Source organism: Thalassolituus sp. UBA675 (assembly GCF_002297765.1).
Taxonomy (GTDB): domain Bacteria; phylum Pseudomonadota; class Gammaproteobacteria; order Pseudomonadales; family Oceanobacteraceae; genus Thalassolituus.
Window position 1 is genome coordinate 173,015 of sequence record NZ_DBNJ01000008.1, and the last position, 42,542, is coordinate 215,556.

Below are 42,542 nucleotides of genomic sequence, written 5' to 3' on the forward strand. Positions count from 1 at the left end.
CGGCGATATCAACGACCTTGCCGGCAAGTTCCTGATTGTAACGGACATCAACGTTGTTCAGACGTCCATTGTCCAGCCTCTGTTTCAGCTTACCCGTTAAGTCGTATACATCCAGGCCATACTGTTTATCGGTGCCCAGAATCAGGCTGGCTTCTGCACCATTGCTGTTTACCCAGATAGCCGGATCATCTGCGGCGTCACCGGCAGAAATAACGCGCGATGTTTCAGCGGTTGGTGTGACCGAGTGCGTTACCGGGACGTCAATAGGTGAAATACCAGTCAGTGGAAGAATGCCTTGATAAAGCTCACCTGATGCATCGTCAAACGCTGAAAAATGCACCTCTTCACCGGAGGTCCAGGCGCGGAAAGTTTCAATTTCAAAACCTTTATTCAGCACCCACTGTTGTAGTTCTGCGGCGCTGGTGGGCCCGATTGCGTAGCTACTGATATAGCGTTCGCCGGTGCTGGCAACGATCAACTGATTTCCAACGAGGGATAACGCGCCTGCATTTTCCGGAAGCTTTCCATAGGGCGCGACCAGGTCGACGGCTGTGCGCGAATACGGTGCTTCGGCAGAAGCGGCATATGCCCAGACACCCATGCTCTCTTCACTGACGTAAAGCGTATTAAGATCATCACTGACGACGCAATTTTCTGTTTCTGGCGGCAGAGGTAGCGTGCGGATTTCTGTCAGCACATTTTTCTTGTCGATATTCAATACGTACTGACGTGCGAGATGGTCGTCGCCGAGAATAAAAAGCTGTGTGGTCTGATTATCGGGCTGGTAAAGGCACAGTCCCTCAACCGCAAAAGATAATGGCTGGGATGAAACGGTCTGCTGTTTACCGAGATGATGAGCGACCAGGGTTTTAGCACTGTCGTTGACAGTGACTACCAGGTCACCACGCTGGTCGCCATACTCTGCACGAAAGTTGCCTGTGAGGCTTTTATTATCGAGCGTCAGGCCGTTGTTGGTGGTGAGAATCCAGCTCTGCGAGTGTAACTGCCAACCGGTTTCCGCTGTGATACCTGTTGCGTGAACGTTCAGGCTAGCGGGATTAGAAGCTGAAATATTATCGGGTGCCTCTGAGTAACTCGCACATCCGCTTATAAAAGCAGAGCTTATTGCGGTGGCTGTAAAAAGCATTTTCAGCTTAGTTTGGTGTGCTTTCATGGTGTATCCGTATCAGGTATTCGGGAGACAGGTACCGGCCTGCATCAGCTTGGGCCGGCACCTGCTTTTGCGTCATTGCTGACGCAGTGACAAACGATCGGTGATCAGGAATCAGAAGTTAGTGAAGCGAACACCCAGACGATAGGTCGGGCCGTAGTCTTCGTACTGAGCGTTGTAGCGCTCTTTGTTCTGATAGCTGTAGTAAGGCTCGTCAGTCAGGTTGGCGATCTCAAAGGTCACTTTGAGGTTGTCGGTTGCGCTGTATGCTGCGTTCAGATCCATCTGGGTCTGACTGCTCTGATAAACGTCTGACAGGTCGTTCTCCAGGCTATTCACCTCGGCCAGATATTCTGACTTGTAGTTGGTCGCCAGGCGTACGCTATAAACATCGTTCTCGTAACCCACGATGAAGTTACCGGTAACGTCAGACTGGTTCGGCAGTTGAATATCACGCTCGGTCAGTTCGCCGTCAACAAAGCCACTGACAGTGGCATCACTGGAGGTGAAGGTTGCGTTCGCGCTCATCAGCAGACCGTTAAACGGTGCAGGCAGGCTGCTGAACTGATGGGAAAATGCCAGCTCGAGGCCTTTCAGTTCAGCGTCGTCACCGTTCTGGAAAGTGATGACTTCATCGTAGTCTTCGTAACCGGTAGAGCCCGCGATGTCTGATTCATAGATAAAGTTACTGATGTCTTTATAGAACAGGGCTGCAGAAACGACGCTGGTTGATCCCATGTAGTGAGAAATGCCCAGATCAAAGTTGGCTGATTCAAGCGCATCCAGTTCTGGGTTTCCCATTTCAGCTTCTTCGCCGTCGTCCGTGAAATTAGGACTCATCTGTTCAAAGGTCGGACGTACGACAGCATTGGTCCACGCGGCACGCATCTGGGTTGAACGGTTGATATTCCAGCGCGTCAGGAGTGCCGGTAGCGTGTGGCTGTAGTCGTTGTCCGTTTCGGTGCGGATCAGCTCATCGTCTGTGGTCAGAGCATTGCCTGCCAGTTCGGTGTCAGTCATTTCATGGCGGACACCTGCGATCACATGCAGATCATTGGTCACATCCATGCTGCCCATCAGGTACGCGGCCGTGATGTTCTCGTTGATGCTGTAATCTGCGAGAGTGGACTCTTCTTCGTCGTAGGCTGCATCGCGATCAAGGCCTGACATCAGGTTACGAACAGAGTCTTTGTTGATACCCGGTCCAAACTGGCCCAGAGAGTAATCCCGATCGCCCTCTGCATAATCGGCCATGCTGGTGGATACAGCGCCGAAGTCCTCGTAAACCCAGACGTCACCGTCCTGAGTTTTACGACGTTTGACTGCTTTTGCACCGCCCTTAAGAGTAGCGAAACGTTCGTTGATCAGCAGGTCGCGGCTGATGTCGAGTTGAGCCTGACGCTGAATGTCTTCAGTCAGGTTACTTTCAGATTCAATTTCAGTGAGCTCGAACTGCGCCGGGTCATAGAAAGCGGCGGGGCCACTGACAACAGGGCGTCGACTGTTACCGAATGACAGGCCGGTAATGTCATCGCTGCTCTCAAACACGGCGCCCGCGATGCCGTCTGGCTCGTCTTCAGAGGCCTTACTGGCCCCCAGCTTATATTCAACAATCCAGTCACCGAGGAAATGCTCACCGCCTACAACGGAAGACATAATGGTCTGTGTTTCTTCCCGGTCTTTAAGCTCACGGGCAACGGCACCATCAATTTCTGTACCTGCAGTTACGCCTTCGGAAAATTCACTGACAATCGCCAGACGTTGTTCTTCATCGGAAAAACGGCTGTAGAGATTGTTCATATAAAAGCGGTGATCTTTATTCAGTTCCAGCTCAAGGTTCAGTGCGGCACCGACACGTTCGCGATTAATGCTGTACTCGCGCATCTCGATTTCATCCAGTACCGCAGGGTCTTCTTCAAGATCCCAGCCGCCGCCGGTTTCAACGTTATCCGAGCCGAACTTTCGGTCATCCCAGCTCAGGGCCAGGGCAACGCCCAAGCGCTTTTCACCGTCCAGCTCAAAGGCATTACCTGCCGAGACGGCCAGAGACGGGTTGGTATTTTCGCTTTGCTCATCGTAAGCCGCTTCCGCTTTTGCTGTGGCAAAGGCGCCTTCTTTATCGAGGGCAGAAATACTTTTAATGTCGACGGTACCGCCAATGGCATTGGCATCCATGTCTGGAGTCAGCGTTTTAGTCACAGTAAGCGAGCTGAGCAGAGTCGATGGAATAACATCCAGTGCAACTGCACGGCTGCCAGCTTCTGGTGCTGGTACCTGAACACCGTTGACTGTTACCGCATTCAGTTCAGCGCCGACACCGCGGATGCGGACGAAGCGGCCTTCGCCCTGGTCACGTTCAATAGAAAGGCCAGGAATACGTTGCAATGCTTCAGCGGCGTTGGCGTCAGGGAGTTCACCAATGGCATCGGCATCGACAGCACTGATGGTGTTATCGGCAAAGCGCTCGCGCTCCAGTGCACGCTGCATACGTGCTGCCTGACCAACAACGACAATTTCGTCATCAGCATTTTTTTCTGTCATTGATGGATTCTGATCAGCCAATGCCTGGCCAGAACTGAGAAGTGCGATTGCTGCTACCAGCGGCACCGTGCGAAATGTCATGAGATTGCTCCATTCATGATTTTTTTGAGATAGGCATGAGTTGGGCAGACCCTAAAAATGAAATGTGACAGTGGCGTGACGGAATACATCCCGCGCTTGATGTATGCCTCGGAAATGGGCCGTTTAAGTATGCAATTGAGCTGTTATGACCAGCGCGAATAATGATCCAGTGAGCTGCAATGGCTGGATTTGAGTGGGTATGTCGCTATTACCTGCTGCTCAGAAATACTATTTTTCGATTCAGGCGCATTCTGAGTGAGCTGATCTGACCCCCGACGTTTTGTCATATTGTTCTGGCAAACTAGTCCGTCTGTTTTAGCGTCTTTTCTAGCGTTTTTAAAAGATCTTTCTAGCGTCTTTAGTGGCGGGCTATTCCGGGAGCTATTAATGAATTCACTGCTGCGATTACATACACGAAAATTATTTCTTGTCGGTTCTATGGCATTGCTTCTGACCGGTTTATCGGCGGGCCTGGGGGCGCCCAAAGGCATGGCTGCGATTGACTGGGTAGATGTTGTGGGCGAGGGGTCGACCGCGCTGGCATTGGTTATCTGGTTACTTATGGTACTACGCAGTCGCCCGGCTGGGCGCGTGACGAATCTTCTGACGCTCGGGCTGGGGTTTATGTTTCTGGCGATGTGGCAGGATACGTTGGATGAGTTCTTCGCGTTGGCCGGCACTCAGGCATGGGAGAGTGCAGTGGAATCCGTACTCATGCCGATAGGGTTAGGGCTACTGACGTACGGTTTGTGGCATTGGCATAAAGAACAATTAAGTATTCGTACACAGTTACTGAAACGTGAGCAGGTTTTCCGGGATCATCTCTGGTTAGATGGTCTTAGCCAGGTTGCTCGTTTCGAGCAGATTGAAGCGACACTGGCATCCGACTGGGCAGATGAGCAGGCACATCAGGTCGCTCTGATCGTCGAGTTGCATGACTTTAACCAGTTTGAGCGACGTTATGGTTATCGTGAGGCGGACCGCCTGTTGCGTGAGACCGGTGAGTATCTGATCCTGAACCTGCGCCAGAAGGATCTTATCTGCCGGGTTGCAAGAGATCGCCTCGTTATTCTGATGCCCCATACCCGCCCCTCTGAAGCCCGCGATCTGGCGGTTAACCTGCGCACAGCCGTGGAGCATTTCTGTTTTCACTTATCCGATTCAGACCAAAGGGTCGAGCAGGTGTTAGATGTCGGTATCGGTGTCCGACAGCCAATGGATGATCCGCAGGCCTTGGTTAAACGCGCAACAGACGCATTGCAGAGTGCGGTATCAGGAACCGGTATGAGCCTGGTGTCATGAGGCCTACGATTATTCATAAGAACAACGAATCCGGCGCTCATACACGCAGAGGCGGTTGGCTTACGGCTGAAGATAAGTATCTTCAGGCCTGCTACCCCATGGCTCAGCTTCTGGATCTGGCGCTGGCATCGGATGTGCCTCAGCACAAGTTGCTTCGTGGTACTGGCATCTTCGTGGAAGACCTTGCCTCACAAGCGCATATGAATGGTGGTGTCCGGTTCAATGTACGGCAACTGGCGGTTCTTGCGGACAACATTGCCCACTACCTGCCTCAGGATGAAATAGCATCGCGCTGGGGAGCTCGACTTTGGCCGGGTTACGCGGGCCCTTTCAGTCAGGCGCTTGCGACGGCAACGGATCTGGGCGATTTTCTGCAGATACTTTGTGAGTTCAGGCACTGGCTGGCTCCCGGGCTTGTGCCATGCATGAGTCAATTTAACGGTTATCGGGTACTTCATTGGCAGAATGTTTTTGGGTTGAGTCCACGCGCGGAGAAGTTGCTAAGCGAAGCTTATATGACAGCTCTGGTTTCTGTGACCCGCGAGCAGTGTCAGGAAAACAATTCTGGGTGGATCTGTTGCCCCGGGCAGTGTGATGCAGCACAACTGCGACGTATGCGTGTCTACTGTGGGGAGGAGACCACTGCAGGAGCAGGGGGCTGCTTTATGGCGATCCCGGAGGCTTTCTTATCGCGTCCCTGGGCCACTGGATCTCCACGGATTCGTGATATGGCGATCGCCCAGGCGAAAACACTGATGACGGGTATTCCGGCAGAGTCGTTTGCGGAGCAGGTTGCAAGCTATCTCTCACATAGGTTTCCTGAGCTTCCATCGTTGTCGGACACGGCCAGTTACTTCGGAATCAGCAGCGCGACTCTTAAGCGTTATCTGGCGGTCGATGGGATGCGATATCAGCAAGTCGGGGATCAGATCCGTCTGAGATACAGCCTCGAGCTGATGCACTTTGAGTGCGGGAGTAACGAAGATATTGCAGACGCGCTGCGGCTGGGAGATGGTGCCAATTTTCGCCGTAGTTTTCGTCGCTGGACGGGGATTTTACCGAGTGAAGCAAGGGAGGCACTGAGCGGCAGATTACCCCCGCTCAATGTTGAACGTGACTCTAGCTATTCTTCACCCAGTTATTCTTCAGCCAGTTATTCTTCACCGAAGAGCGCGCAATCGATCAGATCGCACAGGCAGTGAATCACGACCAGGTGAACTTCCTGAATGCGGGCTGTGACATCACTCGGTACCCGGATCTCTACATCTTCAGCGGTCAGCAGTGACGTCATATGACCGCCATCTTTCCCTGAGAGAGCAACGACCACCATATCGCGTTCATGCGCAGCCTGAATGGCCTGAACAACGTTACTTGAGTTACCACTGGTTGAGATAGCCAGCAGTACATCGCCGGGATTGCCCAGAGCACGAATCTGTTTGCTGAAGACTTCGTTGTAGCTGTAGTCGTTAGCGATTGAGGTAATCGTGGATGGATCAGTCGTCAGCGCAATGGCCGGAAGGCTGGGACGTTCACGCTCGAACCGGTTCAGAAGTTCAGAAGAGAAGTGCTGTGCGTCACCCGCAGAACCACCATTACCGCAGGTAAGAATTTTTCCGCCACTGATCAGTGCATTAACCATCATCTGTGATGCATGCTCGATATAGGGTGGCAGCTCTTCAGCGGCGAGTGTTTTGGTTTCGATGCTGGCGCCGAAGTGGCCGATAATACGATCTTGCACAGACTAACTCCCGAATAAACCTGTCGCCATCATAAAGAAAAAGACGCATTTCAGAAAGCGTCAGATATCCACTCAAATATTACGGGGTTACCGCTGGCGGAGATAACATCAAAGCGGCAGTCAGGCTCGCGATTTCCGTAATGCTTCTGGAGGTAATGCAATGCAGCCCGGCGCAGGCGCCGTTGTTTCTGGTAGGTGACTGTCTCAGCACCTGAGCCATGCTCTTCGGACTGGCGATAGCGCACTTCAATAAAAACCAGAACCTCGCCATCCCGCATGATCAGGTCGATTTCACCACCTTTAATCAGGTAGTTACGGGTAACCTTCCGAAGTCCTTTCTTTTGCAGAAATTTCTCTGCTTCGAGTTCCACCGCAGTGCCTTTGCCCCGCGTTGTGGCTCGCGTTTCTGAGTTAAACCACATAAGCCCTCCATGGCGTATGATCAGAATCAGTCGTCGGTGGTTTCCGGACCTCTGCTCTCAGACAGTTTTACCGGCTTACCGCTACGGAAACGAGTGCAGTCAGTACTGCGATGAATGCGTCGAGCATTATCCAGCGTCAGAGCACCAGTATTGCCATAAATACGGCTTTCAGGGAAAGCCTCAAGCTGTTTAACACGGGCGACCAGACGGAAGGCATCGGCACCCATCGCATACAATCGTGTGAATCCGCCCTGACCACCAGTGACATCGTCGACTTCAGCTTTCAGTGAGGTGTCGTGCAGTAACCAGGGAACATCGCAGAAATAGATGCCATTAAGGTCGCGGTCTTTACGTACATCAACTTCGCCTGAGAATACATGGGACGTTGCGTAGACAGGCAGGTCTCCGGCGAAATTAAAGGCCAGTGTTGGTTTAATCTGACGCGCCTGTTCTGGCAGCGCGACAAGGAACAGCCAGTCGGCGTCCTGACGGCGGCGGGGTTCAAACTCTACTGGTTCACGCATCAGACTGCGTACCGTGCGGTAACGATTCTTACTGCTGTCGACATTCAACAGGCGGCTGATCGCTGGGTTGTAGTCCTGCGCGCGGCGAGGGTACTGAAGTGTTTCTTCGATTTCTCCACCGAGCTCCAGCCAGCGCGCTTCAAACGCGGCATAAATACGTTCGCCCCAACCGCCCTCAGGAATCATCACCAGAGCGCGGCGATGACCGTCCTGCCAGGCTTTTTCAGCAATCTGAATAGCCTCATCTTCGGCAGCAAGACCAAACTGAAACAGCTCAGGTGGCAGAGTCGAGAATGGTGTTGCCTGTTTGCTGCCGTAGTTCAGGGCCAGTGTGGGCAGGGGCAGAGTAGTGCGTTCTTCAAGTTGCTGCACATCCTGCTTATCAAGCGGGCCAACCAACCATTGGCTACCTGATTGAATCGCCTGCGCGTAGGCCTGATCGACAGACTCCATACTAGTTGCGTCGATGATAGTGACCGCAGGGGCAGGGTAACCTTTACCCAGGGTTTCGTAGTATGCGGCCATAAAGCCGTCGCGGATGGCTTTGCCCGAGCTGGCGAGTGCGCCACTCAAGGGTAATAACAGGGCAACACGCTGTGGACGTGATGCCGCCATATCTTCGAGAAGTGCCAGAGCGCCGGGAAGCTGGAATGAGGCCGGATGATCCGGGTTCATGAATTGCCACTCTTTTACACCAGCAAGTTGCTCATCAAGAGTCAGCTGGTGGTCACGGCTAATGGCTGCCAGAGTCAACCAGGCTCCGAAGCGTGTGTCTGGGGCATTGTCAGCACGTTGCTGAAGTTCTTCAGGCGCCAGGCGCTGGAGGTCGTCCCAGAGCTGGTTGTAATTCTCTGTCTGCTTTTCACCCTCGAGCACAGCAGATATGAAGTCGCGTTCGCGGGCGGCAGCGAGGAACTCGCCGTCGGCCTCAAGGATCTGGGCAGATATCAGAGTCGCGCGGTATTCCTGTTGTTGGCTGGCGTAATTCTGCAACATTTCGAACTGCTGCAATTGATAGGCCGCGGCCTCAATGTTCATTGCGCCAATCTGACTTTCTGCCATCAGCAGGTGCCACTCTGCGCGAGCGGCTGGCGACAAGCTGCTGACATCCAGTTGTTGCAATTGCTGGCTGGCGTTGCCAAACTCGCCCGATTCGGCCATCTGGCGCACAGCCCGCAGTTGTTGCTCTACCTCCGGGCGGATTTCTGCGCCGGGGGTAGTCGTTTCATCCGGGGTCGTTGCACACCCCGACAGGCCCGATGCCAGAGTGGCAACAGTCAAAGCTGGAAGCAGGAATTGCGACCAGGTTTTCAGCAAGCGTTTTTCAGATACGGTGTCCCGCATGATTTCTCATCCGACCAAAGCTCAGAGTGGCGTTCTGTACGTCGTCGCCACCCCGATTGGTAATCTGGCAGACCTCAGCGAGCGCGCTGTCAGCGTGCTGACTGATGTCGATGTAGTAGCCTGCGAGGATACCAGACATACGCAGAAATTACTGCAACACCTGGGGCTGCGCAAAGTGATGATGTCGGTCCATGATCACAATGAGCGGGACCGTATTTCTCAGATCGCCCAGCACCTTACCGATGGTCGTTCGATGGCATTGGTATCGGATGCAGGAACGCCACTTATCTCTGACCCGGGTTACCCTCTTGTTCAGGCACTGCGCGAACAGGGCTTCAGCGTGACGCCTGTTCCGGGCCCCAGTGCCCTGATTACGGCGTTAAGTGCTGCGGGGCTACCGACCGACCGTTTTCTTTTTGAGGGCTTTCTGCCGCACAAGGCAGGCGGGCGTCGTGAACGTCTGGAACCTCTGGTGAATGAGACGGCCACTCTGGTGTTTTACGAATCCAAGCACCGCATTCTCGAAACACTGACCCTTATGGCTGAAGCGTTTGGCGACGACCGTGCGGCTTGCGTCGCACGTGAACTCACCAAAACGTACGAGAGTTTTTATCACGGTACTCTCCAGACTGTTCGTAAGCAGCTGCTGGCCGATGACGATCAGACCAAGGGAGAGTTTGTTGTCATGGTGGCAGGGAACCCAGAGCCTGCGACGGCAACGGCGTTCGACACCGACAAACTCTTCCGTCTGCTACTTGCAGAGTTACCACCCAAAAAAGCCGCTGCCGTTATCGCGGAGCTGACGGGCGAGAACAAAAAAGCGCTTTACCAGCGGGCTCTTGAGATTCAGGGCAAGGCCTGAGCCTGCCGGTACTGGGGTATCTGCTGCTGGGGTATCTTTTGATCACTGGTCTTTGCACAATCAGGATAACGTTTGTTCAGGGTTTGTGGGTACCATCACAAACAGGGTCATGAATTGCTCACGCTCGCCCCTGCTGAAAGAGGAAGCCAGTTGTCCGGTCGTTAACTTTACGACGACGGTGTCTCGTTGAGTATCAGTAGCAGATATTCTGCTCTCATCATTTAGTCAAAGGGCCTGCGGGCCCTTTTTTTATGGCTGTACTTTGCCTTTGTGCGATTGTTTACATGTAAACTAAATAATGTTTATATGTGAACTAGTTTGCTGGTTTGAGATAAATGATCATGGATAAACGACTCTTTTTCCTGATGAATATGGCGCAGAAGAAGTTGTTCCGCTTTATGGATCAGGCGTGCGAGAAAGAACTTGAGGCGTCTATGACTCAGATGGCGGCGTTGATGGTGATTGCCAGCAAGCAAGACTGTCAGCAGAAAGACGTCGCGCAAACACTGGAACTGAATAAATCTGCGATTACGGGTCTGGTTTCCCGTATGGAAAAAAACGGTCTTCTGGCGCGAGCCTCGTCGACAGAGGATGCGCGTGCCGTGGTGCTCAGAGTCACCCCTGATGGCCAGGACAAGTTAAAGCGGCTCCAGCCGATGATCGCGACGATGAACGATATTTTTTCGGATGAGTTCAGTGACGAAGAGATGCTGACCATTCTTCGTTTCTTAAATTTTATTATGGCCAGGTTCTGATGGAGGCAACAGTGATTGATCAGGTGAAAGAAAAGAGCGCGGAAAAGCAGGCTGGCAGCGATCCAGAAATCGTGAAAGTACCGACTCCCGCTGGTCACAGCATTACCGCCCGTGTTTTCAGGGCGGCTGCGAGTGATGTGAAAGGCGTATGTGTTATTGCTCCTGCAACCGGGGTGGCGCAGTACCTGTACGATGACTTTGCTCATTGGCTGACTCTTCAGGGGTTTGAGGTCGTGACCTACGATTACGATGGAATCGGGCTCTCAATCCAGTCTCATGTGAAGCACAGCCGCAGTGACAAATTGAGCTGGGCAAACAATGACAGTGTCGCTTTACTGGAGTTTGTTAAGGCGAGATTTCCGGAGCTGCCACTGACCTGGATCGGTCACAGCGTTGGCACGCATATTCTCGGTATGATGCCGTCAACAAGAGGCATTGATCGTGCGATCTCTGTCGGCGCGGGTACAGGCACCTGGTGGATGAATGCAGCGCCTACTAAGCGTGTTGCCTGGTTTCTCTGGTACGGGCTGGTGCCCGCGACGGTGCCGCTATTAGGCTATTTCCCTGGCAACCGACTCAAGGTGATGTGTGACCTGCCGAAGGGCGTCATTATGCAATGGCGACGTTGGTGTCTGAGTGGCGACTACTGTATTGGCGTCGAAGGTGACTGGTTACGCCAGCGATTTGCCGGGGTTACCTGTCCGATCAGCTGCGTCGCCTTTACCGATGACGATATGATGTCGATGGCGAACGTCGATAAGCTGCACAGTTTCTTCACCGGTGCTGACATTACCAAGGTGGTGGTCAGCCCAGAAGAGATTGGTCAGAAACGTATTGGTCATATCGGCTGGCATAAGCAGAAGTACCAGACTCTCTGGGAGAAGGTTTTTACGCCTCTGTTGAACAACTGAGATAAGAGCGAATAGCGGAAATAAGAGTGCGACAGCAATCGCTTTCCGTTAAACTCCGCGCCGGAGTCGGCCAGACAGTCGCTGCCTGCGCAAGCAGGGGGAGGAAAGTCCGGGCTTCATAGGGCAAGGTGCCAGGTAACGCCTGGGGGGCGTGAGCCCACGACCAGTGCAGCAGAGAGTAAACCGCCGATGGCCGCTTTTGCGGATCAGGTAAGGGTGAAAGGGTGCGGTAAGAGCGCACCGCGCGTCTGGTAACAGTTCGTGGCACGGTAAACTCCACCCGAAGCAAGACCAAATAGGTTCCCTGTTACCCTTGAGGTACAAGGCGTGGCCCACGCTGGGAACGGGTAGGTCGCTTGAGCCTGCGAGTGATTGCAGGCCTAGACGAATGACTGTTTAACACAGAACCCGGCTTATAGGCCGACTCCACTCTTTAAAAGACCCCGCTTGTTCACGCAAGCGGGGTTTTTCTTTTACAGTATGCCCACTTTTTGAAGACACAGGCCGCTTATGCTGTTTTTCTGGTTTCAACAGGACGCACTTTCACTGCACTGGGGGGCACTCTTGCTCGCTGCCATTCTGGTTAGCGGTGTGTACCTTGACGCCCGGCTGGGAGAGCCATCGAAGTTTCACCCGCTCGTGGGTTTCGGTCGCTGGAGTGGAGTGCTGGAGCGAGCGTTAAACAGGCTCCCGGGAGCACCGGGTTATATCCTTGGTGCAATCGCAGTCGTCGTTGCGCTTTCGCCTTTGGTTCTGATTATTGGTTTGTTGCAGGCCTCTGCGTCGCTGTCGCTGATGAGCGCTTGTTTGTTGCAGCTGGTGATTCTTTACTTGTGTATTGGCTGGCACAGTTTGCAGGAGCATGTGTCTGATGTCTGGCGCAGTCTGGCGACGGACGATCTGCCAGCGGCCCGCGAAGAGTTGGGCAAAATCGTCAGCCGTAATACGCAGGTACTGGATGCCGACGAAGTTGCCCAAGCCAGTATCGAGAGCACGCTGGAAAACTCCTCGGATGCGTTATTTGCGACTTTATTCTGGTTTCTTATTGGTGGCGCCGAAGCCGCCTTACTGCACCGCTGGGTTAATACGCTGGATGCCATGTGGGGTTACCGGACAGAGCGCCACTTTTATTTCGGCTGGGCTGCGGCCAGGCTGGATGATGCCATGGCGTGGTTACCTGCTCGGCTGACGGCATTGTCATTTGTCTTTGCCGCAGGCGAACATCGTCAGAAGGCACTGGATTGCTGGAAAACTCAGGCCAAATATTGTGACAGTCCAAACGGCGGCGTGGTGTTGACCGCCGGCGCAGGAGCGCTCAACCGAAAATTAAGTCAGCGCGCAGACTATCAGGGCACCATAAAACAGAAGCCCGTGATGGGCAGTGGTATGCCTGCTGGCGTGGATGATATTCCACGTGCGATTCGCCTGGTCAAACAGGCTCTGCTCATTCAGTTGTCGTTGATGGTGTTCTGCTGCCTGTCATTGCATTACGTCACTGGTGTAATGTGAAGAAGCTGAAAACAGCGATCAAACCGGCTGCCCACGGATCTGACCTTACGCGTGCAATAGCGCGGTATGGTGACAAAGACTGGCTCGATCTTTCGTCCGCGGTCAGTCCTTATAGCTGGTGGACTGACAACCCGGACGATGCTCTGGTGTCGGCTGTAGAGAGCCAGGCACTGCCTGAGGTAAAGGAGAGCCTCCGCGAAGCAATCGTAGCTTACTATGGTGAGGCGGGTCTTCCGACTGCGGGAAGTCAGGCGGCTATTCGCAGCTTGCCTTTATGCTTCGATGAATGTGCTGTGTGGGTTGTTCGTGGCAGTTATGGGGAGCATGCATTGAGCTGGGCTATGCATGGCCATCATGTTCAGCAGAAAAGTATTGAGGATATCCGCCACTCGTTACAAGCGGGTGATGCGCCTGATGTCCTTATAGTGGTGAATCCGGATAACCCCACTGGCTATTACTTCCCTAAACCTGAGCTACTTGAATGGGCTTTTGTTCTTGAAAAGCGGGGAGGCGCGTTGATCTGCGACGAGGCCTTTATGGACGCCACTCAACACCTCAGCTTGCTCGGAGAACACCGGCCAGAGAATACTATCGTTCTGCGCTCTTTGGGTAAGTTTTTCGGACTGGCGGGTATCCGGTTCGGTACGGTATTCGCAGAACCTGACATGTTGGCCACGCTCTCATCGTACCTTGGGCCCTGGGGGCTATCGTCGTTAACACTCCGGCTAGCAGAGCAAGCTTTGATCGACAGAGCCTGGCAGTCCATGCAGTCTGATCGTTTAAAGGATTTACAGGCACAGATGTCCCATGCGCTCAGTCGCAGCGATGCCTTCGCTGGTTGTACGCCATTATTCCTGACGTTACGTTCAGAATGTCCGCTGATTTGGCAGGATTGCCTGGCGAATGAAGGGATCTGGACGCGTGCTTTCCCAGATGAAGGGCTGTTACGACTCGGGTATCCGTTGTCGGATCAGGTCAGTCGTACATTGGACGGAGTCTTGGCGCTGCCTGGGCTCAAAGCATTCCAGTAAGCCCGATATACATAACTCTCCAGGCGAGATACTAAATTACGTCAGTCGAAGGGTTAATAATTCCCGATCATCTCTCAAATTATTTCTCATAATAAAACGGTCTTAACGCTTTTATTCTGTCTCTTATACTTTTTACAGGGTCGCCGAAAAGTGGAGCAGAATCATGAATAATCACATCGTTGTAATTAACTCTCCGAAGTAGAATCGGGATATCTATTTCCGGCGGTTTGTTGAGCAGATACGCCAGAATAAAATGCACCGTAAGACACCGGTCGTACTACTCAATACTGACTATCCGGATGGGCTACCATCTTCTTTAACCGGCTTAGGTATCCACCTTGTGCTATCGCATGAAAGAACACGGCTTGGCTTTCCGTGTGATTGTTGAGTGTGTTGAGGATGAAAATCGCATCCGTATGACGAAGTTGGGCGTAAAGTCGGTGATTCGTCCAATCCGTTCATATCCGGAGATTCTGGTTCGTGCTATGGAGTCTCCTGGATCAGAATTGATCATCGAAGATATGTTCACTCACGATAAAGATCATTTCGTCCGCTATCCACTTTGGTTAGAAGGTGACTGCTGGCGAGATGTCGTGGCAGCGATGATGATGTCTAACATTGGAACGCTACTGGCTTGTATCGGTAAGGGGGGGCGAAGTGAATATTCACCCAGCGGCAGATGAACGGGTATTCGGACAAAGCCTTATCATTATGGTCAAAACAGAATACATACCGAGCGAAAAAGAGGTACAGGAAGCATTCCGGAAATTCAACAGCAGTGATATGAGCGCATAACTGGTTGGACTGATGATCTGACGAGGTGGATTGGCTAGACTACGAATAACATTCATCAGTCATCATTCAACCAAAAGTCAGGGAGCCAGAGATGTCCATATCAAAAACAGGCGAAGCCGGTACTACGTCTAAGCGTAGTATCGGTGCATTCATTTTTGGTCTGATGTTTCTTGGCCCGGCAATCGGAATATTGCTCTTTGGTCCTCTGGATACACTCCGTCTTCACGTTATGACTTCTGGCTGGACACAGATTTCAGCCACGCTTCAACGTATTGATATCGAATACCATCATGGTGATACAACGACGTATTCGTTAGAGGGGCTCTACAGCTATCGCTTCAATAACCGTGATTATTCAAGCAACCGTATCAGTTACTACGAATCTCCGGACAACATTGGTGACTGGCATGCAAAGACTGAGAATAAGATTCGCAGAGCCTCTGCCAGTCAGGTCCTTACCGCCTGGGTGAATCCGGATAATCCATCGGAAAGTTATCTGGTCAGGGATATCCGATGGGAAAAAATTGGTTTTATGATGATTTTTGTTCTTGTCTTTGGTGGCGCAGGGGCGGGGATTATGTTGTTTGGGCGCTATTCCGCGCGTCAGGCAGATGTCGCATCAGGTGTAGTTTATTCAGGGCAGAACCTGATGCACTGGGTGCTTGGATTTATGTCGATGGTTTTCCTGTTGATCTCATTGCCTGCCGTTCTGAGCTTGCCTTCTGAATTCAGATCTGGAAATCATGCCATTCTTCTCGTCCTCTTATTTCCTTTGGTCGCTGCTGGCCTGGGTATAGCTGCGTACAGGTCGCGGAAAAACTGGTTGTTTTACGGACGCACGCCTTTGTATCTGAACCCTGTACCCGGGCAGGTACAGGGACAGGTCGGCGGGACTCTGAAAATCAACAAAACCGGTTTGGGGGAGCGTTGGAATGTCAGATTGAAATGCGTCCGTCAGACGCGCTCCAGCGGTAAAAACAGTTCAACGCGTGAAACCTTGTTATGGCAATCCAGCACGCTGCCTGAAGTCACAGAGAGCGACGGTGAAACATGCCTTAATTTTGTGTTTAACCCTGACCCGGAACTTCCTCAGAGTTATCGCAAAGGTCGTAAAGCCGTTATCTGGCGGGTAGAAGTCGAAGGCCCTACTGAGCCAGTGAAATTCCAGCGCCAGTTTGTAGTGCCCGTTGTAGAGGGCGCCGCCAATAGTACTCTCGACATTTCCACCGAGCATCAAAGTAAAGCATCGCGCAGCCAGGTCGCCGCCGCCGAGGCCGCGCTCAGTCAGAACCTTGATATGACGCTGAGCGGTGATGACTTTATTATTCATAGTGCCGCAGGGCGACATCTGTCTTTTTTCCTCATTTTTATGTTTGCCGGAATCGCCTTTGCAGGGGCAGGGCTCTTTATGTTGAATCAGGCGGCCACCGAGGGCGTTACCCTGTACTTTATGGGCGGCGTATTCTTTCTTGTGGGGACGCCGATGGCCCTGGGTGGTTTGTTTGGGCTTGGCCGGTCACTGGAGAGCCGATGTGAGGATGGCAAGATTGAAACCGTGCGCTACTGGATGGGAAGGGCGCTCTGGCGCCGCAGTACCGAATTCAGAAGTGCTCAGCAACTCGAACTTAAAGCTGCGGGTAGTTCGAGCACAGGCAACAGCACAAAAGAGTATTTCCATATCCGGATTCGTGATGGTCAGCGTAAGGTCCGTATCGCAGAAATGATTGAAGGGCGCGAAGCAGCAGAGTTACTGATGGACAGGCTTCGGGCCAGTCTCATCTCTGATGAATTGATCGGTTGAGCCTTGTCGGTTGAGTTTGATTGGTGACCCGATCTCCGGCTTCCGCTAAACTATACAAAACTGATACAGACAACCATCGTTACGACCTGTCTTTGTGGAGAATCATTTTGGATAAGCCCCCATTCGGCGTTCTTATTGCCAACCTCGGCACCCCGGAAGCACCGACTGCAAAAGCAGTGCGTTCTTACCTCAGAGAGTTTCTCAGTGACCGACGTGTCGTCGATGTACCGCGTCTGCTGTGGTGGTTGATTCTTAATCTGGTCATTCTCGTTATCCGCCCACCGCGGGTAGCAAAAGCGTATGCCAAAGTGTGGGGCCCTGAAGGTTCCCCCCTGATGACGATTTCGCGTGCACAACAGCGCGCATTAGCAGAGGCCTTAAAAGCGGAATACGGTCAGGACATTCCTGTGTCGTTGGCCATGACCTATGGCAAGCCCACGATGGAGGATGCTGGTCGGGAGCTGCGTAAGGCCGGTGCGGAGCGTCTGGTTATATTGCCGCTGTATCCGCAGAATTCCTCGTCGACCACGGCGGCAGTACATGATCGCTACTCCAATGCGATGGCGCCTTGTCCGCACGTTCCGGCTGCTCGCTGGATCACCGACTATCACGTTCACCCGGGCTACATAGGCGCTCTGGCGAATTCCGTGCGTGAGTATTGGGCTGAGCATGGCCAGGGTGACCGACTGATGATGTCGTTCCACGGCATTCCGCAGCGTTATGAAGATCGTGGTGATCCGTACCCAAGCCAGTGTCGGGCGACGGCTGCGGCACTTGCCAGCGAATTGGGTCTGAACGACGAACAATGGATATGCAGCTTTCAGTCACGCTTCGGTCGTGAAGAGTGGGTCAAACCGTATACCGATCACACGTTAGAGGACTGGGGAAAGGCCGGCGTAGGGCGTGTCGATGTTATCAGCCCGGCGTTTGCGGCAGACTGTCTCGAGACGCTTGAAGAGCTGGATATGGAAAACCGCGAAACCTTTATCGAAGCTGGCGGGAAGGACTATCACTATATTCCCTGCCTGAATGATCGCCCGGATCATATCGGTATGATGGTCTCTCTGGTCAAAGAAAATGCGTGTGGCTGGTTCTGAATTCTGTTCAGAGCTGTCTCTTTCGGTAAGCCGATCGTGTGTTTTGATCATGGTTGTCCTTGCTTCTTTATGCAAAGATGCGGCAATCATAAAAGGTAAACAGCGATGAGAGATCACAATAAAGTCTTAGTTGAAGTGCAGGACCACATTGCCTGGGTGTACCTGAACCGCCCGGAAAAGCTGAATGGTCTGGATCTGGATATGTTCCATGGTCTGGTCGCTGCGGCGAAAAAAATACGTAAGGATCGTAGCATTCGTGCGGTGATTCTTACGGCGAAAGGTGAGTCATTCTCTGCAGGGCTCGACTTTAAGGCGGTGAGTAAAAATCCGTCGATGATCCCTAAGCTGTTCCTTAAACTCCCCTGGACCAAAATGAATCTGGCGCAGCGCATTGCGCATATCTGGCGGGACCTGCCAGTACCGGTTATCTGTGCGATTCATGGCAATTGCTTTGGTGGCGGAATGCAGATTGCGCTCGCCGCGGATTACCGCATTGCGACGCCGGACGCCAACCTCTGCATTATGGAAATGAAATGGGGCCTGATTCCTGACATGAGCGGTATGGTGACGCTATCGCGCCTGACCCGTGTCGATATCGCCCAGGAGCTGACCATGACGGGCCGTCAGTTCAGTGCTGAAGAGGGCTTCAGTTACGGTCTGATTTCTAAGCTGGCGGACGACCCTCAGGCAGAAGCCCTGGCGTTGGCGCAAACCATTGCGACGAAATCTCCGGATGCGATTGCAGCCACTAAGTATCTGTTCAAGAAAACCTGGAAAGCGGATACCTGGAAAGCGCTGCGTTGGGAACGTTGGGTTCAGACTCGTCTGTTGGGTCGCAAGAATCAGCAGATCGCAATGAAGAATGGTCTGGCGGGTAAGGGCGCAGAGCCGAAGCCATTCAGAGATCGCAGCAGCTTTAGGTAAGTCCTTCAGATAGATAGACAGAATTGGTTCCCCGGAGCGGATCAGGTTCCTTCCTGAACGCCTCATCATCAGGCCATCGCGTCTCCGGGGCTGCGTCATAAAACCTTATTTCTGTTAAGGGATTATGACGAGCTCTGTTTGCTTTAACCTTCCCCTAAGAAGCCACCGGTCTGGTGCGCCCACAGTTGCGCATAGATGCCGCCCTGTGCAAGCAGTTCTTCATGCGTTCCCTGTTCGGCGATTTTGCCGTCATCCAGTACGATCAGCCGGTCCATTGCCGCGATGGTCGACAGACGGTGAGCAATGGCGATTACAGTTTTATTTTCCATCAGGCGGTAGAGGCTTTGCTGAATAGCCGCCTCTACTTCTGAATCGAGCGCTGATGTTGCTTCGTCCAGAATCAGAATCGGCGCGTCTTTCAGCAGCACCCGGGCAATAGCAATGCGCTGACGCTGACCGCCGGAGAGTTTGACACCGCGTTCGCCGACCTGAGCGTCGTAGCCCGTGTTACCTTCCGGATCGTGGAGATCACGGATGAAGGCATCTGCTTCAGCTTTGCGGGCAGCGTCGAGTACTTCTGCGTCACTGGCATCAGGCCGACCGTAGAGGATGTTGTCGCGTACGCTTCGGTGCAACAGGGAAGTATCCTGCGTCACCATGCCAATTTTTGATCGCAGACTCTCCTGCGACACCTGACTGATGTCCTGTCCGTCGATCTTAATCTGTCCACTATCGATGTCGTAGAAGCGCAGCAGCAGATTAACGAGTGTGGATTTACCTGCACCCGAGCGTCCAACCAGACCGATCTTCTCACCGGGTTTGATAGTCAGGTTCAACGCTTCAAAAACCGGGTAGCTCTTGTCGTCAGCGCCTTCGTATGAGAAGTGCACATCATCCAGAGCGATCTCCCCGTGTTCTGCATTCAGCTTTGGCGCATTCACTGGGTCGGTAATGGTCTGTGGTTTCGCCAGTGTGTTCATGCCGTCAGCCACTGTGCCCAGATTTTCAAAGAGAGAACTGATCTCCCACATTATCCATTGCGCCATACCATTCACGCGTAGGGCCAGACTGACTGCAATCGCAATAGCGCCAACAGTGATGGCGCTGTCCATCCACAGCCAGATAGACAGGGCTGCGACGGTAAAGGCCAGCAGGTAGTTGATCATATTCACTGAAAAGTTCAGACCGGTGGCCAGGCGCATCTGGTGATATACCGTACCGAGGAAGCCATCCATGCTGTCACGGGCGTAAGACGTTTCCCGCTCTGTGTGTGAGAACAGTTTTACCGTCTGAATATTGGTGTAGCTGTCGACAACACGCCCTGTCATAACACTGCGGGCATCCGCCTGCTCTGTCGCAATTTTTTTCATGCGCGGCACAAAATAAAACTGAATACCTATGTAGGCCGCCAGCCAGACGACCATGGGCAGCATCAGTCGCCAGTCTGCTGTGCCAATCATCACCAGGGCTGAAATAAAGTAGACGAGGATATAGACCAGCACATCCAGCAGCTTCATTACAGTTTCCCGGACTCCCAGCGCCGTTTGCATCACTTTGGTGGCAAGGCGTCCGGCGAAGTCGTTTTCATAAAAGTTCAGACTTTGCTTGAGCAGATAGCGGTGCGCCTGCCAGCGAATGCGCATTGGGTAATTGCCGAGCAATGACTGATAGGTGATCAGGGCATGCAGTAATACGACGACAGGCATGGCGACCAGCACCACCAGGCTCATGAGCAGCAGTTTGGTGCCTTCGCTGGCAAATAAGGTGTCTGGGCTTTGCGTGGATAGCCAGTCGACCAGGTCACCCATAAAGCTGAAAAGGGTGACTTCAAGTATGGCGAGCATGGCGGTCAGACACGACATGGCCAGCAATGAGCCTTCCAGTCCTCGGGTGTAATGGCGGCAAAATGCATAGAGTCCCTGAGGAGGTTGCTCCGGATGTTCGGGAGGAAAGGGATTGATGCGTTTTTCAAAAAAGCTGAGCATAGATGTCCAGAGCCGGAGTGGAAGAGTAGTGCGAAACAGGAACCTTAACGGTTTCTGGGAGTCATTTTAACCTGAATTGTGCTTGCAGGCTCTGGCAGAGTCTGTTGCACTGGAACGGACAATCCGCCCTACGTGATTTTCTCATCGTAAGGGTAAGAAAATTTCACTGTACTGTTATTATAAATCCTCTATCTTTGCGCGACTTCAAACGCACAGCAGTCTGACCCTAAGGAGGTAGCGAGCCTGATGTTGACCCAACCGGAAGCCTATTACGACGCCGATACTTTTGCCCGCATTAAAGCGGCTGCAGATCAGCAGGAAACGCCTGTTCTGATCGTGGATACCAAAACCTTCGGCGAGCAACTGGATCACCTGATGGCTTGCTTCCCTTATGCAAACACCTACTACGCGGTGAAAGCGAATCCTGAGGTAGCAGTGCTGGAAATCCTTCGTGACCGCGGCTGTAACTTTGACATTGCCAGCCGTTACGAGCTCGACAAGGTGTTGTCGCTGGGTGTGGGTGGTGACCGAGTCAGTTTTGGTAATACCATCAAGAAGATTAAGGACATCCGTTACGCCTACGAAAAGGGTGTGCGTCTGTTTGCCTCGGACTCAGAAGCCGATCTGCGCAATCTTGCAGAAGCTGCTCCGGGGTCGAAAGTGTTTGTGCGCATTCTGACCGAAGGCTCTCAGACCGCAGACTGGCCACTGTCGCGTAAGTTTGGCTGCCATGTAGATATGGCCATTGAGCTTTGCATTATGGCGCGTGATCTTGGACTGAAACCGTATGGTATTTCGTTCCATGTTGGCTCTCAGCAACGCGACATTGGCGCCTGGGACTCTGCGATCGCTAAGGTGAAGTGGATCTTCGAGCGCCTGAAGGAAGAAGAAAACATTGAGATGAAAATGGTCAACCTTGGGGGCGGGTTCCCGGCGAACTACATCAGCCGCACCAACCCTCTGGAGACCTACGCAGAAGAGATTACCCGATTCCTGAAAGAGGATTTTGGCGACGAGCTGCCTGAAGTTATTCTCGAGCCGGGTCGATCACTGGCTGCGAACGCAGGTATTCTGGTCAGCGAAGTGGTGCTGGTCAGCCGTAAGAACCGTACCGGTCTGGATCGCTGGGTCTACACCGATATCGGTAAATTTGGTGGCTTCGTAGAAACGATGGACGAGGCGATCAAGTATCCACTCTATGTGGAAAAAGACGGTGACACTGAAGAGGTGATTATTGCAGGCCCGACCTGTGATTCGGCTGACATCCTGTACGAACAGTACAAGTATGAACTGCCACTCTCTCTCGAAGCCGGTGATCGTATGTACTGGTTCTCCACCGGCGCGTACACCACCACCTACAGTGCGATTGAATTTAACGGTTTCCCTCCGTTAAAAACGATCTGCATCTGATCGCTCCTGTAAAAAAAGAAGCCAGGCGCACAGCGTCTGGCTTTTTTTTATCACTCCGCTGACCCATATTCCGTTGTACTTCAGGGATTCGCAGAGAGTTGATCTTCGTTGACTGCGCTCCGCAGCACAGCCGGCTTATTTCCAGCCAATCTCAGTTACTGCGGCGACACGCAAAATAAATCGCCCTGAAAACATATCAGTTACGTGACGATAGGTAGATTTCAGGGCTCGATTTTGCTCTGACGGTCGCGCGGCGCCTTTATTGTCTGGCGCCGCCTGAATGTCTGCTGAGCCCAGCAAATGAAGCTCTTATGGAGAAACGGATATGAGAGTCAGCTGGGCTATAAATCAGTTTTGACGACTCATTACAGCAACAAACATGGTATCGGAATCGACATCCGGTGCACCGAGCAGTCGCGAACTTTCCAGAGCAAAGTCAGCGTGATTTTTCAGAAAGGCTTCCACCGCATCTTCGTTTTCTTCGGTCAGCCAACTGCACGTCGCATAAATCAGCTTACCGCCATGTCGAACGGCCTCACTCGCATTGTCCAGTAGCTGTTGCTGTAAGCCCATCAGCTCTTTGAGATACGTATCGCTCAGGCGATTGCGGGCATCCGGGTTACGCCGCCAGGTGCCGGTTGCTGTGCATGGCGCATCAATCAGGACTTTATCGAAGCCCTTCTGGCGGGCAATTTCTTTGGGCAGGCGTAATGGCGCTTCGCCATCCCAGACAAAGGTACGGATATTGGCAATGCCAGCGCGCTTCGCGCGTTTCTTCAGTTCAGTCAGTTTAAATTCTTTCAGGTCGGTTGCGACCACGGCGCCTTTACCACTCATGCCGTCGGCAATCGCCAGAGTCTTTCCACCGGCGCCTGCGCAAGCATCCCAGATCTTCTCGCCGGCTTGCGCATCAACGGCGGCAGCGATCTGTTGACTGGCAAAGTCCTGCACTTCAACACGACCTTCTTTATAGGCGTCGGTCTGTTGCACACCGAAACCGCCGGTGGCACACAGCCCGTGTTTGTTCAGGTTAACTTCTACGCCTGCTGCTTTGAGTTCATCGCACAGGGCTTTGACGTCCTGGCTTGCAGCCGGGCGCAACCAGAGTGGTGGGCGGCTCTGCTGCATACGGATAAATTCCTGTCGCTGCTTATCATTCCAGCCAGACAGTTCTGCGCGGTGTTCTATCGCACTGGCGAGCGAAGCGTCGATACCAAACCAGATGTAAGCCAGCGGCGAATCCGGATTCTTACGAACCCAGGCGGCGGTATCGTCGACGGTGGTTTTGCGGCTGCCAGCCTGCCAGTCTTTCGGGATGTACCACTGAGAATAGCTACGGCGCTGAATCCAGAACCAGAAGTTATTGCGGCTGAGGTTTTCGGCCTGTTCTGGATTCCATTGTTCAGTCCAGGCCTGCCAGTCCTGATCAAGGCCTCTTTCATGGATTAACTCCAGGGCGCAGGCGAGTTGCCGGAAACGCAGTGCATGCTGCATGGCACTGCCGAGTTCCAGAGGCATGGTTTCGCGGAAGCGCTTACGCCAGCTGGCTGCTTCATGCTTGAGCCAGCGATCAAAGTGCGCGTTAGCGGGTTGGCTTAACCATTTCAGCCAGAGCGTATGAAGCTGGTTGTAGTTGATCAGTAAGGGCTTGTCGATCATAGGTGTCTCCGGCCGGTGAGAATGGCGGCGCAGTATACCCGAAAGTGATCAGCCCGTACTGCCTTGTCTGTATTGGCTCGGGCTGGCGCCGGACCAGTTTTTAAATGCTTTGGCGAAGTTACTTGCGTCGCTATAGCCTAGCTGGTCTGCAATCTGATCCACCGACAGCGTAGTATCCTTCAGCAGGCGTTGCGCTTTGCTATAGCGCAGCTCATCTTTGATCTGCTGAAAACTGCGCTCTTCGGCTTTGAGTTTTCGGTTCAGGGTCGCGGCCGACATAAACAGCATATTCGCGACATCCTCCACGGTTGGCATCTCTGCCAGGTGATCGTTAAGTATCTCTCTGACTTTACCCGCCATGGTGTTAGTCTCGGTCACCTGTGTCATCGCCTGGGTTAGTTCCTGCTGGGCAAGATCGGCCAGTTTTGGATCAAAGAAGGGCAGCATGCCGTCGAGTGCCTTGCGGGGCCAGGTCAGGCAATTAATAGGGGCGCCAGTGTATACGGCGCAATTGGGCAAGATATCCTGGCTGGATAGGTCACCACGGCAGGCAATCTGAATCATGCTGCGCGCGTTACGTGACTCGGCAGGTACAAGAGTACGGCAGATGGTCTCGACGCTGGCCAGAAACGCCAGAACCATAAAAAATCCGGCCCGGCTGTCGGGAATACGGGTGGTGATGTAAAGGTGACGACTACTTTTGTCGGTTTCGCGACGCAGTTCAAACAGCTGCACGCGGGTTTCGATGAACTGTTCTACTTTACCCGCTGCATCTTCCATGGTGGCACTGTATTGGGCCGCGTAGCCCAGTGCGCCATGCTTGGAGAGGGTCATACGCTTGCCGAACTCCAGAGCAGCGGACAGGTCCACGTGCTCGAGGAAGTTGTCGATCAGTAGCAAAGCGGACTCATGTCCGATCTGCACGCTGGGCATGAACATCAGGTTTTCAGGTAGTCCGGTGCCCTCCAGGAGCGCAGACATGGGGATGCCACGCTCAAAGGCCATCTCGCCAAGCAGTATAAGGTAATCAGACGAGAGTCTGTGCTCACCCGATCCGATGGTTTTAGTCGTCATAGATACCAGATGCCAGTTTTGAACCACAGGGTGAAAGCATTGCACCCCAAAATATCCGGATCAGTATGTCATAGTGATTGCATGTCAGGTATGTGAATTCTGGCCAACGATACAGAAATTAACAATTCGTGGACGGGCTTCCCTAAGAGGGTGATCGTATGACTAATATTAAGAATAAATCTGCACAGGTTGAGATCAAACCGCGTCGCATGGCGTTCGATACTGAATCGCCGATGAATAAATACGCTTTTAAAAATAATTCACTGATCAGCACCTTTTTCTATGCGCTATCGGCGCTTTTCCCTGATGGTGAACGGTTCTTTATTCACTCCGTGCGTAACTACCGCGACGACATCAAAGACGAGACTCTGAAGGAGCAGATCCGTGGTTTTATTGGTCAGGAAGCTCACCATGGCGTATCGCATGAAGCGTTAAACCAGGCAATTACCGACATGGGCTTTCCCATGGATCGTATCGTCGGCCGCTTGCACAAGCGCGTTGATTTTCTGAAGAAATTCAGCCGCGAACGTCAGCTTGCTTTGACGGTTGCCATGGAGCACTTCACAGCGTCATTGGCGGAATTTTTGCTCAAGAATCCCGAAATACTCGAAGATGCAGATCCGACGGTTCGTAAGATGCTGCTGTGGCATGCTGTAGAAGAAATTGAACACAAGGCTGTCGCGTTTGATGTGTATCGTGAGCACGTAAATGATGAGTTTATGCGTAAGCGGGTGATGGTGATTTCTATGATCAGTCTGTTTTCTCGTTTGGCTATGTATCAGGTCTGGCTACTGCGTTCGCAGCGTCACTTTCCAAGCTGGAGAGAGTGGAAAGAAGCCGCAGTATTTTTCTGGGGTAAGAAGGGCGTTCTTCGCGATAACATGAAAGGATTAGCGAAGTTCTTCAAAACCGGTTTCCATCCATGGGATATTGATCAGAACTACCTGATTGAGAACTGGGAAGAGAGATACCCCGATATTGCTGCACTGCAGGTGAATTAATCTGCCGAACGATATTGTTTGACGACGCCCGGCAATGCCGGGCGTTTTCGTCTGTGAGCAGCTCAGGCATAATGCCGCCAGATTTAATTCTGTGGAGCGCTTATGAAGCACGATTTCTGGCACGAACGTTGGGAAAAACAGGAGATTGGTTTTCACTTGAGCGATACCAATCCCGCCCTTACCAGTCACTGGCATACCATTCCTGTCGATCTAGGCGAGCGTGTTCTGGTACCACTCTGTGGGAAGTCGGTAGATATCCTATGGCTGCTGCGTGAAGGCTATCAGGTAGTAGGCGTAGAGTTGAGTGAAATTGCGCTGGATGCACTGGCTGAGTCGATCGAAGAGACCTTCAGTCTGGCGGTCGATAAGCAGCAGGTGGGTAACCTCATCCTCTACCGGGCTGCAGGTATTCTGCTGATTTGCGGTGATTGGTTCAGCCTGACTTCATTTGATACTGGGCCAATCGATGCGGTTTATGATCGTGCAGCACTGGTCGCAATGCCTGAAGAGATGAGGGCCGACTATGCCAGCCAGCTGCTGAAGGTGTCAGAAAATGCACCTCAGTTGCTGGTTACGTTTGAGTACGACCAGAACGAGATGTCGGGACCGCCGTTTGCTGTGGATCAGGCACAGGTTGAGTCGTTTTACGCCGATGCGATGAACATTGATCTGATGGCTGATAAAGACTGCCTGGTTGATGAGCCCAAGTTTCGCGAGCGTGGCCTCTCTGCGTTGCGTGAAAAAGTGCTTCGCCTCACGCCAAAGGGCTGACCTCGGTAATTACAATGCTCTGGTCGGAGGGATAGCGCCAGCGGATGTTCAGATCCCATAGACGCACGCCGTATTCCCGTTCAGGATCATGCGCCTGGTAGGCTGGGCGTGGGTCCTGAGCCAGGCACTCCTCAATAACAGCAATGACATTCTCGTTGAGTCTGGCGGCTTCTGTAGTCGCCTGTCGACGGGCTTCTTCGGACCAGCTCACAGTGAGCGGTTCTGGTGCTGAAGGCGCTATCGCATTTGTCGCATCAGGTACAGAGTCGGTGTAGGGCACGTAAGGTTTTATATCGACAATGGGGGTGCCGTCGAGAAGGTCTGCGCCCGAAACCAACAACGTGGTGCCTTCTATTTTCTCAATTTTGACCAGTGACTGGCCCAGTCCGTTGGGGCGGTGCGTACTGCGTGTCGCGAATACCCCAATGCGCTGATTACCACCTAACCGTGGCGGACGGACACGCAGTGATTCCGGGCGGCTTCCAACACCATGAAAACAGAATATCAGCCAGATGTGCGACACCCGCTCCAACCCCTGTAGTGCTCCGGGGTCGTCAAACGGTGCCTGTAACTCTATCCGGGTGAGTACCGAAGGTGCCAGGCCGGGTTGACGAGGGATGGCAAACTTCTCTTTGTAAGGGGATCGGGCTAACGCCAGAATGTCTAAAGTGGGCATACAGGTCTCCGTTGGCGACTGGCAGTATACCGCTTTGGCGTGAGTGACGGGACTTCCCCCGGTAGCTGGCTCTTGTGGATACTCCTTTAATCGGTGAATTGCGTTATCATCAAGCCCGGACAGTAGTTTGTCCCTCTGAAATTTTTGTTGATTGAATAGTTAAGGATCAGAACCTATGAGTGGTTTGCAGGATCGAGTACAGGATACGAAAGAGCGCTTTCAGGACTGGATGGCAGATCGAAAGGACGCCAAAGGTGGTTCCGGACGTCTGATCGTCTGGCTGGTGGTGTTATATCTTCTGGTTGCGCTGGTAGTAGGTATGTTCTGGTCGCAGGAGCCGGAGACATTTAACGTACAGGCGTCAGCGAATACGCGGGCAGAAGAAATGGGTGTTCAGCCAGTTCGTGGCTTCACCACTACCGCTACCCTGATGAAGATCACCGAAACCATGCTTTACAAGCCGGGTGGCTATCTTTCGAACGATATTTTCCCGCCGGGGGTGTGGCTGGATAACATTCCTAGCTGGGAGTTTGGTGTACTGGTTCAGGTACGTGACTTCTCCCGTGCACTGCGCAAAGACTTCAGCCGCTCGCAGAGTCAGTCGACGGAAGATAAAGATCTGGAAATTGCTGAGCCGCAGCTGCATTTTGACGGTAACAGCTGGTTGGTCCCTGATTCCGAGGGTGAATACAAGCGTGGCCTCGAAGCTCTGCAGTCTTACCTGACCCGCTTGTCTGATCCAAATGAGCCGACGGCGCAGTTCTACGCACGTGCGGACAATCTGCGTCAGTGGTTGCTGGATGTTGAAACCCGCCTGGGTAGCCTCTCTCAGCGTCTGAGCGCATCGGTAGGCCAGCGTCGTCTCAATGAAGATACAGGCGCGACTCCTCTCCCTTCAGAGGAAGAGGTAAGAACTCCGTGGACTGAGGTTGACGATGTGTTCTACGAAGCGCGCGGCACTTCATGGGCGCTTCTGCACCTTATGCGTGCTATCGAGGTAGATTTCCAGGAGGTTCTGGAGAAGAAGAACGCGTTGGTTGGTCTACGTCAGACCATCCGCGAACTGGAGGCTACTCAGGAAGCGCTCTGGTCTCCAGTGGTACTGAATGGCAGTGGGTTCGGTGTTTTCGCTAACCACTCGCTGGTACTCGCGTCTTATATCTCCCGAGCTAATGCGGCGATTCTTGACCTTCGTGAGCTGCTTGCTCAGGGTTAATTGCTGACCTCTACAGATGCCGCACGCCTTGCGGCATCTGTTCTTAACCCTCCCAAAAGTAAGAACTCTTCTACATTTCAATAAGACACATGGCGCATTTACGTTTTGTTGTCTGGTTTTGTTGGCCTGTTTGTGCATAACTATGTGCTAGGTGGCCCTTTCTGCCTTGACGGAAGGGAATCACGATTGTCCCGGATTTGGACCTTCAACATTGAAAGCACTCATAACAATAATTACGAGCGCGTGTTTACTGGTTGCCTGTGGAGGTGGCTCTGGAACGTCAGACGATACTCCAGCTCCACCGGATACCGCACCAGCTACGCCAGAAGAAACCGTAGATACCGACGATGATGGTATTCCTGATTCTCAGGATGACGACATCGATGGGGATGGCGTGCGCAACGCCGAAGACGCTTTTGTATTTGACGCCGGCGAATGGGCGGATAGCGACTTTGATGGCATCGGTAACAATGCCGACGCAGACGATGATAATGACGGTTACTCCGATAGTGATGAAGTCGCGGCTGGCTCTGCCCCCTTGGATGCGAGCGATACGCCGGCAGATCTCGACGGCGACTTTATCCCTGACGTTCTTGATGACGATATAGACGGCGACGGTGTTCTGAATGATTTAGACGCCTACCCTTACGATCCAGAAAGGAGTGAGCCTGATGTTGTTACTGAGCCTACCGAACTGGACACTGAACTTCTGGCGCTTATCGCTGACATTGGGTTTGATCCTTCCGAGCTGACAGATCGTATAGTCCCTCAGCCGGGAGATGCGTTGGTCGAGCTGGGTAAGGAGCTGTTTTTCTCCAGATCTCTCAGCTTTGGTGATGATGTTGCCTGTGCGAGTTGCCACGACCCGAGACTTGCTGGAACCGATAATCTCAGTTTGCCCGTCGGCGTTGGCGCTCATAATCCGCTGATTGTCGGGCCTGGGCGCCGACATGATGGGAACTACTACATCGACCCTAAAGCTGACTTTGGTCCGAACGTACCTCGCAATAGTCCGACGACCTTTAATATTGCTTTCTATGACCGAGCTATGTTCTGGGATGGGCGTATTGAAACCATCGAGTACGATCCGGGAGACCTTTACTACGTAGGTGTCGATACTGGTGCCCCGAATGGTGAAGGTCAGTTGATGCGAACACCGGACAGCCAGTTCCGTGGACCAGATAACAAGGCTGGTCCCAACCTGACTGCTGCTCAGGCACGCTTTCCGGTAACTTCTGTGGTTGAAATGCGCGGCTTTGATCCTGCCGCAGGTCTTACCTCATACGATACTCGTGATCTGATTGCAGAAAAATTGCTTGATCGTGGTTGGGAAGGATACTTCCGCGATGCCTTCAACGATTACATTAGTCTTGATAGGAAGCTGATCACTTATGACCGCATAGCGATGGCACTTGGCGAGTATCAGCGCTCGCAGATTGCACTGGATTATCCGTTCTCGCGTTATGTTGACAGTGACATTAATGCGATTTCTGAAGAGGCAAAAGAAGGTGCGCTACTCTTCTTTGGCGAGGGTAAATGTTTCGGCTGTCATGCAGGTGCTAAGTTTTCCGATGAGCAATTTTATCCCTTGGCAACGCCACAGATAGGGCGTGGTAAAAATGTCTTTTCTCAGGACTTTGGTCGCTATAACACGGTACCGGATGTATCAGATAAATTCGCTTTCCGTACTCCTAGTTTGATTAATGCCGAGCTCACATTCCCCTATATGCATGCCGGCTCTATCGCGACACTGGAAGAGGCCATACGTTGGCATTTCGATCCGGTAGCACAACTTGAAGGGTATGATTATAGCCTTGATCATCTTGCCCAGTTTGCTGGCCTCAATATTAATACAAGCGGCCACCAGGCTCAGGTTCCGGCAATTTCTGCGGCTTATCAGCAATGGCGCTCCAATAAGTCACGTAGATACAATCGTGTACCCAGTGTCGTCTCGAGCGAGAAAGTCTCACAGTATGCGGCCTTTATTCGGAGCTTGACTGCCGATTGTCTGAAAAGCAGCGTTTGCGTCGAACAATGGATGCCAGATTACACATCGGTCGACCCCGATGGGTTCCGGCTTGAACCAGAGTTCTCCTTCTTCGATAACACTGCTGTTTTTGACGTATTTCCTCCTGCTCCAGGAGAATCAGTTGCCCCAGTCTTTCCTGATCTTTCTGAGATAGAGCCAGCTAATATATCGTCCTGTGTGGCAATGGATGTGGATAGTCGCCCGGAAATTGATCTTTCTGTTGGCTTCAGAAAAGTAGTCCTTTCCGGGTTGAATGAGTCACACAGAGTTGGGCCAGAAATACTCGACGATATTGTCAGTACTGCGGAAGTTGCCCTGGTGATAGGTTCTATCGCTTCCGCAGATATTGATGGTGATTGTGATTTTGATCTCGCCATTGGACTTGGTAAAGAGAAAGGTATTCAGATATATCTCAATGAAAACGGACGTTTCTCGGAAGCTCCGGACAACTTCGGTATCGATAGTTCGGGTGATATAGCGGCCTTTTCGATGACAGACATCAACGGTGATGGTTGGCCGGATATTCTGGTTGGGCACGCATACGAGCCTGACAGCAAACTTTGGCTGAATAATGGGGGCACGGGGTTTATTCGAGTTACTCAGTTTGGTTACGACACAGTGCGCACTACCCATAATGCATCATTCGCGGACATAGATAATGATGGCGACCTGGATATATTCAGTCACAACTGGGATTTCATGAGAACGGCAGAGGAAATACATCTCTGGAAAAATGATGGGCGAGGGCTTTTTGAGCCATGGCAGGATGACGTGGTTTATGGTGCCTTTGGTGATCGCGATTACACATTCGCAGCGAATTTTGCAGATGTGAATAAAGACGGAAATCTCGATATCCTTGTTGCGGCTGATTTTCAGCGTTCACAAGTGTTTCAAGGTACCGAGTCGGGCGAATATATCAACGCAACCCGAGCCAGTCGTATTACCGACTATAACGCAATGGGAGCAGCGGTGGGTGATATAGACAATGACATGGATGTGGATTGGTTCGTAACAAACATTCAGATTCCTTTGCCAGGATATGATCCACTGACGAACCGATTGTATCTGAATCAATCGGTCGAAGGAGAGGATATTGCCATGGAAGAAATATCTGATTCTGCAGGTGTGGCAAACGGTCTATGGGCTTGGGGCACTTGCATGAAAGACTTCGACAACGATGGCTGGCTCGATATCTTTCACGTTAACGGCTACGGATATTCAAATACGACATTCGATCACCCTCTGTTCAATGTTTTGTCCTGGGTTGGTTTTAATGGCGTCTACGACTTGTTGGGAGCCAATGCTCAGGAGTTGATCAGTACTCTTTATGGGTATTTCGGAGACTTTTCTGGTGTTAACACGAATCTGGGGGGAAGTTACCTGGATGAAGGCCAGTTTGTTGAAGAGCTCGAAGCACTTATCGCTGCCTCAGAAGAATTAAGCGAGCGCGTTGGCGTTGATTCAATCATTCTTGAGAACTTCTACGGTACACCGGCCAGACTGTTTATGAATAATCAGGATGGCACCTTCCGTGAGGAAGCTGCATTGCGTCATATTGATGATACTGGTGAAGGCCGGGGAATTGTCTGTAATGACTTTGATCGAGATGGCGATATCGACATCGTAATTATGAACCACAGTGGATTTCCATCGTATTATGAAAATCATTTCCGTCGTTTAATTACTGCGGACGACAACTTCCTGAATGTAAGACTGCGTGGGGTAGGCGGTAATCAATTCGCTTACGGTGCCAAGGTATATGCGACCAGTGAAACACTCAACCAGTACCGGGAAATGCGTTTTGAGAATAATTACATGTCCAATAATGCACCAGAGCTACACTTCGGCTTAGCAGGCGATGACGCTGTCAGCGAACTGCGAGTTGAGTGGCCAGGCGGGGAAGTTACCATTCTGAGTGATGTTCCGGTTAACCAATTCATGGTTATTGAGCATCCATCCTATAATGACTGATATGTAACAAATCCGTCATGAAGCTGTAGTAAATTCGCCTCCGTTTCATTCTCGGGGGCGTGCGCCCCCAGTAATTACCGGGGGAATCATGAGTTTTAAGCGCCTCATCAGTACGGCCGCGATCACCAGTAGTTTCTGCTTCGCGACAGCGCATGCAGCAGAAGTTGTCTTTTACATCTCTGAAGATGGCGGCGCGGCTGACGCCGTATCCGTTTCTGTTAATGGCCAGCGCCGGATAGTCAATCCTCAGGGCTTTGTTACCTTTGAACTGCCTGCTGACAGTTACACCGCTGAATTGTCGCAATACGGTGCCTGGGTAGGAGAGGCTGATTTCACCCTCGAAAATGACGACTCTTCAAAAGATGTATTTGTCGAGATTTTAGGTGGCGAAGCCATTGCTGAAACCAGTTCGTCTGACGCCGCTGGCGGTGTAATCAAAGGTCAGTTGATATCCAACGAAACAGGTGGCCCCGTTTCAGGTGCACGGGTATCTGCGGCAGGTACAGAACTTGGTGTGATTACTGACGACGATGGCAATTTCTCACTCGAATTACCGCGCGGTAACTACACCCTGACTGTTGCTCATCCAAGCTATCAGAGAGCTGAACTTAACGTTAATAGCATGCCTGGCGTACCGGTTGACCTGAATGTTGAGGTCGGAATGTCCGGGAATGGCGTCATCGAAGAGGTTGTTGCGGTTGGTACTTATGTCGCAGACTCTGCAACCAGTCAGGAACGTGATGCCAGCGCGGTCCTGGATTCGATTGGCGGCGAACAGATGTCTCGCTTTGGTGATTCTAACGCGGCTTCTGCGTTGAAGCGTGTGGCGGGCGTGACCATTGCAGATGGTAAATACGTCGTCGCTCGTGGCCTGAATGAACGTCATACATCGATTCTACTGAATGGTGCCTCATTGCCGAGTCCTGACCCATCCCGTCGGGTCGTACCTCTCGATCTATTTCCGTCCAGTGTGATTGATGGAATCGACGTTCAGAAAACGGCCACTCCGGATGTATATGCAGATTCAACGGGTAGCACAGTCTCTTTGAGTACTAAAAAGTTCCCTCTGGAATTTGAAGGGAAGCTGTCTCTGTCTTTGGGGTATAACGATAGTGCTACCTTTACTGAGCAGGAATTTATGCAGGAAGAAGGTGGAGACTTTTTCGGCTTCGGTGCAGATGGCGATAGAGCGCTGAATCAGGATGCTAAAGAGTTCAGTAGTGAGAGCCTGCTTTTTAATCCTGAACTTGGTAAGAACCTGGTTGCAGAGTTGCCTGACAATCTGAATACAGAAGAACGAAACGTCCTACCTGATATTTCTGCAGAGCTATCTATGGGGGATACATTTTACGACAACGGTAATACTGCATACGGTTACCAGGCATCTGTCAAATTCTCTAACGAATGGCAAGTTCAGGAAAGAGAGTCCGATACCAACCTGCTTGGAGAGGATGGCGAGCTCAACGTTGATGACTCATACGATGAAACACGGACAACTAACGACGTGAATCTTGGGTTTGGACTGAGTTTAGGAATGCTCTCGGGCATACATGAAGTCACCAGTAATACCTTATTGCTTCGTCAGACCCACTCGGAAACCAGTGTTAAACGTGGGACAGGTGGAGACCAGGATCGTGAGGGAATTCTATACAATATGGACTGGTTGGAGCGCCAGCTGTTCATGCAGCAGTTCACAGGCGAACACTATTTTGATCGTTTCCTAAAAACGACAGCGCAATGGCAGATAAGTTTTTCTGAGGCTGAATTGGATAACCCGGATCGGCGTCGGTATACCTATGAAATTCCTGCTTTTGATGAGGGGCTGGATGACTATTACCTTTATTGGAGTGAGGTAAAGCGAGAGTACAATACGCTTTCTGATTCGATCACAGATTATAGTGTCAGTTTCGACTCTTCTCTTTTCGAGTCGTCCACAAATTACCTGACAGCAGACTATGGCTTCTCAGCTTTTACCCGTGAGCGTGAAGCTGATGGCACGACGCTTGGCTACGATGCAAACAGTGGTCTGGCGGGTGACTATATTAACAATTTCGATATCGATCAGATCGTAACCGAAACCATCGCCGCCGATGAGCTTAGCCTTCTCAATCAGACCGCAGGTTCGGCAGACTATAATGCCTCATGGGATATGACGGCTCTGTTTGGTGGTATCGAGTATGAACGCCTTGAAGTCTTCCGGGTCAATGCGGGACTTCGTAGCGAGTCCTCTGATATTTCAGTACAAACGTACGAGTCTAGTGCTCAGGATCAAAGTAACCCCATTTATGCAGAAATCTCTGACTCTAATGTGTATCCATCAGCTGGTTTAACAGTTTTTCTTGGCGAGAGTGTTCAGCTTAGAGGTGCCTGGTATCAGACTATTAACCGTCCAGATTTTCGTGAACTCGCTAATGCGCAGTACGTCGACCCCGATACTGGCGACAATATACGAGGCTACCCTCTGCTTGAAAGTGCGGAGATTACCAATATCGATGTTCGTGCTGAATGGTACATGAGTGAAAATGAAAGCATTAGCCTCGCTTATTTTACCAAGAACTTTGACAAGCCAATCGAAAAGACATTACTGACCGGTGGATCGGTATTCTCATACCGTAATGGGGATACTGGTACCATCAATGGTGTCGAAATCGACTTCAGGTCGGAATTTGATCTCAGCAGTTACTTAATGTTTGTTTCGGGAAATCTATCTTTAATTGATTCTGAAGTAGATATTGCATTTCGCTCACGAGCTATGCAAGGGCAGCCCGATAGTCTGGCGAATGTTCAGATAGGGCTTGATGATTACGACAGTCAACAGAAATTCACACTGGTGTATAACTATCATGGTGAGCTACTGTACTCAGCAACTCAGGCCAATAGCAATTCACCGGATATTATGGAAGATCCGAGAGGCGAGTTAAGTGCGAACTATTCAACAGAAATTGTACCGGATCTTACGTTTAAAGTGGCTTTGAAGAACATTACAGATGAGCCCGTCAGTCTCACACAAAAAGGTGAAAACTATCGCTCCTATCGTAAAGGGCGTGAGGTCTCTGCCGGTATTTCGTTGGTTTTCTGATAAAGCGTTTTATAAAAAATCCCGCATTCGGCGGGATTTTTTTTATCTTTCATAAAAGTGTCACACAGTGGCCATAGCATGTGTCTCGTCAAGTTCTTAACCAGATTAACTAACCAAGGAATTACCATGGAACTTAAAAAACTTCTTGTTGCTATGACTGCTGTTTCTGCAGCTATGCTGACAGCGTGTGGCGGCGACAGCTCTTCATCAAATAATACAACTACACCAACTACGCCTACTGTTACTGATAACACTTGTAGCGTTGGTGTTGGTAAAGAACTGGATACTACTTACTCCGTTGATGGTGTGGATATGCCAGTATGTCTGCTCAGTGGCAGCATTCTGACTGACGCAACACTGACTACCGACTATGTGTACAGCATGACTGACTACGTTACTGTTGGTGATGGTGCAGGCGAACTGACTTCCTACGATGCTCCAAGTGAAGTAACTCTGACTATTGACCCAGGTGTTGCTTTCCGCTCGACCTCTAAGGGTACTCTGATCATCTCTCGTGGCTCTAAGATCAATGCCAACGGTACTGCAGAAGCGCCAATCGTTATGTCTTCTATTGATGACAACTACGAAGGCAATAAAGAGTGGGGCGGTCTGGTAGTTCAGGGTTTCGCTAAGAATAACCAGTGTGCGAATGAATATGCAGCGACTCCAGAAGAAATCTGTAATACAGCTGACGAAGCTGATACCGGTTTCCATGGCGGTAACGACGATGCTGACAACAGCGGTTCTATTTCTTACCTGATCGTTGCTGAAGGAGGTTACGAAGTTGTTGCTGATAGTGAAATTAACGGTATCACTATGCACTCAGTGGGCTACGGCACAACTGTAGAAAACGTTATGGTTTATAACAATTACGATGATGGCATCGAGTTCTTCGGTGGTTCAGTAAATGTTAAACACCTGATTCTGGTCGACAATGGTGATGAGTCAATCGACTGGGATGACGGCTATCGCGGTAACATTCAGTTCTCTCTTGTTCGCCAGGGCGTAACCAATGCGGGTGACAATGGTATCGAAGCGGATAATGCTGGTCTGAGCAACACAGCTGAGCCAGTTTCTAATCCTACTCTTTCAAACATCACTTTCCAGACTGCTTCTGAAGGTTCTGCATACCTGATGCGTGCGAAGGTAGGTACCTACGGCACTCTGACTAAGATTGCTGCCGATAACTATGCCAAAGCATTCCGTATCGCTGATACAGAGACAACTGTTGTATTGACCGACTCTCTGGTTGAATATACAGGTATGGATGCAGAAGATACTCTGCGTCTGGAAAATAGCGCTACAGAAGGTCAGATCACTGGTTGGGGAGCAAGCTCAACTTCCGACAACGTTGCTCTGGGTAATGCTTTTGAAGTAACCGGTGGCAATGGTTCAGTAACTGCAAGCACAGCGACTAGCGCAAATGCTTCTACAGGCTTCTTTGAAGAAACTGACTACATCGGTGCGGTTGACCCGACTGTTACTGCTGCAGAAAGCGCTTGGTGGGCATGGGCAGCTGACGTAATCCCAGCAGCCTTCGAAACTGAAGAATAAGTCACTTATTCTTGCGAGATAAACGGCACCTTCGGGTGCCGTTTTTCGTTATACGACAGCGATATGTAATTTTCTTGTAGCAATTCTGCAATGTCACAGAATTGTCATCTTTTCTTCGTATTCTTCTCGCGAATTCAGAAACGCCGGTTTCCGGCCATTCTTTTTAATTGGGTATTTAACATGGCAACAACCAAACGCCAGGCGTCGCGCCTTCTGAGCGCTATCGCTATTGCTGGTATGAGTTTTACAGGCGTCGCCTCCGCTGCAACGCTGGATGACGCAGTTGAGCAGGGTGTCGAGCGTGTAGAGCAGGCACAGGCTTCTCAGCAGACCATCGATTCTATCGACAAAGACATTCGTGCTACCGAGCGTGATTACCGTGCACTGATGAAAGAAATCGAAGGCCTGAATGTCTATATCTCTCAGCTGGATCGTCAGCTGGACGCTCAGGCAAAAGACCTGGCAAGTATCGATAAAAGCATGAGTCAGGCAGCGCTGGTTGAACGCCAGATCACTCCTCTGATGCTACGCATGATTGATGCTGTTAATCAGTTTGTGGCAGCAGATGTACCTTTCCTGAAAGAAGAGCGCATGGCGCGTGTTTCCAAACTGAATGACCTGATGGGGCGTTCTGACGTTACCGCGGCTGAGAAGTATCGCAAGGTGATGGAGGCCTATCAGGCAGAGATCGAATACGGCCGTACCATCGAGTCATATCGTGGTGAGCTGGAAGGCGAAACGCCGCGTGAAGTCGACTTCCTGCGTATTGGTCGTATCGCTCTGGTGTACCAGTCTCTGGACGGACAGGAGCTGGGCATCTGGAATACGAATTCCAACAGCTGGCAGCCTCTGGCGCCAGAGTATAAGAGCAAAGTGATGGCGGGCATCCGTATTGCTCGTGAACAGGCTGCGCCAGATCTGATTAAAGTTCCGGTTGCTGCTCCTATGATGGCTCAACAGGAGGCGAACTGATGAAACTCCGTAATCTATTCCTTGGCGGTGTATTTGCACTGGCAATGCCGCTAGTTTCAGTGGCAGAAACAGCCAACCTTGATCAGCTTCTGAACCTCGTAAAAGAAGGTCAGGCACGTGACAACGCTGAATTTGAACAGCGTATCGCTGAATTCCAGGGCTCAAAAGCCAGGCAGGAGCAATTGGTTCGTGATGCGATGGTAGAGCGCGATCGTCTTGAAGCACTGAGTGCTGATAAAGAAGAGCAGTTCCGTGATAACGAACTGATCGTTGCCGAAAAGCAAGCGCAGTTAAATGATCGTCTGGGTAGCCTGAAAGAACTCTTCGGTGTGCTGCAGCAGGTTGCTGGCGATACCAAGAGTGTTTTCGAAGGCTCTGTTATCAGCTCTGAACTGCCAGGTCGTGAAGCATTTTTGACCGACCTTATCCGTGTTGCAGGCGCCACCTCTGAACTGCCATCCATTGAGCAGCTTGAGCGCCTCTGGTTTGAGATGCAGCGTGAAGCGACTTATAGCGGCCGCATTGCAAGCTACAGCGCGGATGTTGTGACGCCAAGTGGTGAAACCACTGAGCAGCAGGTTGTTCGTATCGGTGGATTCAACGCGGTTTCTGACGGTAAATACCTGAACTGGGACATTGAATCAGCGCGACTGATTGAGATGGATAAGCAGCCGGGTGCACGTTACACCGATGGAATTACAGCTCTCGAATCTGCGAGTGGAAGTGAATTGACCGGTTTCTGGATTGACCCTTCACGTGGTCAGTTGCTGAAAATTATGGGCCAGTCCCCAGAACTGGGTGACCGTGTCGATCAGGGTGGTGTGGTTGGTTACATCATTCTCGCATTGGGTGCCGTGGGTATTCTGCTGGCTATCTGGCGCATGATTGTTCTGAACATCGAAGCAGGTCGTATCAACAAGCAGATGAAAACTGAAACTGTTGATGAAAAGAATGCGCTTGGTCGTGTGATGGCTGTATTTAATGCAAATAAGAAAAGCGATACAGAAACGCTCGAATTGCATCTGGGTGAAGCCATTGCCGCAGAGATTCCTCGTCTTACACGTGGTATCGGCTGGATCAAAATCATCTCGGTGGTTGCTCCGCTGCTCGGTCTTCTGGGTACGGTGACCGGTATGATCGATGTGTTCGAAACCATGTCGCTGTTCGGTACGGGTGACCCGAAACTGATGGCGGGTGGTATTTCTCAGGCGCTGGTGACTACGGTATTGGGTCTCGTTGCGGCAATTCCATGTGTCTTCCTGCACACCCTGACCAACAACCGCAGCAGTGCACTGATCATGATTCTGGAAGAGCGCGCCACCGGTATTCTGGCTCGCCAGTCTGAACAGCAACAAGCGAAAGCAGCCTGATCATGATGTTTGGTGAAGTATACGAACCGGTATATCTGTTCATGGAGCGTGGAGGCGACGTCCTCTACGCCATCTTCGGACTGATTCTGCTGCTCTGGTTGTTTGTACTGGAGCGTGCCGGGTACTTCGCATTTTCTCACCGCAACGCGATGCAGCGTGCGGTGAATGAATGGGAAGCTCGTACCGAGCGTAAATCCTGGGCAGCACATCAGATTCGTGAAGACCTGATTGCCTCTCTACGCTCAGACCTCGAAGCGAACATGACCACGATCAAAATGCTGATCGGCATGGCGCCTCTGTTTGGTCTGCTCGGTACGGTTACCGGCATGATTGAAGTATTTGACGTTATGGCATTTTTTGGCAACGGCAGCCCTAAAGCAATGGCTTCCGGTATTTCTAAAGCCACGATTCCAACCATGGCTGGAATGGTAGGTGCCCTGACGGGAGTGTTCGCTCAGTCGATGCTTGAGCGATACATCAAACGAGAAAAAATCCGTATCGAAGATCGTCTGACCTTTGATCATTAATTCGGGAAAAAGATTATGAGACGCAGTTTTTCTGCCAGTCAGCAAGTAGAAGCCGAGGGCGAGATTGATATCACCCCGATGCTGGACGTTGTATTTATTATGCTGATCTTCTTTATCGTGACCGCGTCGTTCGTTAAAGAATCAGGTATTGAAGTTAATCGTCCTGATGCGAGTACCGCGCAAGCGAAGCCACGCGCAAACATTCTGATCGCCATTAATGAAAATGACGAGATCTGGATTAATAAACGCCGCGTTGATGAGAGTCAGGTTCGCGCAAATATCGAGCGTCTGCATGCTGAAAATCCGCAGGGAACCGTTGTGATCCAGGCGGATGAAGAAGCGAAGACCCGTAAGCTGGTGGCAGTGATGGATGCTGCACGTCAGGCCGGAGTCTATGACGTCTCACTGGCTACAGAGGCGATGTAAGATGCCGGTTGTTGTCCGTTTTGGTGGCGCCCTTGCTGTCGCATTCGTCGCCACCATCGCTGTCTTCTGGATGATGCAGAGCCTCATCAGTACCGGTGGCTCAGTCACCATGCCGACTGATTATGGCCGTATTCAGAGCTTTGTGATGAATGAGCCAGACGATGAAGTACAGACGAAAGATCGTCAGCCTGAAAAGCCACCTGCACCGCCGCAGGAGCCGCCACAGCCAGACATGGTGAAGCCTGAGTTTAATTCTCAGAATGCGGCTGATTTAGCACTCGGTGCACTGGATATCTCTGCAGATCTTGCTCTGGATGCAGGTTTGAGTGGCGCAGGCAGTGACGGTGAGTTTATGCCGATTGTTAAGGTGGCCCCGACTTACCCTCGCCGTGCTGCCCAGCGCGGAATAGAAGGCTATGTTGTTGTCGAGTTTACCGTGACCTCACTGGGTACAGTGACCAATCCGGTAGTGCTCGAAGCTGAGCCTCCAGGTGTATTCGATAAGGCTGCGTTGGATGCAGTTAAGAAATTTAAATATAAACCCCAGGTAGTTGAGGGAAGTGCAGTAGATGTACCCGGGGTTCGTAACATTATCCGCTTCGAGCTGGATAAGTAACGTATAAAACTGGAGTGAGTGTTTTATGAGAAAGTTACCGATAGCATTAGTAATGAGTGCATTGTTAGGGGGCGTCCCCCTCCTGGCCGTGCAGTCTGTATCCGCCGCTGAAGAAAGCGCAGAAAATTCGCAGGAAGAAGCCTCAGCAGGCCCTCGCGTGCGCAGAACTATGACGCTGCGTGAGATCGTATTTGAGAAGCTCGAAGAAGCGCAGCAGGCCGCTGATGCCGGTAACTTTGACGAAGCCTTGCAGACACTCGAACGATTGGAAAAGCGGAAGCGTAATTCATACGAGCGTGCAATGACGCACAATATGTATGCCTACGTTTACTCGACTCAGGAAAATTACGCTGCGGCCATCCCTGAGTACGCAAAAGTAATTGAAATCGACAACGCGCCAGACAGTCTGAAGCAGACGACCCGTTACACGCTGGCAAAACTGTACATGTTGCAGGAGCGTTATGCAGAATCTCTGGCGACCATTAATGAGTGGATGTCACAGTCAGACAAAGTGAATGCAGACGCCTATATGTTCCGCGCACAGGTCCAGTACCAGCAGGAGAAGTATGAACTGGCCGGTGATGATATTGCGACTGCGATTTCAATGCGCGAAGAAGCAGGGTCTCGCGTCACCGAAAGCTGGTTGCTGTTGCAACGTGCGGTGATGTTCCAGCTGAAAGACTATAAAGGCCTGGCAGTCACTCTTGAGAAATTGGTTGCGACCTATTCGAAGTCTGAATACTGGATGCAACTGGCTGCGGTCTATAATGAGCTGGGTCGCGAAGACGAGGAGCTGGCGACGCTTGAAACCGCCTATGATCAGAAGCTTTTTACTAAAGAGTCCGAATATCTGAATTTTGCTCAGGCACTGCTGAGCCGAGAAATTCCGTATAAAGCTGCGCATGTGCTGGAAGCCGGCATGGAGGCTGATGTCGTCGAGAAAAGCGCGCGAAACCTGTCGTTGTTGGGCGATGCCTGGATGCTGGCTAAAGAATACGACAATGCGATTGTTGTGATGACACAGGCAGCGGATGCATCTGGTGAAGGACGCGATTATTTCAAGCTCGCGCAGATCTATACTGAGCGTCAGGAATGGAGTAAGTCACTTGAATTCAGTAATAAAGCGCTGAACGCGGGTGATCTGAAGGCACCTTATCAGGCATTAATTATCAAAGGGCTTGCTCAGTACAATCTGGATGAACTGGAGTCTGCATCTATTACTTTCTTTAAAGCTGCATCGTATCCGGCGGCAGAGAAAGTCGCTCATCAGTGGCAGGAATATATTGAGAGCGAGCAGCAGCGCCGGGAGTACATTGCTAACGCTGGCTAAGACTGAAAAGTAAGCTTAAAAAGTCATGAAAAAAGGGAGCCGGCAGGCCACTGCTGTCCCACAGTTTT

33 protein-coding genes and 1 other RNA gene (1 of these 34 cut by a window edge) are annotated in these 42,542 nt (G+C 51.5%); 25 read left to right on the forward strand and 9 right to left on the reverse strand.

What is annotated here, in order from left to right; all coding sequences use genetic code 11:
* Together B3007_RS03775 and B3007_RS03780 are read right to left on the reverse strand one after the other, a co-directional pair.
* Positions 1 to 1,174, reverse strand: partial view of a phytase gene (locus B3007_RS03775; protein ID WP_301377008.1) — the 5' portion only. The gene continues 710 nt to the left of window position 1, outside the view; 1,174 of the gene's 1,884 nt are visible here — the first part of the coding sequence; its start codon is at positions 1,172 to 1,174; the stop codon falls past the left edge of the window.
* 111 nt (positions 1,175 to 1,285) lie between these two features.
* Positions 1,286 to 3,793 (reverse strand): TonB-dependent receptor, encoded by a 2,508-nt coding sequence (locus tag B3007_RS03780; RefSeq protein ID WP_301377007.1) that lies wholly within the window; start codon positions 3,791 to 3,793, stop codon positions 1,286 to 1,288.
* Between the two features lie 387 nt (positions 3,794 to 4,180).
* Here B3007_RS03780 and B3007_RS03785 point away from each other — a divergent pair, with 387 nt between their 5' ends.
* Positions 4,181 to 5,095, forward strand: a complete 915-nt coding sequence (locus B3007_RS03785; protein ID WP_068438727.1) for a diguanylate cyclase domain-containing protein — start codon at positions 4,181 to 4,183, stop codon at positions 5,093 to 5,095.
* Positions 5,092 to 6,297 carry a helix-turn-helix domain-containing protein gene (locus B3007_RS03790; protein ID WP_301377005.1) on the forward strand — a complete coding sequence of 402 codons (1,206 nt, stop codon included), beginning with the start codon at positions 5,092 to 5,094 and terminating at the stop codon, positions 6,295 to 6,297. Before B3007_RS03785 ends, B3007_RS03790 begins: the two co-directional genes overlap by 4 nt.
* Here the strand turns inward: B3007_RS03790 and B3007_RS03795 are convergent.
* Genes B3007_RS03795 through B3007_RS03805 form a run of 3 tightly spaced genes read right to left on the reverse strand, consistent with a single transcriptional unit; the run spans position 6,249 to position 9,123 of the window.
* Positions 6,249 to 6,833 carry a phosphoheptose isomerase gene (locus tag B3007_RS03795; protein WP_068438731.1) on the reverse strand — a complete coding sequence of 195 codons (585 nt, stop codon included), beginning with the start codon at positions 6,831 to 6,833 and terminating at the stop codon, positions 6,249 to 6,251. The genes B3007_RS03790 and B3007_RS03795 overlap by 49 nt on opposite strands.
* A 50-nt stretch (positions 6,834 to 6,883) precedes the next feature.
* Positions 6,884 to 7,255, reverse strand: coding sequence for a YraN family protein (locus tag B3007_RS03800; protein ID WP_068438733.1), 372 nt, complete (start codon positions 7,253 to 7,255; stop codon positions 6,884 to 6,886).
* A gap of 26 nt (positions 7,256 to 7,281) precedes the next feature.
* Positions 7,282 to 9,123 (reverse strand): penicillin-binding protein activator, encoded by a 1,842-nt coding sequence (locus tag B3007_RS03805; RefSeq protein ID WP_301377002.1) that lies wholly within the window; start codon positions 9,121 to 9,123, stop codon positions 7,282 to 7,284.
* Between B3007_RS03805 and rsmI the strand changes: the two genes are divergently transcribed.
* The 10 genes from rsmI (at position 9,122) to B3007_RS03855 (ending at position 18,808) form a co-directional block, all read left to right on the forward strand.
* Positions 9,122 to 9,985, forward strand: a complete 864-nt coding sequence (rsmI, locus tag B3007_RS03810; RefSeq protein ID WP_068442374.1) for a 16S rRNA (cytidine(1402)-2'-O)-methyltransferase — start codon at positions 9,122 to 9,124, stop codon at positions 9,983 to 9,985. The genes B3007_RS03805 and rsmI overlap by 2 nt on opposite strands.
* A gap of 341 nt (positions 9,986 to 10,326) precedes the next feature.
* Positions 10,327 to 10,740, forward strand: coding sequence for a MarR family winged helix-turn-helix transcriptional regulator (locus B3007_RS03815; RefSeq protein WP_068442418.1), 414 nt, complete (start codon positions 10,327 to 10,329; stop codon positions 10,738 to 10,740).
* Positions 10,741 to 10,751: 11 nt separating this feature from the next.
* A complete protein-coding gene (locus tag B3007_RS03820; RefSeq protein WP_301376999.1) occupies positions 10,752 to 11,651 on the forward strand; it encodes a serine aminopeptidase domain-containing protein in 900 nt (299 codons plus the stop codon).
* A 62-nt stretch (positions 11,652 to 11,713) separates the two neighbouring features.
* Positions 11,714 to 12,083, forward strand: an RNA gene (gene rnpB, locus B3007_RS03825) — RNase P RNA component class A.
* A gap of 78 nt (positions 12,084 to 12,161) precedes the next feature.
* Positions 12,162 to 13,160: an adenosylcobinamide-phosphate synthase CbiB gene (gene cbiB / locus B3007_RS03830; protein ID WP_068442381.1), complete on the forward strand. Its 999-nt coding sequence runs from the start codon at positions 12,162 to 12,164 to the stop codon at positions 13,158 to 13,160.
* Complete coding sequence (locus B3007_RS03835) at positions 13,157 to 14,191, forward strand: aminotransferase class I/II-fold pyridoxal phosphate-dependent enzyme (RefSeq protein ID WP_297532380.1); 1,035 nt, start codon at positions 13,157 to 13,159, stop codon at positions 14,189 to 14,191. The genes cbiB and B3007_RS03835 overlap by 4 nt, the downstream gene beginning before the upstream one ends.
* Positions 14,192 to 14,541: 350 nt before the next feature.
* Complete coding sequence (locus B3007_RS03840; protein WP_068442389.1) at positions 14,542 to 14,874, forward strand: hypothetical protein; 333 nt, start codon at positions 14,542 to 14,544, stop codon at positions 14,872 to 14,874.
* 203 nt (positions 14,875 to 15,077) lie between these two features.
* Complete coding sequence (locus tag B3007_RS03845) at positions 15,078 to 16,787, forward strand: DUF3592 domain-containing protein (RefSeq protein WP_068442394.1); 1,710 nt, start codon at positions 15,078 to 15,080, stop codon at positions 16,785 to 16,787.
* A gap of 107 nt (positions 16,788 to 16,894) precedes the next feature.
* Entirely contained in the window at positions 16,895 to 17,884 is a 990-nt protein-coding gene (gene hemH, locus B3007_RS03850) for a ferrochelatase (RefSeq protein WP_068442398.1), read from the forward strand.
* Positions 17,885 to 17,989: 105 nt separating this feature from the next.
* The gene (locus B3007_RS03855; protein ID WP_068442401.1) at positions 17,990 to 18,808 is read left to right on the forward strand and encodes a crotonase/enoyl-CoA hydratase family protein; all 819 of its coding nucleotides are present in this window, start codon (positions 17,990 to 17,992) and stop codon (positions 18,806 to 18,808) included.
* A 143-nt stretch (positions 18,809 to 18,951) separates the two neighbouring features.
* On the opposite strand, the gene B3007_RS03860 is transcribed toward B3007_RS03855, so the two are convergent.
* Positions 18,952 to 20,793, reverse strand: a complete 1,842-nt coding sequence (locus tag B3007_RS03860; protein ID WP_068442403.1) for an ABC transporter ATP-binding protein — start codon at positions 20,791 to 20,793, stop codon at positions 18,952 to 18,954.
* A gap of 246 nt (positions 20,794 to 21,039) precedes the next feature.
* Here B3007_RS03860 and B3007_RS03865 point away from each other — a divergent pair, with 246 nt between their 5' ends.
* A complete protein-coding gene (locus tag B3007_RS03865; protein WP_068442406.1) occupies positions 21,040 to 22,203 on the forward strand; it encodes a type III PLP-dependent enzyme in 1,164 nt (387 codons plus the stop codon).
* Between the two features lie 348 nt (positions 22,204 to 22,551).
* Here the strand turns inward: B3007_RS03865 and B3007_RS03870 are convergent, their stop codons facing one another.
* On the reverse strand, positions 22,552 to 23,862 hold the full coding sequence (locus B3007_RS03870) for an RsmB/NOP family class I SAM-dependent RNA methyltransferase (RefSeq protein ID WP_297533253.1): 1,311 nt from the start codon (positions 23,860 to 23,862) through the stop codon (positions 22,552 to 22,554).
* Positions 23,863 to 23,910: 48 nt separating this feature from the next.
* Positions 23,911 to 24,936 (reverse strand): AraC family transcriptional regulator, encoded by a 1,026-nt coding sequence (locus B3007_RS03875; RefSeq protein WP_297533252.1) that lies wholly within the window; start codon positions 24,934 to 24,936, stop codon positions 23,911 to 23,913.
* 158 nt (positions 24,937 to 25,094) lie between these two features.
* Here B3007_RS03875 and B3007_RS03880 point away from each other — a divergent pair, with 158 nt between their 5' ends.
* On the forward strand, positions 25,095 to 25,937 hold the full coding sequence (locus B3007_RS03880) for a metal-dependent hydrolase (RefSeq protein WP_068442415.1): 843 nt from the start codon (positions 25,095 to 25,097) through the stop codon (positions 25,935 to 25,937).
* A 102-nt stretch (positions 25,938 to 26,039) separates the two neighbouring features.
* Positions 26,040 to 26,708 carry a thiopurine S-methyltransferase gene (gene tmpT / locus B3007_RS03885; RefSeq protein ID WP_068440788.1) on the forward strand — a complete coding sequence of 223 codons (669 nt, stop codon included), beginning with the start codon at positions 26,040 to 26,042 and terminating at the stop codon, positions 26,706 to 26,708.
* On the opposite strand, the gene tsaA is transcribed toward tmpT, so the two are convergent.
* Positions 26,692 to 27,384, reverse strand: coding sequence for a tRNA (N6-threonylcarbamoyladenosine(37)-N6)-methyltransferase TrmO (gene tsaA, locus B3007_RS03890; protein WP_068440785.1), 693 nt, complete (start codon positions 27,382 to 27,384; stop codon positions 26,692 to 26,694). The genes tmpT and tsaA overlap by 17 nt on opposite strands.
* A gap of 175 nt (positions 27,385 to 27,559) precedes the next feature.
* On the opposite strand from tsaA, the gene B3007_RS03895 reads away from it, so the two are divergent.
* From B3007_RS03895 to B3007_RS03940, 10 genes are all read left to right on the forward strand, one after another.
* Positions 27,560 to 28,600 (forward strand): DUF2333 family protein, encoded by a 1,041-nt coding sequence (locus B3007_RS03895; RefSeq protein WP_068435924.1) that lies wholly within the window; start codon positions 27,560 to 27,562, stop codon positions 28,598 to 28,600.
* A gap of 211 nt (positions 28,601 to 28,811) precedes the next feature.
* Positions 28,812 to 32,600, forward strand: coding sequence for an FG-GAP-like repeat-containing protein (locus B3007_RS03900; RefSeq protein WP_301376993.1), 3,789 nt, complete (start codon positions 28,812 to 28,814; stop codon positions 32,598 to 32,600).
* A gap of 88 nt (positions 32,601 to 32,688) precedes the next feature.
* Positions 32,689 to 35,679, forward strand: coding sequence for a TonB-dependent receptor (locus B3007_RS03905; protein ID WP_301376992.1), 2,991 nt, complete (start codon positions 32,689 to 32,691; stop codon positions 35,677 to 35,679).
* Positions 35,680 to 35,805: 126 nt separating this feature from the next.
* On the forward strand, positions 35,806 to 37,233 hold the full coding sequence (locus tag B3007_RS03910; RefSeq protein WP_076513776.1) for a hypothetical protein: 1,428 nt from the start codon (positions 35,806 to 35,808) through the stop codon (positions 37,231 to 37,233).
* A 180-nt stretch (positions 37,234 to 37,413) separates the two neighbouring features.
* Positions 37,414 to 38,205, forward strand: coding sequence for a DUF3450 domain-containing protein (locus B3007_RS03915; RefSeq protein ID WP_301376990.1), 792 nt, complete (start codon positions 37,414 to 37,416; stop codon positions 38,203 to 38,205).
* Complete coding sequence (locus B3007_RS03920) at positions 38,205 to 39,575, forward strand: MotA/TolQ/ExbB proton channel family protein (protein WP_301376988.1); 1,371 nt, start codon at positions 38,205 to 38,207, stop codon at positions 39,573 to 39,575. Before B3007_RS03915 ends, B3007_RS03920 begins: the two co-directional genes overlap by 1 nt.
* A gap of 2 nt (positions 39,576 to 39,577) precedes the next feature.
* A complete protein-coding gene (locus tag B3007_RS03925; RefSeq protein ID WP_245820019.1) occupies positions 39,578 to 40,102 on the forward strand; it encodes a MotA/TolQ/ExbB proton channel family protein in 525 nt (174 codons plus the stop codon).
* A 15-nt stretch (positions 40,103 to 40,117) separates the two neighbouring features.
* A complete protein-coding gene (locus B3007_RS03930) occupies positions 40,118 to 40,528 on the forward strand; it encodes an ExbD/TolR family protein (protein WP_068435124.1) in 411 nt (136 codons plus the stop codon).
* A gap of 1 nt (position 40,529) precedes the next feature.
* Positions 40,530 to 41,144, forward strand: coding sequence for an energy transducer TonB (locus B3007_RS03935; protein WP_068440768.1), 615 nt, complete (start codon positions 40,530 to 40,532; stop codon positions 41,142 to 41,144).
* Between the two features lie 25 nt (positions 41,145 to 41,169).
* On the forward strand, positions 41,170 to 42,474 hold the full coding sequence (locus B3007_RS03940; protein WP_301376986.1) for a tetratricopeptide repeat protein: 1,305 nt from the start codon (positions 41,170 to 41,172) through the stop codon (positions 42,472 to 42,474).
* The last annotated feature ends 68 nt before the right edge of the window (positions 42,475 to 42,542 follow it).

What these genes read in the sequence shown, in the direction of transcription:
- B3007_RS03860 (WP_068442403.1), bottom strand. Translation starts at nt 20,793, where the DNA reads ATGCTCAGCTTTTTTGAAAAACGCATCAATCCCTTTCCTCCCGAACAT.
- cbiB (WP_068442381.1), top strand. Translation starts at nt 12,162, where the DNA reads ATGCTGTTTTTCTGGTTTCAACAGGACGCACTTTCACTGCACTGGGGG.
- B3007_RS03880 (WP_068442415.1), top strand. Translation starts at nt 25,095, where the DNA reads ATGACTAATATTAAGAATAAATCTGCACAGGTTGAGATCAAACCGCGT.
- B3007_RS03785 (WP_068438727.1), top strand. Translation starts at nt 4,181, where the DNA reads ATGAATTCACTGCTGCGATTACATACACGAAAATTATTTCTTGTCGGT.
- B3007_RS03920 (WP_301376988.1), top strand. Translation starts at nt 38,205, where the DNA reads ATGAAACTCCGTAATCTATTCCTTGGCGGTGTATTTGCACTGGCAATG.
- tsaA (WP_068440785.1), bottom strand. Translation starts at nt 27,384, where the DNA reads ATGCCCACTTTAGACATTCTGGCGTTAGCCCGATCCCCTTACAAAGAG.
- B3007_RS03935 (WP_068440768.1), top strand. Translation starts at nt 40,530, where the DNA reads ATGCCGGTTGTTGTCCGTTTTGGTGGCGCCCTTGCTGTCGCATTCGTC.
- B3007_RS03805 (WP_301377002.1), bottom strand. Translation starts at nt 9,123, where the DNA reads ATGCGGGACACCGTATCTGAAAAACGCTTGCTGAAAACCTGGTCGCAA.
- rsmI (WP_068442374.1), top strand. Translation starts at nt 9,122, where the DNA reads ATGATTTCTCATCCGACCAAAGCTCAGAGTGGCGTTCTGTACGTCGTC.
- B3007_RS03895 (WP_068435924.1), top strand. Translation starts at nt 27,560, where the DNA reads ATGAGTGGTTTGCAGGATCGAGTACAGGATACGAAAGAGCGCTTTCAG.
- B3007_RS03930 (WP_068435124.1), top strand. Translation starts at nt 40,118, where the DNA reads ATGAGACGCAGTTTTTCTGCCAGTCAGCAAGTAGAAGCCGAGGGCGAG.
- B3007_RS03815 (WP_068442418.1), top strand. Translation starts at nt 10,327, where the DNA reads ATGGATAAACGACTCTTTTTCCTGATGAATATGGCGCAGAAGAAGTTG.
- B3007_RS03840 (WP_068442389.1), top strand. Translation starts at nt 14,542, where the DNA reads ATGAAAGAACACGGCTTGGCTTTCCGTGTGATTGTTGAGTGTGTTGAG.
- B3007_RS03875 (WP_297533252.1), bottom strand. Translation starts at nt 24,936, where the DNA reads ATGACGACTAAAACCATCGGATCGGGTGAGCACAGACTCTCGTCTGAT.
- B3007_RS03780 (WP_301377007.1), bottom strand. Translation starts at nt 3,793, where the DNA reads ATGACATTTCGCACGGTGCCGCTGGTAGCAGCAATCGCACTTCTCAGT.
- B3007_RS03790 (WP_301377005.1), top strand. Translation starts at nt 5,092, where the DNA reads ATGAGGCCTACGATTATTCATAAGAACAACGAATCCGGCGCTCATACA.
- tmpT (WP_068440788.1), top strand. Translation starts at nt 26,040, where the DNA reads ATGAAGCACGATTTCTGGCACGAACGTTGGGAAAAACAGGAGATTGGT.
- B3007_RS03800 (WP_068438733.1), bottom strand. Translation starts at nt 7,255, where the DNA reads ATGTGGTTTAACTCAGAAACGCGAGCCACAACGCGGGGCAAAGGCACT.
- B3007_RS03940 (WP_301376986.1), top strand. Translation starts at nt 41,170, where the DNA reads ATGAGAAAGTTACCGATAGCATTAGTAATGAGTGCATTGTTAGGGGGC.
- B3007_RS03855 (WP_068442401.1), top strand. Translation starts at nt 17,990, where the DNA reads ATGAGAGATCACAATAAAGTCTTAGTTGAAGTGCAGGACCACATTGCC.
- B3007_RS03865 (WP_068442406.1), top strand. Translation starts at nt 21,040, where the DNA reads ATGTTGACCCAACCGGAAGCCTATTACGACGCCGATACTTTTGCCCGC.
- B3007_RS03910 (WP_076513776.1), top strand. Translation starts at nt 35,806, where the DNA reads ATGGAACTTAAAAAACTTCTTGTTGCTATGACTGCTGTTTCTGCAGCT.
- B3007_RS03905 (WP_301376992.1), top strand. Translation starts at nt 32,689, where the DNA reads ATGAGTTTTAAGCGCCTCATCAGTACGGCCGCGATCACCAGTAGTTTC.
- B3007_RS03915 (WP_301376990.1), top strand. Translation starts at nt 37,414, where the DNA reads ATGGCAACAACCAAACGCCAGGCGTCGCGCCTTCTGAGCGCTATCGCT.
- B3007_RS03925 (WP_245820019.1), top strand. Translation starts at nt 39,578, where the DNA reads ATGATGTTTGGTGAAGTATACGAACCGGTATATCTGTTCATGGAGCGT.
- B3007_RS03870 (WP_297533253.1), bottom strand. Translation starts at nt 23,862, where the DNA reads ATGATCGACAAGCCCTTACTGATCAACTACAACCAGCTTCATACGCTC.
- B3007_RS03845 (WP_068442394.1), top strand. Translation starts at nt 15,078, where the DNA reads ATGTCCATATCAAAAACAGGCGAAGCCGGTACTACGTCTAAGCGTAGT.